Origin of the sequence: Sulfitobacter sp. UBA1132 (genome assembly GCF_002311545.1) — a bacterium.
Taxonomy (GTDB): domain Bacteria; phylum Pseudomonadota; class Alphaproteobacteria; order Rhodobacterales; family Rhodobacteraceae; genus Sulfitobacter; species Sulfitobacter pontiacus.
Genome location: NZ_DCAN01000004.1, coordinates 343,806 through 401,476, shown reverse-complemented (window position 1 = coordinate 401,476; position 57,671 = coordinate 343,806). Strand labels below are relative to the sequence as shown.

At 61.4% G+C, this 57,671-nt stretch carries 49 protein-coding genes (2 of these 49 cut by a window edge); 19 read left to right on the top strand and 30 right to left on the bottom strand.

Annotation, left to right across the window (positions count from 1 at the left end):
• The 5 genes from B4F27_RS02830 to B4F27_RS02810 form a co-directional block, all read right to left on the bottom strand.
• Positions 1–22 carry the 5' end (the start) of an ABC transporter substrate-binding protein gene (locus tag B4F27_RS02830; RefSeq protein ID WP_009825439.1) on the bottom strand. 1,259 nt of this gene lie to the left of the window's left edge, so 22 of the gene's 1,281 nt are visible here — the first part of the coding sequence; the start codon lies at positions 20–22; its stop codon lies off the left edge, out of view.
• A gap of 97 nt (positions 23–119) precedes the next feature.
• Positions 120–1,196, bottom strand: a complete 1,077-nt coding sequence (locus B4F27_RS02825) for a branched-chain amino acid ABC transporter permease (protein ID WP_005850182.1) — start codon at positions 1,194–1,196, stop codon at positions 120–122.
• Positions 1,197–1,271: 75 nt separating this feature from the next.
• Entirely contained in the window at positions 1,272–2,261 is a 990-nt protein-coding gene (locus tag B4F27_RS02820) for a branched-chain amino acid ABC transporter permease (RefSeq protein WP_005850184.1), read from the bottom strand.
• A 35-nt stretch (positions 2,262–2,296) separates the two neighbouring features.
• Entirely contained in the window at positions 2,297–3,106 is an 810-nt protein-coding gene (locus tag B4F27_RS02815) for an ABC transporter ATP-binding protein (RefSeq protein WP_174226616.1), read from the bottom strand.
• 85 nt (positions 3,107–3,191) lie between these two features.
• Positions 3,192–5,162 (bottom strand): AMP-binding protein, encoded by a 1,971-nt coding sequence (locus B4F27_RS02810; RefSeq protein ID WP_286758798.1) that lies wholly within the window; start codon positions 5,160–5,162, stop codon positions 3,192–3,194.
• A 205-nt stretch (positions 5,163–5,367) separates the two neighbouring features.
• Here B4F27_RS02810 and B4F27_RS02805 point away from each other — a divergent pair, with 205 nt between their 5' ends.
• The 4 genes from B4F27_RS02805 to B4F27_RS02790 all read left to right on the top strand — a co-directional run bounded on the left by B4F27_RS02805 (position 5,368) and on the right by B4F27_RS02790 (position 8,771).
• Complete coding sequence (locus B4F27_RS02805; protein WP_037942839.1) at positions 5,368–7,278, top strand: PAS-domain containing protein; 1,911 nt, start codon at positions 5,368–5,370, stop codon at positions 7,276–7,278.
• Positions 7,275–7,976 (top strand): response regulator transcription factor, encoded by a 702-nt coding sequence (locus B4F27_RS02800; RefSeq protein ID WP_005850190.1) that lies wholly within the window; start codon positions 7,275–7,277, stop codon positions 7,974–7,976. The genes B4F27_RS02805 and B4F27_RS02800 overlap by 4 nt, the downstream gene beginning before the upstream one ends.
• On the top strand, positions 7,967–8,437 hold the full coding sequence (locus B4F27_RS02795; RefSeq protein ID WP_074636315.1) for a GNAT family N-acetyltransferase: 471 nt from the start codon (positions 7,967–7,969) through the stop codon (positions 8,435–8,437). Before B4F27_RS02800 ends, B4F27_RS02795 begins: the two co-directional genes overlap by 10 nt.
• 106 nt (positions 8,438–8,543) lie before the next feature.
• Positions 8,544–8,771 carry a WGR domain-containing protein gene (locus B4F27_RS02790; protein ID WP_005850193.1) on the top strand — a complete coding sequence of 76 codons (228 nt, stop codon included), beginning with the start codon at positions 8,544–8,546 and terminating at the stop codon, positions 8,769–8,771.
• On the opposite strand, the gene B4F27_RS02785 is transcribed toward B4F27_RS02790, so the two are convergent.
• Positions 8,760–9,965, bottom strand: a complete 1,206-nt coding sequence (locus B4F27_RS02785; RefSeq protein WP_286758797.1) for a Zn-dependent hydrolase — start codon at positions 9,963–9,965, stop codon at positions 8,760–8,762. The two genes, B4F27_RS02790 and B4F27_RS02785, sit on opposite strands and share 12 nt — an antisense overlap.
• A gap of 2 nt (positions 9,966–9,967) precedes the next feature.
• Complete coding sequence (gene fdhF, locus B4F27_RS02780; protein ID WP_286758796.1) at positions 9,968–12,736, bottom strand: formate dehydrogenase subunit alpha; 2,769 nt, start codon at positions 12,734–12,736, stop codon at positions 9,968–9,970.
• 212 nt (positions 12,737–12,948) lie between these two features.
• Between fdhF and B4F27_RS02775 the strand changes: the two genes are divergently transcribed.
• The 3 genes from B4F27_RS02775 to B4F27_RS02765 are packed head-to-tail and all read left to right on the top strand — an operon-like array spanning position 12,949 to position 15,286.
• On the top strand, positions 12,949–13,602 hold the full coding sequence (locus B4F27_RS02775; protein WP_005850200.1) for a histidine phosphatase family protein: 654 nt from the start codon (positions 12,949–12,951) through the stop codon (positions 13,600–13,602).
• Positions 13,603–13,613: 11 nt separating this feature from the next.
• Positions 13,614–14,234, top strand: a complete 621-nt coding sequence (locus B4F27_RS02770) for a glutathione S-transferase family protein (RefSeq protein ID WP_286758795.1) — start codon at positions 13,614–13,616, stop codon at positions 14,232–14,234.
• Positions 14,231–15,286 (top strand): saccharopine dehydrogenase, encoded by a 1,056-nt coding sequence (locus tag B4F27_RS02765; RefSeq protein ID WP_286758794.1) that lies wholly within the window; start codon positions 14,231–14,233, stop codon positions 15,284–15,286. Before B4F27_RS02770 ends, B4F27_RS02765 begins: the two co-directional genes overlap by 4 nt.
• 36 nt (positions 15,287–15,322) lie before the next feature.
• Here the strand turns inward: B4F27_RS02765 and B4F27_RS02760 are convergent, their stop codons facing one another.
• From B4F27_RS02760 to puuE, 12 genes are all read right to left on the bottom strand, one after another.
• Positions 15,323–16,054, bottom strand: coding sequence for an SDR family NAD(P)-dependent oxidoreductase (locus B4F27_RS02760; RefSeq protein ID WP_009825450.1), 732 nt, complete (start codon positions 16,052–16,054; stop codon positions 15,323–15,325).
• Positions 16,051–16,614 carry a DUF3833 family protein gene (locus tag B4F27_RS02755; RefSeq protein ID WP_286758793.1) on the bottom strand — a complete coding sequence of 188 codons (564 nt, stop codon included), beginning with the start codon at positions 16,612–16,614 and terminating at the stop codon, positions 16,051–16,053. The genes B4F27_RS02760 and B4F27_RS02755 overlap by 4 nt, the downstream gene beginning before the upstream one ends.
• Entirely contained in the window at positions 16,611–17,852 is a 1,242-nt protein-coding gene (locus B4F27_RS02750) for an MFS transporter (protein ID WP_286758792.1), read from the bottom strand. The genes B4F27_RS02755 and B4F27_RS02750 overlap by 4 nt, the downstream gene beginning before the upstream one ends.
• Positions 17,849–18,610, bottom strand: coding sequence for a DUF1365 domain-containing protein (locus B4F27_RS02745; protein ID WP_286758791.1), 762 nt, complete (start codon positions 18,608–18,610; stop codon positions 17,849–17,851). Before B4F27_RS02745 ends, B4F27_RS02750 begins: the two co-directional genes overlap by 4 nt.
• Complete coding sequence (locus B4F27_RS02740; RefSeq protein ID WP_286758790.1) at positions 18,607–19,926, bottom strand: NAD(P)/FAD-dependent oxidoreductase; 1,320 nt, start codon at positions 19,924–19,926, stop codon at positions 18,607–18,609. The genes B4F27_RS02745 and B4F27_RS02740 overlap by 4 nt, the downstream gene beginning before the upstream one ends.
• 143 nt (positions 19,927–20,069) lie before the next feature.
• The gene (locus B4F27_RS02735; protein WP_168592263.1) at positions 20,070–21,311 is read right to left on the bottom strand and encodes a DNA recombination protein RmuC; all 1,242 of its coding nucleotides are present in this window, start codon (positions 21,309–21,311) and stop codon (positions 20,070–20,072) included.
• Positions 21,308–23,191: a DNA mismatch repair endonuclease MutL gene (gene mutL, locus B4F27_RS02730; protein WP_286758789.1), complete on the bottom strand. Its 1,884-nt coding sequence runs from the start codon at positions 23,189–23,191 to the stop codon at positions 21,308–21,310. Before mutL ends, B4F27_RS02735 begins: the two co-directional genes overlap by 4 nt.
• Positions 23,192–23,264: 73 nt before the next feature.
• Positions 23,265–24,488, bottom strand: coding sequence for a urate hydroxylase PuuD (locus tag B4F27_RS02725; RefSeq protein ID WP_005850221.1), 1,224 nt, complete (start codon positions 24,486–24,488; stop codon positions 23,265–23,267).
• Positions 24,489–24,499: 11 nt separating this feature from the next.
• The gene (locus B4F27_RS02720; protein ID WP_286758788.1) at positions 24,500–25,942 is read right to left on the bottom strand and encodes a uracil-xanthine permease family protein; all 1,443 of its coding nucleotides are present in this window, start codon (positions 25,940–25,942) and stop codon (positions 24,500–24,502) included.
• 59 nt (positions 25,943–26,001) lie between these two features.
• The gene (locus B4F27_RS02715) at positions 26,002–26,493 is read right to left on the bottom strand and encodes an ureidoglycolate lyase (protein ID WP_286758787.1); all 492 of its coding nucleotides are present in this window, start codon (positions 26,491–26,493) and stop codon (positions 26,002–26,004) included.
• Positions 26,490–27,305 (bottom strand): bifunctional allantoicase/(S)-ureidoglycine aminohydrolase, encoded by an 816-nt coding sequence (locus tag B4F27_RS02710; RefSeq protein WP_286758786.1) that lies wholly within the window; start codon positions 27,303–27,305, stop codon positions 26,490–26,492. Before B4F27_RS02710 ends, B4F27_RS02715 begins: the two co-directional genes overlap by 4 nt.
• Entirely contained in the window at positions 27,302–28,714 is a 1,413-nt protein-coding gene (puuE, locus tag B4F27_RS02705) for an allantoinase PuuE (RefSeq protein ID WP_286758785.1), read from the bottom strand. The genes B4F27_RS02710 and puuE overlap by 4 nt, the downstream gene beginning before the upstream one ends.
• A 603-nt stretch (positions 28,715–29,317) precedes the next feature.
• On the opposite strand from puuE, the gene uraH reads away from it, so the two are divergent.
• From uraH to B4F27_RS02690, 3 genes are all read left to right on the top strand, one after another.
• Complete coding sequence (gene uraH, locus B4F27_RS02700) at positions 29,318–29,677, top strand: hydroxyisourate hydrolase (protein ID WP_005850231.1); 360 nt, start codon at positions 29,318–29,320, stop codon at positions 29,675–29,677.
• A gap of 93 nt (positions 29,678–29,770) precedes the next feature.
• A complete protein-coding gene (gene deoC / locus B4F27_RS02695) occupies positions 29,771–30,772 on the top strand; it encodes a deoxyribose-phosphate aldolase (protein WP_005850232.1) in 1,002 nt (333 codons plus the stop codon).
• A 49-nt stretch (positions 30,773–30,821) separates the two neighbouring features.
• Positions 30,822–33,161 carry an aldehyde dehydrogenase family protein gene (locus tag B4F27_RS02690; protein WP_286758784.1) on the top strand — a complete coding sequence of 780 codons (2,340 nt, stop codon included), beginning with the start codon at positions 30,822–30,824 and terminating at the stop codon, positions 33,159–33,161.
• A gap of 79 nt (positions 33,162–33,240) precedes the next feature.
• Here the strand turns inward: B4F27_RS02690 and B4F27_RS02685 are convergent, their stop codons facing one another.
• The 7 genes from B4F27_RS02685 to B4F27_RS02655 all read right to left on the bottom strand — a co-directional run bounded on the left by B4F27_RS02685 (position 33,241) and on the right by B4F27_RS02655 (position 41,837).
• Positions 33,241–34,563, bottom strand: coding sequence for a M16 family metallopeptidase (locus B4F27_RS02685; protein WP_286758783.1), 1,323 nt, complete (start codon positions 34,561–34,563; stop codon positions 33,241–33,243).
• Entirely contained in the window at positions 34,560–35,903 is a 1,344-nt protein-coding gene (locus B4F27_RS02680) for a M16 family metallopeptidase (RefSeq protein WP_286758782.1), read from the bottom strand. The genes B4F27_RS02685 and B4F27_RS02680 overlap by 4 nt, the downstream gene beginning before the upstream one ends.
• 92 nt (positions 35,904–35,995) lie before the next feature.
• Complete coding sequence (locus B4F27_RS02675) at positions 35,996–36,499, bottom strand: DUF3035 domain-containing protein (RefSeq protein ID WP_286758781.1); 504 nt, start codon at positions 36,497–36,499, stop codon at positions 35,996–35,998.
• A gap of 62 nt (positions 36,500–36,561) precedes the next feature.
• Entirely contained in the window at positions 36,562–37,071 is a 510-nt protein-coding gene (gene lspA / locus B4F27_RS02670; protein ID WP_064217032.1) for a signal peptidase II, read from the bottom strand.
• Between the two features lie 18 nt (positions 37,072–37,089).
• Positions 37,090–38,676, bottom strand: a complete 1,587-nt coding sequence (gene purH / locus B4F27_RS02665) for a bifunctional phosphoribosylaminoimidazolecarboxamide formyltransferase/IMP cyclohydrolase (protein ID WP_286758780.1) — start codon at positions 38,674–38,676, stop codon at positions 37,090–37,092.
• Positions 38,677–38,693: 17 nt separating this feature from the next.
• Positions 38,694–40,442: a heparinase II/III family protein gene (locus B4F27_RS02660; protein WP_286758779.1), complete on the bottom strand. Its 1,749-nt coding sequence runs from the start codon at positions 40,440–40,442 to the stop codon at positions 38,694–38,696.
• A 123-nt stretch (positions 40,443–40,565) separates the two neighbouring features.
• A complete protein-coding gene (locus B4F27_RS02655) occupies positions 40,566–41,837 on the bottom strand; it encodes an RsmB/NOP family class I SAM-dependent RNA methyltransferase (protein WP_286758778.1) in 1,272 nt (423 codons plus the stop codon).
• Between the two features lie 90 nt (positions 41,838–41,927).
• Between B4F27_RS02655 and B4F27_RS17645 the strand changes: the two genes are divergently transcribed.
• Positions 41,928–42,203 (top strand): DUF1674 domain-containing protein, encoded by a 276-nt coding sequence (locus tag B4F27_RS17645; protein ID WP_005850250.1) that lies wholly within the window; start codon positions 41,928–41,930, stop codon positions 42,201–42,203.
• 101 nt (positions 42,204–42,304) lie between these two features.
• Here the strand turns inward: B4F27_RS17645 and B4F27_RS02645 are convergent, their stop codons facing one another.
• Positions 42,305–42,661: a dihydrodipicolinate reductase gene (locus B4F27_RS02645; RefSeq protein WP_235183737.1), complete on the bottom strand. Its 357-nt coding sequence runs from the start codon at positions 42,659–42,661 to the stop codon at positions 42,305–42,307.
• Between the two features lie 90 nt (positions 42,662–42,751).
• Positions 42,752–43,567 (bottom strand): 4-hydroxy-tetrahydrodipicolinate reductase, encoded by an 816-nt coding sequence (dapB, locus tag B4F27_RS02640; protein ID WP_286758777.1) that lies wholly within the window; start codon positions 43,565–43,567, stop codon positions 42,752–42,754.
• 79 nt (positions 43,568–43,646) lie between these two features.
• On the opposite strand from dapB, the gene rbfA reads away from it, so the two are divergent.
• The 8 genes from rbfA (at position 43,647) to pnp (ending at position 50,794) form a co-directional block, all read left to right on the top strand.
• Positions 43,647–44,066 carry a 30S ribosome-binding factor RbfA gene (gene rbfA, locus B4F27_RS02635; RefSeq protein WP_037953962.1) on the top strand — a complete coding sequence of 140 codons (420 nt, stop codon included), beginning with the start codon at positions 43,647–43,649 and terminating at the stop codon, positions 44,064–44,066.
• The gene (locus tag B4F27_RS02630; RefSeq protein ID WP_005850259.1) at positions 44,063–44,809 is read left to right on the top strand and encodes a phosphodiester glycosidase family protein; all 747 of its coding nucleotides are present in this window, start codon (positions 44,063–44,065) and stop codon (positions 44,807–44,809) included. The genes rbfA and B4F27_RS02630 overlap by 4 nt, the downstream gene beginning before the upstream one ends.
• 118 nt (positions 44,810–44,927) lie before the next feature.
• Positions 44,928–45,845, top strand: a complete 918-nt coding sequence (truB, locus tag B4F27_RS02625; protein ID WP_286758776.1) for a tRNA pseudouridine(55) synthase TruB — start codon at positions 44,928–44,930, stop codon at positions 45,843–45,845.
• Complete coding sequence (locus tag B4F27_RS02620) at positions 45,842–46,351, top strand: DUF1643 domain-containing protein (RefSeq protein ID WP_286758775.1); 510 nt, start codon at positions 45,842–45,844, stop codon at positions 46,349–46,351. The genes truB and B4F27_RS02620 overlap by 4 nt, the downstream gene beginning before the upstream one ends.
• A 105-nt stretch (positions 46,352–46,456) precedes the next feature.
• Entirely contained in the window at positions 46,457–47,401 is a 945-nt protein-coding gene (locus B4F27_RS02615) for a calcium-binding protein (RefSeq protein WP_286758814.1), read from the top strand.
• Positions 47,402–47,595: 194 nt separating this feature from the next.
• Positions 47,596–47,865 carry a 30S ribosomal protein S15 gene (gene rpsO / locus B4F27_RS02610; RefSeq protein ID WP_237277840.1) on the top strand — a complete coding sequence of 90 codons (270 nt, stop codon included), beginning with the start codon at positions 47,596–47,598 and terminating at the stop codon, positions 47,863–47,865.
• A gap of 104 nt (positions 47,866–47,969) precedes the next feature.
• Positions 47,970–48,443, top strand: coding sequence for a GNAT family N-acetyltransferase (locus B4F27_RS02605; protein ID WP_286758774.1), 474 nt, complete (start codon positions 47,970–47,972; stop codon positions 48,441–48,443).
• A 215-nt stretch (positions 48,444–48,658) separates the two neighbouring features.
• Positions 48,659–50,794 carry a polyribonucleotide nucleotidyltransferase gene (gene pnp, locus B4F27_RS02600; protein ID WP_009825473.1) on the top strand — a complete coding sequence of 712 codons (2,136 nt, stop codon included), beginning with the start codon at positions 48,659–48,661 and terminating at the stop codon, positions 50,792–50,794.
• Between the two features lie 87 nt (positions 50,795–50,881).
• On the opposite strand, the gene B4F27_RS02595 is transcribed toward pnp, so the two are convergent.
• Together B4F27_RS02595 and B4F27_RS02590 are read right to left on the bottom strand one after the other, a co-directional pair.
• A complete protein-coding gene (locus tag B4F27_RS02595) occupies positions 50,882–56,620 on the bottom strand; it encodes a hypothetical protein (RefSeq protein ID WP_286758773.1) in 5,739 nt (1,912 codons plus the stop codon).
• 97 nt (positions 56,621–56,717) lie between these two features.
• Positions 56,718–57,671, bottom strand: partial view of an NEW3 domain-containing protein gene (locus tag B4F27_RS02590; protein WP_064217022.1) — the 3' end only. 1,692 nt of this gene lie beyond the right edge of the window; 954 of the gene's 2,646 nt are visible here — the last part of the coding sequence; its start codon lies off the right edge, out of view — the gene reads right to left on this strand; the stop codon is at positions 56,718–56,720.

Below are 57,671 nucleotides of genomic sequence, written 5' to 3'. Positions count from 1 at the left end.
ACGTAGTCATCTTCAGTTTCATCGGTGTTTCCTCCCTTGGATGTATCCGATCTTGCCGGGTTGTCCCGGTCGTCTCGTCTTCGGCCTTGGGTCTCCTCCCCCCGGCCATGCGTCCTTCCCTAGTGCGGGAAGGGCCACAATCTCAGTTTTTCCTTGGCGACGCGCCACAACTGGGCCAGCCCATGCGGTTCCGCGATCAGGAAGATGATGATCAACCCGCCCACGATCACAAGCTGCAGATGCGCCACGATATCCGTCGGCCAACCGAACCAGTCCACGCCCACGATTTTCAACGCAACCGGCAAGAGGACAAGGAACGCGGCCCCGGCAAAGCTGCCAAAGATCGATCCCAGCCCGCCGATGATGATCATAAAGAGCACAAGGAACGATTTCTGGATGCCAAAGGCCTCGCCCACTTCGACCGCCCCCAGATAGACCGCAAAGAACAGCGCCCCCGAGATGCCGATGAAGAAAGAGCTGACCGCAAAGGCCGTCAGTTTCGCCCGCAGCGGGTTTACCCCGATGATCTCGGCCGCGATGTCCATATCACGGATCGCCATCCATTTGCGTCCCACCGACCCACGGGTCAGGTTGCGTGCCACATAAGCGCTGAAGATCACGAACATCAGGCAGAACAGATAGGTCGCCCAGGCCTGCGTATTCGGTCCGGTGATCTCGATCCCGAAGAATGTCCGCTCCGGCGCGCTGATCTGGCCCGAGGCAGAGTAGTTGTAGAACCACGGCACACGGTTGAAGAGCCAGACCAGAAAGAACTGCGCCGCCAGCGTTGCCACGGCCAGATAGAACCCTTTGATCCGCAGCGATGGCAGGCCGAACAACACGCCGACACCGGCGGTCACCAGCCCCGACAGCAACACATGCACCAGCATGCTCACGTCGGGAAAGGCGGTCATGAATTTGTAGCAGGCATAGGCCCCCACGGCCATAAAGCCACCGGTCCCCAAGCTCACCTGCCCGCAATAGCCCACCAGAATGTTCAGCCCGATCGCCGCGATGGCGTAGATCAGGAACGGCAGGAACAGCGAGTTCACCCAATAGTCATTGATCACAAACGGGATCACGGCAATGGCGATGAACAACACCAGATAATAGCGATACCGGTCGAACTTGATCGGAAACGTCTGGCTGTCTTCTTCGTATGAGGCGCTGAAATCCCCGGCTTCACGATAGAACATCAGATGCTCCCCCCGTTCCAAATGGTTTTAAATCCTGGGTTCCGGGGCAAAGCCTCGGTCAGGGAGTTGCCAAAACTACACACGTTCAATGATCTTCTCCCCGAACAAGCCCTGCGGACGGAACACCAGAAAGATCAGCGCCAGCATGTAGGCGAACCAGTTCTCTGTCGCACCGCCAAGGAAAGGCGCACCGATCAGGAATTCGAACAGCTTCTCCCCCACACCGATGATCAAGCCGCCCACGATGGCACCGGGGATAGAGGTGAACCCCCCCAGCATCAGCACCGGCAACGCCTTCAGCGCGATCAGCGAGAGCGAGAATTGGACCCCCGATTTCGTGCCCCACATGATGCCCGCGACAAGGGCGACAAAGCCCGCCAGCGACCATACGAGGATCCAGATGAAGTTCAGTGACACCCCGACAGACAATGCCGCTTGGTGGTCGTCCGCCACAGCCCGCATGGCGCGGCCCTGTTTGGTGTATTGCGCGAACATCACCAAGCCGATCACCAGCAACGCGGCAATGATGCTGGCCACGATATCCAGATTATCGATAAAGAACCCGTAGCCAAAGGCGTTAAAGGTGGTGTCGTCGATCCAGGTGTTCAGCCCCTGCGGCAGCCCCACGTCCATAGACTTGATGTCAGACCCCCACATCAGATCGCCCACCCCTTCCAGGAAATAGGCCAGACCGATGGTCGCCATGAAGAGGATGATCGGCTCTTGCCCGACCAGATGGCGGAAGACCAACCGCTGCACCGCATAGGCCAGCCCGATCATCACCACCATCGTCAGCAAAATCGCGAGGAACGCCGGCACGTGCCAGCCGAAATGGTGAATATCCGTGCCCAGGATTGCGTTGATCAGGTGGCTAAACGGCACCTGCCCATCGATGATCCCTGCCAGGGTCAGGGCCGCAAACAGCGCCATAACCCCTTGGGCATAGTTAAAAATACCCGAGGCTTTGTAGATCAGAACAAACCCCAGGGCGACCAGTGCATACAGCACCCCCGCCATCAGCCCGTTCAGGAACACCTCGATTGTAAAGGCCAGTTGCTCAGGCATATCAGACCCTCCCCATCGCAAAACCAGTGGCAAAATCAGTCATGGGCAACCCCCAGATATGCGTCGATCACGTCTTGGTTGTTGCGCACCTCGCTCGGGGTGCCGTCGCCGATCTTCTTGCCGTAATCCATCACGACCACACGGTCGCTCAGGTCCATCACAACGCCCATATCGTGTTCGATCAGGGCAATCGTCGTGCCGAATTCATCGTTCACATCCAGAATGAAGCGGCTCATGTCCTCTTTTTCCTCGACGTTCATCCCCGCCATCGGTTCATCCAGCAGCAGGATCGACGGCTCGGCGGCCAGCGCACGGGCCAGTTCGACCCGTTTCTTCAAGCCGTAGGACAGACGCGACACCGGCGTCTTGCGGATCGCCTGAATCTCAAGGAAATCGATGATCTTTTCGGCGACTTCGCGGTTCGCGGTCTCTTCCCGCTCCGCCTTGCCCTTCCAGATCGACTGCCAGAACATGCCGGTCTTCATATTGGTCAAACGCCCCGTCATGACGTTGTCCAGCACCGACATCCCTTCGAACAGGGCGATGTTCTGGAAGGTGCGTGCGATCCCCTGCTGCGCCACCTCAAAGGGTTTCATCGCCGGACGGCGGCTGCCCTTGTACCAGACCTCGCCTTCCTGCGGCACGTAGAACCCGCTGATCACGTTCAGCATCGATGATTTGCCCGCGCCATTCGGCCCGATGATCGCGCGGATCTCGCCCTGACGGATGTCGAAAGAGATATCCTTGATCGCCTCCACCCCACCGAACCGCAAGGTGATGTTTTTCATTTCCATCACAACGGGGCCAATCTGGCGCCCATCCGCTGTGACATAGCCGTCGGTCATATCTTTCACGCCGCAGCCCCCTTCCAAATGGTCTTAAAATCCACTGCGCAACCGCAGCGCCCGCATGCTCCGCCTGATGTCATGCTCATTGAGCGGCCATCTTGCGGGTGTCTGCGAACACCTTGGCGTCGCGCACCTCCAGCGTGGCCGAGATCGACCCCTTGCGCCCGTCTTCATAGGTCACTTCAGTAACCGTGCTGACAGAGGGCGACCCGTCGTAGAGTGCGGTGATGATATCGTCGAATTTCTCGCCGATGACCTTGCGACGGACTTTGCGCGTGCGCGTCAGCTCTCCGTCATCGGCATCAAGTTCCTTGTGCAGCACAACAAAGCGATGCACCTGACAGCCCGACAGCATTTCGTCTTCTGCGATAGAGGCGTTGACCTCTTCCACATGGCTCTGGATCGTGTCCATCACCTGCGGATGCCGCGCCAGCTCCTGATAGGACGCATAGCCGATGTTGTTGCGCTCCGCCCAGTTTCCGACCGCGGTCAGGTCGATATTGATAAAGGCGGTGCATGCGTCGCGTCCGTTCCCGAATACCACCGCTTCAAGGATGTTGGGGAAGAACTTGAGTTTGTTTTCCACGTATTTCGGCGCGAACAGGCTGCCATTGGCCATTTTGCCAACGTCTTTGGCGCGGTCGATAATGCGCAGATGCCCGGTGCCTTCCTCGATAAAGCCCGCGTCGCCTGTCGCGACCCAGCCTTCGGCATCCTTGGTATCGGCGGTGCTTTCGGGGTTCTTGTAATACTCCACAAAAACGCCGGGGCTGCGGTAGAAGACTTCGCCGTTCTCGGCGATCTTCAGCTCCACGCCGGGGCAGGTCACGCCGACCGTGTCACTGCGCACTTCGCCATCGGGCTGCGCGGTGATGAAGACGGTGGCTTCGGTCTGGCCATAAAGCTGTTTCAGGTTGATCCCGAGCGAGCGGTAGAAATCGAAAATCTCGGGCCCGATCGCCTCGCCCGCGGTATAGCCGACGCGCACGCGGCTGAGGCCGAGCGTGTTTTTCAGCGGGCCATAGATCATCAGCTCGCCCAAGGCGTATTTCGCACGGTCCATCGCGCCGACGGATTTACCGTCGAGAATGGCGGGGCCCACCTTGCGCGCATGGGCCATGAATTTGTCGAACAGCCACTTTTTGAAACGGCTCGCGTCCTCCATCCGGATCATCACCGATGTCAGCTGGGTTTCGAACACGCGCGGTGGGGCGAAATAATAGGTCGGGCCGATCTCGCGCAGGTCCACATGCATCGTGTCCGCGCTTTCAGGGCAGTTCGTGCAGAACCCTGTCCATAGCGCCTGCCCGACGGAAAAGATGAAATCCCCCACCCAGGCCATCGGCAGATAGGCCAGAATATCGTCCGTCTGACGCAGCTTGTCGAAAGCGGAAGAGGATTTGGCCGTCTCGATAATATTGCGGTTGCTCAGCACCACACCTTTGGGCTTGCCCGTGGTGCCAGAGGTATAGAGCATGACGCCCGTGCTGTCGTAGTCCAGCTTGGCCTGACGCGCCTCAAGCTCTTTGATGTGCTTGTCGCGTGCCTTGCGGCCCATGTCCTGGACGGCGCTATACTGGTCCAGCGCGGCGTGGTCGTATTTGCGCAATCCGCGTGGATCAAGATAGACCATACGCTCGAACTGGGTCAGCTGATCCTGAACGTCCAGCACCTTGTCGACCTGTTCCTGATCACCGGCGATCACAAAACGCGCGCCACAATGATCCAGCACATAGGCCATCTCTTCGGCGTTGGCGTCCTGATACAGCGGCACAGGCACGGCACCGACCATCTCTGCGGCCATCATGGCCCAATACAGATAGGGACGGTTGCGGCCGATGATGGCGATAAAGTCGCCCTCGTTCGCGCCAAGCTCCAGCAGGCCAAGCGCAAGCGCCTCAACCTCGTCGCGGGTCTGTGCCCACGTCCAGCTTTGCCAGATGCCATATTCCTTTTCGCGATACGCAGGCGCGTTCGCAAATTGCTTTGCATTACGATGCAGCAGCGCCGGAACCGATTGCGGTCCGTCGGCGCTCACGAGCGTGTGAGCCAAATGTCTTCCTCCCAAACCCTGCTCTTTTTCGGCAGGTCGATCGCTGGTGCGATTCTGATGTCACACCATGATGTTGACCTGATGCTCTGCGTCAACTTTTACCTAATGATTTCTCAATTCTAACGAATTGTAACAGGCGTGATTTCCCAAGGTTGCGCTTGGCGGCGCTGTGGGGATGGTGCAGTCTGCCGCGGGGGGAGGACGCATGCAGATCGACGATCACCAGACAAAACTCATGACGGCTGCGGGGCTGAACCTGATCGCGCAAGCGCTGACGATCTATGACGCGGATTTGCGGCTGGTGCTGTGTAATGCACCGTTCCAGCAGATGTTCGACCTTCCCAAAGCGCTGGTCACCCCAGGTGCGAGCTTTCAAGAAACGATCACCCTGCTGGCACAGTTGGGGGAATACGGCGACGTGGACGACGTGGCGCATTTCGTTGCCGAAAGGGTGGAACAGGCCCGCGCGTTTGAACCCCATTATATGGAACGTACCCGCGCCAATGGCCGCACCATCTCGGTCGAAGGCTCCCCCCTGCCCCAAGGCGGCTGGGTCACCGTCTACACCGACATCACCCGCACCAAACAGCAAGAGGCCCTGCTGCGCGCCCGGTCTGATGCGCTGTCGGGGCAGGTGCTGGCCCACGCCGAAGAACTGTCAGCCACCAACCGCGAACTTGCCGCGATGAACACCGCGCTGGAAGAGGCAAAACGCCAGCTCACCCTGTCCGAAGCCCGCACGCGGCTGACCACAGAAATGATGCCGGCCCATATCGCCCATGTGGATGCAAACGCCTGTTACACCTATTCAAACCGGCGGTTGGCCTCTGTCATGCCAGGGCGGCGCGCGGATCTGATCGGCCGCCATATCGCAGAGGTTCTGGGTCAGCAGGCCTACGACTCTATTGCCCCTTCGCTCACCCAAGCCTTTGCCGGAAAGCCGTCGGTGATCGAATTCACAGACGAGATGAGTGCCCGGCGCATCCGCGGGGCGTTTACCCCCGATACAAACGGCGGGGTCTATATCCTGTCGATGGATGTGACCGAGGAAACCCAGAACCGTGTCGCCCTGCAGCAAACCCGACGACGCGAGATCGCGGCGCAGGTGATCTCGGGGCTGGCGCATGATTTTTCCAACCTGCTGACGATCATCCTTGGCCTCCAGTCCCGGCTAGGTCGGCTGGACGGCCAACCGGCAGAGGCCGCCCCCCTCATCGAAGGTACCCTTGCCGCGGCGCGCCGGGGCGGCACGTTGCTCAGCTCTATCGCCGATATGACAGGCGCGCGCACGCTGCGTCCGACTGCGACCCATATCCCGCGGCTGCTTGAAGATCTGACCCTGATCGCGCGCCCCACCCTGCCCAAGGGCATGACGCTAAGCATCGACAACCAGATGGGTGACACCCCCGTGCTGCTGGACAGCGGGCTGGTGCAGGACGGGCTGCTGAACCTGATCCTGAACGCCCGCGATGCCTGTGGCGCTGCGGGCGCGATCTCGCTTGAAGTACGACAGGTCCATGACACATGGATCGAATGGGTCTTGCGCGATACCGGCCCCGGTTTTTCGCCCTCGGCGCTGGAACACGGGTTTGATCCGTTTTTTACGACCAAAGGGGCCGAAGGATCGGGGCTGGGGCTGCCGATGGTCTACGACATGGTGAAATCGGCGGGGGGCGATCTGCGCCTTGGCAATACGGCCCATGGCGCGCAGGTGACCATGCGGCTGCCCTACCGCCCCGCCGTGGCTGCCACCACCGGACTGGTTCTGCTGGTCGAAGACGCCGATGACCTGCGCGCGCTGGTGCGAGACATGTTGATGGGGCTGGGCCATTCCGTGATCGAAGCCGCCAGCGCGGATGAAGCCACCGCCCTGCTGGCCGATCTGCCCGACATCGCGCTGATCCTGTCAGACATCCAGCTTATGGGCGAGGCGACGGGGCTGGACCTTGCCAAACGCCTACCCGCCGATGCCCCGCCGCTGGTATTGATGACCTCGCTCCCGCCCGATGATGCCCAGTTTCTCGAGGCGCAAACCCTTGCCCCCGTATTGCGCAAACCCTTCGAGATTGCGGATCTGACCGCGCTGATTGCCCCGAAAGAGAGTGCCGCCCAATGACCCGCCCCCTCGTCACCATTCTGGACGATGAACCCGAAATCCGCACGCTTCTCGCCGACGCTTTAGAGGAAGCGGGCTTTGACACGCTGTCGTTCAGCCGCGCCCGCGCGTTCGAGGCCGCCTTGGCGACCCACACCCCCGATGTCTGTCTGGTGGACCTGTCCCTGCCGGATTCAGACGGGCTGACGCTGGTGCATCGACTTGCGCTCGAACAAGGGGCCATCGTGATCATCATCTCGGGCCGCGCACAGGTGCAGGACCGCGTCACGGGGCTGGAACTTGGCGCGGATGACTACATCATCAAGCCCTTTGATCCGGCAGAGGTCGTCGCCCGTATCCGCGCCCGTCTGCGCAGCGCCAAACCCACGCCGCAAGCCGGCACCGTCGCTGCGTTCAGCGGGTGGAAGGCGCATTTCGACCGCTACGCGCTTGAGGATGAAAGCGGCGTCGAAACCCCCTTCTCCCATGCGGAGGGGGAGGTGCTGCGCCTGTTTCTGGACGCGCCCAAACGTCTGCTCAGCCGCGCGCAGATGCAGTCGAGCCTTGGCGGCGTCGCCTCTGAAAGCTTTGACAGGGCGATGGACGTGCGGATTTCGCGGCTGCGGACCAAACTGCGCGAAGACCCCAAAAACCCGCAGTTGATCAAGACGATCTATGGCGCGGGCTACATTTTTCTAGGCGACGTCACATGGAGCTGACCCCCCGTCGCATCAGCGGTGGCAGCCCCCATCTGGGCGACGTGCTGCATCTGATGCGCGACTGCTTTGCCTATATGGATGGGCGCATTGACCCGCCAAGCTCGCTTGGCCAAACCACTTTGCCATCGCTGAAAGCCACAGCGGGTAGGGATGAAATCTGGGCGATCGGCGCGCCGCCTTTGGCGTGTGTGGTGCTGAGCGTGAAACCGGCGGTTCTTTATCTGGGCAAGCTCTGCGTCGCCCCCAGCCATCAGCGACTGGGGCTGGCACGCCATCTGATCACCCACGCCGAGAGCCGCGCCCGTGCCCTGCACCTTGGCCAGCTGGAACTGCAAACGCGGGTGGAGCTGTTGGACAATCACGCCACCTTTCGCGCGCTCGGCTTTCACGAATATGCCCGCACAGCGCACGCGGGGTTTGACCGCCCAACCAGCATCACCCTGCGTAAAACCGTGGCCTGAGCCACGAGGTGCCACCTGCCGCCACAGATGGCGCCGCTGTCTTTTCTAACACGGGCGCTGCCGTTTTTTATTGCGCGCCTGCCCCTTGGCCCGCTAGATTCTACCCATGATCGAATGCTTGCTGTACAGGACCAACCCCGCCCAGAGACGGTTGTTCTATCGCGTCGAAATCGCGATGAACCTGTTCAGCGAAGTCTCTGTCCTGCGCGAATGGGGCGTCGCAGGTGGCCAGCCCAAAGCGGTGATCCAGTGTTTCGGCAACCTGCGCGAGGCGTCAAAAATGGCGGACCGCTATCGCACACGGGCCGAGCGTCGCGGCTATCTACGTCACTGACCCCAGCCGCGTCACCGCGCGGGCAAGCACCTGAACACCGGCCACCAGATCGGCCTCGCTCGTGTCTTCCTCGAAGGTATGGGACAGCCCCCCGATCGACGGCACAAACAGCATCGCCACCGGCATCTTGCGCGACACATTGGTCGCGTCATGCAGCGCCCCTGACGGCATCTTGCGCCAGTTGCCCGGCGCGACTTCTTCCGCGCCGGCTTCCAGCGCGGTGCGCAGGGTCGGGTCCATCGCGACGGGTTCCAGCCCCAGCATTGTGCCAAAGCTGACCGCCAGCCCCTGCTGCGCCGCGATCTCGGTGGCGGTGTCGCGGATGATCTGTTCCATCCGGCCCAGACGGTCCGCATCCGCATCGCGCCACTGCATCGAGAACACCGCACGCCCCGGCACGATAGAGGATGCATTTGGGTGCAGCGTGACATGGCCGATGGTCCAGACGGTCTGCGGTGTGACGACGTTGCGCAGCCGGTCGTTCAACGCGGCATTGAAGGCAGAGACCGCCTGAAACGCATCGCGGCGCAGATGCATCGGTGTGGTGCCCGCATGGTTCTGCTGCCCGTCAAAGGTGATCTTCATGTCGCGGATGCCGACGATATCGGTGACCACACCAATCTGTTCGCCGCTGGTATCCAGCGTCGGCCCCTGTTCGATATGCAACTCGACAAAGCCGGTGAACAGATCGGGCGACACCTCGCCCGTGACCAGATGCGCCACGGCCTGACGCGCGTCGCCAAGGGTCACACCCGCATGATCAGTTAGCGCATCGGCGGCGGCCTGATCCAGATGCCCGCCCCAAACGGCGCTGCCGGTGGTGACGCCAAACCGCCCCTCTTCATCCTGAAACGACACGACAGAGATCGCGGGGCCGCCCGCCTCGGCTGCGGCGCGTGCGACCTCGAGCGCGGCAATCACGCCAAGCGCGCCGTCGAGCCATCCGCCTTCGGGCTGGCTATCGGAATGTGACCCCATCAACAGCGACGGCCCATCTGCCAAGCCGAAAAGATTGCCCATCTGGTCCATTTCAACCCGCAGTCCGGCATCGCGCATCTGATCGGCCAGCCAGTCCCGCGCGGCGACATCGGCGTCGCTATAGGCCGGGCGGACCACCCCTTTGCCCACCCCCGCTGCGCCGAACGAACGCAATTTGTGAAGGTCGGCGAGAAAGCGGTCGGGGTTGATCTGCATGGTTACTCCGCGGGTTGGGGGGCTGTTGCGGCCTCTACTTTCACGGCCGAGAATTTAAACTCGGGGATTTTGCCATAAGGGTCAACCGCTGGATTTGTCAGGATATTTGCCGCCGCTTCGACATAGGCAAAGGGCAGGAACACCATATCGGGCGACACGGCGCGGTCTTCGCGGGCCATCAGTTCGATCGACCCGCGCTTGGTTGTGAGCCGGATATAGCCCCCCGGCTCTATCCCCAGCTTGCGTAAGGTAGACGGGTGGAGCGAACAGTTCGCCTCGGGCTCTAGCCCATCAAGCACATAGGACCGTCGCGTCATCGACCCCGTGTGCCAATGTTCAAGCTGCCGCCCCGTGGTCAGGATCATCGGATAATCGTCATCCGGCGCGTCGTCAGGCGCGATGATGCTGGCGGGGGTAAACCGTGCGCGTCCGTCCTGTCGCGGGAAGCCATCGGCAAAGACAATCGCCTGCCCCGGATCGGTGGGGCTGGTGGACGGGTAGGTCACGGCCCCTTCGCTCTCCAACCGGCCCCAAGTGATGTTATTGAGCGACGACATATTCAGCTTCATCTCTGCGAAGACCTCGCTCGGGTCGGTATAGGTCCAGCCCAGCCCCAGACGTTTGGCCAGTTCAACCTCAATCCACCAATCCTCTTTCGCATCGCCGGGCGGCGGCACCGCGGGGCGGCCCATCTGCACCTGACGGTTGGTATTGGTCACCGTGCCGGATTTCTCGGCAAAGGCGCTGGCGGGCAGGATCACATCGGCAAAATTCGCGGTCTCGGTCAGGAAGATATCCTGCACCACCAGATGATCGAGCTTGGCCAGCGCATCGCGGGCGTGTTCCACATCGGGATCAGACATCGCCGGATTTTCACCCAGCACATAGAGACTGCGAATATCCCCGTCATGCACTGCGTCCATAATCTCGGTCACGGTGAGGCCCTTCTTGTCGCTGAAATCGCTGCTTTGCCACACGTCGGTAAAGGCAGCGCGGACGCCGTCATCGGACACCGGCTGGTAATCGGGCAGGAACATCGGGATCAGCCCCGCGTCAGACGCGCCCTGCACATTGTTCTGCCCCCGCAACGGATGCAGCCCCGCGCCGGGCCGCCCGATCTGCCCCGTCATCAGCGCAAGCGAGATCAGGCAGCGCGCATTATCGGTGCCGTGGATGTGCTGCGAAATGCCCATCCCCCAGAAAATCATCGCCGCATTGGCCCCCGCAAAGGTCCGCGCCACATCGCGCAGCACCTCCGCGTCGATGCCGCAGATCTTGGACATCTTTTCAGGGGTGAAGGTTTTCAGGTGGGCTTTCTCGATCTCCCAGTTTTCCGTGTAGGCTTCGATATACTGTTGATCGAACAGCTTTTCCTCGACGATCACATGCATGATCGCGTTCAGCATCGATACATCGGTGCCGGGGCGGAATTGCAGCATATGCGACGCGTGCCGTTTTAGCGCTTGGCCGCGCGGGTCCATCACGATCAGCTTGCCGCCGCGCTTGGCGAACTGCTTGAAGAACGTCGCCGCGACGGGGTGGTTCTCTGTCGGGTTCGCGCCGATCACAATCGCAACATCGGCGTTTTCGATCTGGTTGAAGGTCGCGGTGACGGCACCGGATCCAACATTCTCCATCAGCGCGGCCACTGACGAGGCATGACACAGCCGCGTGCAGTGATCCACGTTGTTGTGACCAAAGCCCTGCCGGATGATCTTTTGAAACAGGTAGGCTTCCTCGTTCGTGCATTTCGCTGATCCAAAGCCCGCCACACCCGCGCCGCCGATCTTTTTCATGCCGCCCGCAGCGAAATCCAGCGCCTCGTCCCAGGTGGCTTCGCGGAAGTGGGTTTGCCAGTTGCCCGGGTCCACGTTCAGCCCCTTGGGCGGGGCGTCCTTGCGACGGATCAGCGGTTTGGTCAGACGATGGGGATGGTGGATATAGTCGAAACCAAAGCGCCCTTTGACGCACAGCCGCCCTTCGTTCGCGGGACCGTTGATGCCCTCGACATATTTGATTTTGCCGTCCTTGACCTTCAGCGACACCTGACAGCCCACACCGCAGAACGGGCAGATGCTGTCGACTTCGCTATCGAAATCGCCGCTGTCCCCAACCTGCGCGTCATCGACCACCGTGGCGGGCATCAGCGCCCCCGTCGGGCAGGCCTGCACACATTCACCGCACGCCACACACGAAGACGCGCCCATCGGGTCGGCCATGTCGAACACCGGATAGCTGTCATGCCCGCGACCGGCCATCCCGATCACATCATTGACCTGCACCTCGCGGCAGGCGCGCACACACAGGTTGCACTGGATACAGGCATCAAGGTTCACACGCATCGCCACATGGCTGTCGTCGAGCAACGGGATGCGCCCCTCTTCCAGCTTGGGGAAGCGGCTTTCCGAGATACCTTCCATCTCGGCCATGTCCCACAGGTGGCTGGATTTATCGTGGGCGACTTCGGGGGCGGGCTGATCGGTGACCAGCAGTTCCATCACCATCTTGCGGGCATTTTCGGCGCGCGCGTTGTTGGTGGTGACGACCATACCGTCGCTCGGTTCGCGCAGGCAGGAGGCGGCCAGCACGCGTTCGCCTTCGATCTCGACCATACAGGCACGGCAGTTGCCATCGGGGCGATACCCCGGCTCCGGCGTGAAACACAGATGCGGGATTTTCAGACCGCGCCCATTGGCGATTTCCCAGATGGTCAGCCCGGTGTCGGCCTCGACCTCTTCGCCGTCGAGCGTGAATTTTACCTTATCCGCCATGGGGAACCCTCCTGTACCGCCCCGCAGTATAGGCAGGGCAGGGATGCGACGGCAGTCATATTCCCGACACCCTGCCCCGTTTTTGCGCCACCGGCGTTTCCGATACGCGACACGGGGGGGGCCGCCTGCAAAAAATCGACATGCGAGGGGCAGGCAGGCTTTCCACCCGCGCATGGCTTGCCTATCAATGGCGCAACAGAAAAAGGCGCGCTATGTCCCACATTACCCTCATCCGTCACGGTCAGGCAAATTCCCAGGCCAAGGACGAAATCAGCTATGACAAGCTAAGCCCGCTTGGCCACGAACAGGCCGCCTGGCTGGGCGACCACCTGCGCCAGTCCGAAACCCACCACACGCGGCTGTATACCGGCACGCTGCGCCGCCATATCGAGACGGCAGAGGGGATGAACACCGGGCTTGAACCGATACGCGACGCGCGGCTGAACGAGCTTGAGTATTTCACCCTCGCCACCATGATGGAGCAGCAACACGGCATCCCTTTCCCCACGGAACAAGGCGGGTTCACCAACCACCTGCCGCTGGTGTTCGAGACGTGGAAAAGCGACAGGCTCGAAAACCCGCCCGAGAGCTACGCCAATTTCGAAGGGCGCATCAAATCCGTGCTATCAGAGATCTCGGACGGGGACGGGCCGGCGCTGGTCGTGACCTCTGGGGGGCTGATCTCGATGGTGATGGCGCAGGCGATGGGGCTGGGCATTCCGGCCATGTCGCGCATCGCGCTGGCGATCATGCACACATCGATGCACCGGCTGTTCCCCATTGGCGGCCACTGGTCGCCGGTGCTCTTCAACGCGGTGCCCCATCTGGATACCCCCGCACGCCGTGTCGCGCAGACCCATATCTGAAAGGCAAAACGATGCTTACGCTATATTACACGCCCGGAACCATCTCTGTCGCGGTGGCGATTGCCATCGAAGAAGCCGCCCTGCCCTATCAGCCGGTGCGCGTCGATTTCGCCACGGCTGAGCAGACGAAACCCGAATATCTGGCGATCAACCCCAAGGGACGCGTGCCTGCGCTACGGCTTGAGGATGATACGATCCTGACCGAAACCGGGGCGCTGCTGGACTATGTCGCTGCCATTGCGCCCAAAGCCGGGATGGTCCCCACGGACCCGACCGCCGCCGCACAGATGCGCAGCGCGATGTACTACCTCGCCTCGACCATGCATGTCGCCCATGCCCACAAGATGCGCGGATCGCGGTGGGCCAAACAACAATCCAGCTTCGAGGATATGACGGCTCAGGTGCCAGAAACCATGGCCGCCTGTGCCGATTTTGTCGAAAGTGATATCCTGCGCGGGCCCTATGTGTTGGGCGAGGATTTCAGCCTAGCCGATCCCTATCTGTTCGTCGTGTGCAACTGGCTTGAGGGCGACGGCGTGGATACGGCGGCCTACCCCAAGATCACGACATTCATGCAGCAGATGACCGCCCGCGCCAGCGTGGCAGCGGTGAAAGACAAGGGGATGCTATGACCGCGCCACATCTATGGGTTCGCGCCGAACAGCGCGACAATGAAACCCGCGTCGGCATCACACCCGAAGGGGTTACCGCGTTGATGGCGCAGGGGTTTCGCGTCACCGTCGAAGCCTCGGACAGCCGCGTGATCGCGACCGATGCCTATGCGGCCACGGGCTGCACCATCGCCCCACAGAACAGCTGGCCCGACGCGCCTGCCGATGCGATCATCTTTGGCCTGAAGGAACTGCCAGAGGACGGCACACCGCTGGTGCACCGGCACATCATGTTCGGTCACGCCTACAAGGGCCAATCGGCGGGGCGTATCCTGTTGCAACGTTTCAAGGCGGGCGGCGGCACCTTGCTGGACCTTGAGTATCTGACCGACGAGACCGGCCGACGCGTCGCCGCCTTTGGCTATTGGGCGGGGTTCGCGGGGGCGGCGGTGGCCGTCAAATGCTGGGCCGCCCAAACCCGTGGGCAAGCTGTCGCCTCCATCACGCCCTATCCCAACGCCGATGCGCTGACCCGCGACCTCGCGGCAGAGATCGACGGGCTCACCACGCCCGACGCTTTGGTCATCGGCGCACTTGGTCGGGTGGGCAGCGGTGCCGCCGATCTTTGCGGCCGTCTGGGGATCAAGGTCACCGGATGGGATATGAAGGAGACGGCCCACGGCGGCCCCTTCCCCGAGATTTTGCAGCATGTGCTGTTTTTCAACTGCATTCTGGCGGGACCGCAAACACCGGTTTTCGCACCCAAAAGCGCGCTGGTCAGGGATCGCGCGCTGCGGGTGATCGGCGATATCGCCTGCGATCCCGACAGCGACTTCAACCCCGTGCCGGTCTATGACCGCGCGACCACATGGGAAGAGCCCGCGTTACGCGTGCATGACACCCCACCTCTGGATGTCACCGCGATCGACAACCTGCCCTCGATGCTGCCGCTGGAAAGCTCTGAAGACTACGCCGCGCAGCTGCTGCCGACGCTCTCGGCACTGGTGGAAGATGCCTCGCCCGTCTGGGCGCGGGCCCATGCGCTGTTCGAAGAACACAGCGCCGCCGTGTGACGCGTTCAGATCGGGCGGATCACGCGCCCGATCCGGTCACCCGAATAGACGGTAGTAGATGCCGTCGGGCAGGAACTGCGCCAGCCGGAAGAAAAGCGAGAACCCGAAGGGGAAGCTTTTCTTAAAGCTGCTGCCGCTCATATGCTCGACCACTTGCTGCGCGGCGGCCTCGGGCTCCATCAAAAAGGGCATCTTGAAGTCGTTCTTGTCGGTCAGCTGCGTGCGGATGAAACCAGGATTGATCACCTGAACTTTCACGCCGGTCTTGCGCAGGTCGGCGTGCATACATTCCGCCAAGGACAAGGTGCCCGCCTTGGACGCCGTATAGCCGATAGACTTTGGCAGCCCGCGATAGGCCGTGAGGCTAGAGGTGATCACGATGTGGCCCGCGTCGCGCTTGACCATATCAGGCACCACTTCGCCCATCACGCGCACCAGCCCGGTAAGGTTCACATCGATCATCGCGGTCGCATGCTCCGGCTCCCACTCCTTGGCACCAAAGGGCCAATAGGCCCCCGCCAGATAGACAACCCCGTCCACCGGCCCGACAGCTTTGACCGCGGCGCGGATGCTGTCGATATCCTGCACGTCGATGGTCTGGTAGCTTGCGGAAACAGGCAGTTCATCGACCAGCGCCGCCAGCTTGTCTTCGGACCGGGCAGAGACGATGACCTCGGCCCCCAGTCGGCCCAGCTTATGTGCCAGTGCTTCGCCCAGTCCGGCGCTCGCCCCGATCAGCCAATAGCGTTTTCCTGTCCATTCGGTCATGCTGCGTCCTTTCTGCGGATGGTGGCGACCAATTCGGCCACCTTCACCCCAAATTTCCGGAACTGACTGCGGTTGATGATTGTGCCCTCGCCGGTCAGATACATCCAGTCCACGGTATTCAGCAGGTGCCCGCCCACGTCATCGGGCAGCCTGATGGTGTATTTCGACTGCACCGTCGCACCGACGTTGCGGCCCTTGGCCGTGCCTTTGACGTCCGGGGCGGTGGCGGTGAAATGCCCCGTCTCGCCCAATGTGATCGTCCATGTGCGGTCTTGGGTCGTGTTGTCATCATAGACGAAATGTTCGTCGATACGTGCGGTGTCGCCGTCCCATGTCACGTTGAAATCTGCCACGAAACTGCTGGTGACCCGCCCCGCGGGGCCAAAGATTACGCCTTCGCAAACCATTGCCCCGTCCAGATGTTTCTTCATGTCAAATACGGTGTAGTCATCCGCATAATCCGACGGCTTTTGCGCAGGGAAATCGGTGATCCGCCGCCGCGCCAGCCAGATTGCGGCCACCACTGCGGCCCCCAGAGCAAACTGCAACATGTCCATCATTCTTCATCTTCCTTTTGCATCGGCGTGGCGGCCAGAAAACCGATGGCCAACAGCTTGAGCCCGCAAGGCACGCCAGCATAGAGCCATATGAGCGTCGAGATTGCCACCGGTCCATTGCCCGTCGTACCGCTGTCAAAGCCGGACGCCTGCAGGGTGGGAAGTAGCGTTATCGCAGCGAAGGCAAGGGCGAATTTCGACACCAGCGACCAGAGCCCGAACCCCTCGGCGGCCTGCGGGGCGACCACCGCCATCCGCGCGGAGAACATCGCGGGCAGCAGTGTCAGGTCGGCCCCCAGCACCGCGCCAGAGGCGACGCAGACCAGCACGAACCACGCCACATCCCCCGCCCCCAGCAGCAAAGTCCCTGCAAACACAAGGATCGCCAAGCCCATTGCGGATAGCAGGACGGGTTTGGGGCTGAAACGCTCTGCCAGCTTGCCCCATAGCGGGGCGGCCACCGCAGCCGAAAGGAAGAAGAGCAACAGCAGCGCGCCCTCCCACCCCGGTGCGCGCAGCACGCTTTCGACGTAGAACAGAAATAACGTAGATGTGACCGCGACAGGGGCCGCATTGAACAGCGCGATCAGCAGCAACCGACGGGCAATCGGATCGCGCAGGACCACGGCGATTCCCGTCGGACCCGCGATATCCGCGCCGCGCCATTCGCCCCGCATGGCAAAAACGCTGCCCAGTCCAAGCGCGGCAAAACCGATGGCAAACCCTGTAAACGGGGCCCCCATCACCAGCCCCAGCATCACAGGCAGTACCGAGGCCGCGCAGACACCCAACAACGCCCCCGTCTCGCGCCAGCGCGCCAGCACCAGATGCCCGCGCCCGGGCAGCAGCGCGGCTTTGGCGACCCCTTGCGCATAAAAGCAGATCGTCAGAAAGCTGAACGCCGAAAACACCCCCGTCAGTGTCAGCGCGAACCACATCAGCGGCGGCAGCAAGGGCGGCACTGCAAACAGGGCAAACATCGATACAGCCATCAGGGCGACACCGACGGCGACCGCCGTGCCGCGCCTGTGACGCAAGGCTTGCGATAGCCGCCCCAGCAGCGGGTCCTGCACCACATCCAACAGGCGCAGCGCAAAAAGCACCGTGCCCAAAGCCCCAAGAGACACCCCGTATTCATCAACAAAGAACTTGGGTGCGTGAATATAAATCGGCAGCCCCGCCGCCGCCAGAAGCGACGCAAACAGCGCATAGGCAGGCAGTTGATGTGCCGAACGGGTCACGTGCCCGACACGTCTTTCACTGGCGGTTCAGGACGCGGGCGATAGCCGCCGCCTTTCCACCACAGCTTTAGCGCCTGCCAGTGGATCAAGGCCAACACCCGCCGCGCCCCGAAGGGACGCCGCAGCAGCGACCACAGGATTGCCCGGTTCGTGAGAGGGCCACGACGGCCCGTCAGGGTGGCGATCAAGCCCCCTTCGGACTGGGTATAATCGATCCAGACACCAATACGGTCGGCGCGGATATCAAAGCGAAAACTGTATCCCCCTTCGACCGGCTGAAATGGCGATACGTGGAAAATCTTGGTCGCGTGCAGATGATCCGTGGGTGTGATCGGGCGCAGGTCATCGTGGCGGCATAGATAGCTGTGCCGGTCACCGAAGGTATTCGATACCTCTGATATCACGGCGATCAGCGCACCGTCCGCGCGGTGGCACAGCCAAAAGCTGACAGGGTTGAACACATGCCCCAGCACGCGCGGTTGCGCCATCAGCTCTATCCGCGCGACGCCCGTGACCTCGTGCTGTTCCAGAACATCCCGCACCCACGCGGCCCCGCGACCCGCGCCTTTGGCTCCGCCGTGGTCTTCGTCCCACAGCGATGCCACGGCCCCGCGGTTGCGCCCGAACAACGCTGGTGTTTGCAGCGATGCCTCTGCATCCAGAACCACGTAATCGACCGAATAGCGAAAGCTGTTTTCGACCGCCCCCTTGCGCCCATGATAGGTCACACCACGGATATGATCGACGCCGGCGCTCATTCTGCGGCCAATGCGACCTTTGCCTTGGCCCGCAGCCCCTGCACCACGTCAACAGCGCTAGAGAGCCCGTCCTCGTGGAAGCCATGCTTCATCCAAGCGCCGCAGAACCAGGTGTTCTGCGTGCCGTTGAAGGCGCGCACCTGCTCTTGTGCGGCCAGCGCGCCCAGATCATAGACCGGATGGCGCAGGGTGACCTGATCATAGATCAGCTCTTCGCGGATCGGGCGCTTGGTATTGAGCGTCACGAAATGCGGGTCGTCCATCGGGATCGGTTGCAGCGAGTTCATCCAGTAGGTCAGGTCGATCCGGTCAGATTTCTGCCCCTTATCCTCGGCATAGATCCACGAGGCCCAGGTCTTGCGCAGCTTGGGCATAACAGAGGCATCGGCATGTAGCACCACGTCGTTGGGCTGGTATTTCACCGCGCCCAAGGCCGCACGCTCTGCCGCGCTTGGGTCGGCCAGAAGGGCAAGCGTATCATCCGAATGGCTGGCAAAGACGACCTCGTCAAAGGCTTCCCATTCCGCGCCATGGGTTTTCACCTCTGCGCCCAAGGGCGTGCGGCGGACGGATTGCACTGGCGTGCCAAGGCGAATGTCGACGCCCTTGGCTGTCAGCGATGCCCCCAGACGGTTCACATATTCCTGCGACCCGCCCTTAACCGTATACCACTGGTGCTGGCCTGTGTGGCTCAGCAAGGCGTGGTTCTCGAAGAAGTCGATCATGGAGTAGGCGGGGAAATCCATGATCTTGTCCACCGGCGTCGACCAGATCGCGCCCGACAGCGGCGTCAGGTAGTATTTGCGAAAATATTCACCCGCGCCCAGCTTGTCCAAGAACCCGGCAATGGTCAGCGTACGGTCTTGCGCCAGCTTGGTCGCCGTGCTGTTGAACCGCACGATATCGGTCAACATACGCAGGAATTTCGGATTCAGCGCATTGCGTCGCTGCGCGAAGATCGAATCCAGCGTCATCAGCCCGTATTCCAACCGCCCCCCATCGATGGAGGCCCCGAAGCTCATGTTGGATTTGATCACCGGCACGTCGAGCTCTTTGAACAGCGCGGCGAGGTTGGGATAATTGGCGTAGTTGAACACGATAAAGCCCGTATCTACAGGCTGGTCGCCGTTCTGGCCCGCCATCTTCGTGCGCGCGTGGCCCCCCAGACGGGGGCAGCTTTCGAACAAGGTCACCTGATGGTCGTCGCCCAGCATATGCGCCGCCCCCATGCCGGAAATACCCGCGCCGATGACGGCAATCTTTCGGTGGCCTGCCAAAGAGGTATTCTGTGGCGGGTCGATGGCTTCAAATGGCATAAGGCGAGAATTTCCAGTCTGTCAGGTTTGTATCGGCACTTTCGGTGATACACGGGCTGGACGGTACATGAGTTGCAGTTAATCAGACACTAACTACGACTTTTTGTGACACCCTTGTCGTGGCTCCTCGCTTAGATAGCCCGTCAGGGCCGTTTGTCAGGGCGCGAAAGCGGCACAACGCGATTATCCTGCTCTGACAGTTCTTCGAAATCGAAATTATCCAGTTTTGCCGCACGTTTACCCGCGCGTTCAGCGGCCGTGCCCAAGCCTTCAAGATCAGCGCGGGCCTGCCCGAAATGGGTGTTCAGCTTGCCCACACGTTCGACCACGATCTCGACATCGCGGTGCAGCATCTTGAGCGTTTTGCGGATGGCCCCTGCCTGTTCCCGCATCCGCGCATCCTTGAGGATCGCGCGCATCGTATTCAGCGTTGCCATGCAGGTGGTCGGCGATACGATCCAGACCCGCGCATCAAAGCCTTCGCGGACCAGTTCAGGGAAGTTCGCATGCAGCTCGGCATAGACGGCTTCCGAGGGCAGGAACATCAGCGCGCCATCCGCGGTCTCGCCCTCGATGATGTATTTCGTGGTGATCGCCTGAATATGCGACTTGACCGCAACCCGCATGGCGCGGGCGGCATCCTTAACCTCGTATTCCGTCTTGGCACGACGTAGGGCTTCATAGGCTTCAAGCGGGAATTTACTGTCGATCACGATCGGGCCGGGCGGGTTCGGCAGGTGGATCAGGCAATCCGCGCGCCTGCCGTTGGAAAGCGTCGCCTGCATCGTATAGCTGTCACTTGGCAGCGCCTTAGAGACGATATCGTGCAGCTGGATTTCACCGAATGCGCCACGGGTCTGTTTGTTGCTCAGGATATCCTGCAGCGACAACACGTCGCCCGACAGTTTGGTGATATTGTCCTGCGCCTTGTCAATCGCGGCCAGCCGTTCCTGTAGCTGGGTCAGGCTGGTCGTCGTCTGCTTGCTGGAACCGTGAAGTGTCGCGCTCATGCGTTCCTGCATCTCTGCCAAGGACCGTGCAGAGCGGGCCGCGTTCTCTGCCAGCCGGTCCTGCATTTGTTGCTGGACATGGGCCATGCGGGCCTCGATGCTTTGCACCATCTGGGCCTGTGCATTGGCTTGGGTATCCGACACGGTTTGCAAGCCGCCGCGCAGTTGTTCCTGCCCCATGCCAAGCTGTTGCACATGGCCGCCCAGTATCTGCATCTGTCGCGCCAGCGGGGCCGCGACCCGCGCCGACCGCCCCGCTGCACGCACTGCCATCACCAGCAGGATCAGCACGAGCAAGACCACGCCCCCGCCGCCCATAAGCAGCAGCATGGCAGGGTCTGTCAGCGCGTAAGTTTCACCGCCAAGCTGGATCATGTGCGCCCGAACAGACGTTCGATATCGCTCAACTTCAGCTCGACATAGGTGGGGCGGCCGTGGTTGCACTGGCCGGAATGGGGCGTCGCCTCCATCTCGCGTAGCAGCGCGTTCATTTCCTCGCCCCGCATCCAACGGCCCGAACGGATGGAACCGTGACAGGCCACACGGCTGAGGATCGCCTCGATCCGGGCCTGCAACGTGTTGCTTTCGTTCTGATCCGCGAGCTCATCAAGGATATCCAGCACCATCGCCTTGGCGTCCACTGTTCCAAGGATCGCGGGCGTTTCGCGCACGGCAATCGCACTGCCGCCAAAGGGTTCGATCCCCAGTCCAAACCGCGCGAGGTCATCCGCGACCTCAAGCAGCCGCGCGCAGTCCGACGCTGACAGGTCCACGATTTCCGGGATCAGCAAGGCCTGCGCCGCGACACCGTTTTCGGCCATCTGACGTTTCAGCTTTTCATAGACCAGTCGTTCATGCGCTGCGTGCTGGTCCACGATGACCATGCCCGTCGCCGTCTGCGCGATGATGTAATTCTCGTGCACCTGCCCACGCGCGGTCCCAAGGGGGAAGTCCGGTGCGGGTTCGGCGGCGGGAGTGTGTGAATCGTGGTTCTGGTCCTCGGAACCGCCAGCCTCGTATTGGGGGGGCGTTTCAACACGGCCCCACATGCCGGCGGTTTCGGCAAAGCCGGGTTCGGGCGCTTGGGCCTGATAGGCCGCGCTGCGCGCACCAAGCGAGGGGCGGTCCATCTGATACACCCGCGCACCGGGCTGTTCGGGTCGCATCGCCCCCAAAGTCGCATTCGCCACGGTGGTCGAGGCACGGTGCCCCGCATCCGCCAGCGCATGGCGCAGCGCCGATACGATCAACCCACGCGCCAGTCCGGGATCGCGAAAGCGCACTTCGGATTTGGCGGGGTGGACGTTCACATCCACAAGCTTGGGATCGCAATCGACAAAGAGCGCGGCGGCGGGATGGCGGTCACGGCTCAGCAGGTCGAAATAGGCCCCGCGCAACGCCCCCACCAGCAGCTTGTCACGGACGGGACGCCCGTTCACAAACAGGTATTGCGTCACGGCAGAGCCGCGCGAATAGGTCGGCAGGGCCGCGTAGCCCGTCAGGTGCAGCCCTTCGCGTTCGGCATCGATGGCCAGCGCGTTTTCAGCAAACTCGCGCCCCAGCACTTGCGCCAAACGCCCGTGCAGCGCGGCGAACATATCGCCCTGTTCGGCCTCGGCGCGAAACACCTCGCGGCCCGGTCCGTCGCCGGACACATCGCGCAGGGTGAAACGCACGAAGGGTTCCGCCATCGCCAGCCGCTTGATGATGTCAGAGATCGCCTGCGCCTCGGCGCGATCGGTGCGCAGGAATTTCAACCGCGCAGGCGTAGCAAAGAAGAGATCGCGCAGGGTGACGACGGTGCCACCATTCAGCGCAGCAGGGCGCACAGGGCCGGTCACGCCGCCGTTGACCGAAATCTCGGCCCCGTCCTGTCCGGCAACACGGCTGCAAATGGTCAGCCGCCCGACAGCCCCAAGCGAGGGCAGCGCTTCGCCGCGAAAACCGAAGGTGTGGATGTTCAGCAGGTCCGTCCCGTCAATCTTTGAGGTCGCGTGCCGGGACAGCGCCAGCGTCAGATCGTCCGCGGCGATGCCGCAGCCGTCGTCGGTGACGCGGATCAGGGTCTTGCCACCATCGGCATATTCGACCGTGATTTGCCGCGCGCCCGCATCAATTGCGTTCTCGACCAGCTCCTTGACCGCAGAGGCAGGGCGTTCAACGACCTCTCCGGCGGCGATACGGTTAATTGCCGAGTCGTCGAGCTGCCGGATCACCGGGCGATTTTCGCTTATATTGGGGTTTGGATGCGCCATGCGGCTAGACCTAGCATAGAGGCGCGCGATTCTGAAAGCCGCGAATGCGGATGGTTAACGCTCGTCGGCGACGTTAATCCTGTGTGGCTGCATTGAACCAGGCGACGATCTCGGCGCGTTCGCTGGCCTGCATATGGCTTAAGTTGGCAGGGGGCATCGCATCGGTCACGCCTGCTTGCAAATAGATCTGTTTGGCCGCGCTGGCGATCTGATGTTCTGTCTCAAGCCGGATGGATTTCGGCGGCCAAAGCAGCCCGTCCCACGCGGGTTCTGCCGCATGACACATGCTGCACCGACCGCGCACGATATCATGCACCCGGTCAAACCCTTCGGCCTGGGCAAAGCGCAGTGCGGGGCCGGTGGCCTCTTCCGGCTCGACGCTGCGGAACATCGGCGCGGTCGACAGCCACATGATCGTGACGAACAACAGCGCGGTGACCGCCCATGTCCACGTCGGATTGCCCTGACGCGCGTGCAGGCTGTTGAAGTAATGGCGGATCGTGACCCCCATCAGAAACACCAGCGCCGCGATCAGCCAGTTCATCTCCGACGCGAAGGCCAGCGGGTAGTGGTTGCTGAGCATCAGGAAAATGACCGGCAGGGTCAGATAGTTATTATGTGTGCTGCGCTGTTTGGCGATCTTGCCGTATTTCGCATCCGGCACCCGCCCCGCCTTGAGGTCGGCCACCACGATCCGCTGGTTCGGCATGATAATAAAGAACACGTTCGCCGACATGATCGTCGCGGTGAACGCCCCCAGATGCAGCAACGCTGCACGCCCCGAAAAGACCGAGGTATAGAAATAGGCCATCCCCACAAGGATCACATAGAGGCCGATCATCAGCCGTGTGTTGTTATCGCCGAATTTGCTTTTGCAGATCTGGTCGTAAACCAGCCAGCCAAAGCCAAGCGACAACAGGGAAATCCCCACGGCTTGCCAGTTCGCCAGTTCTGCGACAGTGGGATCGACAAGATAGAATTCCGCCCCGAGGTAGTAGACCAGGATCAGCAAGGCAAAGCCCGAGAGCCACGTCGAATAGCTTTCCCATTTGAACCAGATCAGATCGTCGGGCATCTGCGCGGGGGCCACCAGATATTTCTGCACGTGATAGAACCCGCCGCCGTGGACCTGCCATTCTTCTCCGTCCGCGCCGGTTTTGAGGTTGCGGTCGCGGTGCAGGCCCAGATCCAGCGCGATAAAGTAGAACGACGACCCGATCCACGCGATGGCCGTGATGACATGCACCCAGCGAACGGCAAACTCGATCCAAGCGCCAATGGCGGCCATATCGTACATGGGGTGGCTCCTTAGTGTAGCGTCTTGGGTGTATGCGGCAGTTTACCCTTAGAACTGCCCGACAACCCGCCCGAGACTTCCTCGGTTGATTCCTCTGCCAGTTCTTCGGGCAGAAGCAGGTTCAGTACAATAGCAATCAGGGCCGCGGGAAGCAGACCGCTGGTCAGCAGGATCTTGGCCGTGTCGGGCAGGTGTTGCACCGCGCCGGGTTCCAGCTGAAGCCCCAGACCGATCGAGATCGAGATGGCAAAGATCACCATATTGCGGCGGTTCCAGTCCACGTCGGACAACATCGACATGCCAGCGGCCACGACCATGCCGAACATCACGATAACCCCGCCGCCCAAAACCTCGATCGGGATGGTGCGGATCACGCCGCCGACCTTGGGGACCAGCCCGCAGAGGATCAGGAACAGCGCGCCGATGGTGACGACATGGCGGCTCATCACGCCTGTCATGGCGATCAGGCCGACATTCTGGCTGAACGAGGTGTTGGGCAGACCACCAAATAGGCCCGCAAAAGCTGACCCGATCCCGTCGGCATAGGTCGCGCCCTGAATTTCGCTATCCGTCGCTTCGCGGCCCGCGCCGCCCTTTGTGATCCCGGCAACGTCGCCCACGGTTTCAATCGCCGAAATGAACGCCATCAAGCAAAAGCCGATGATCGCCGCTGCCGAAAACTCGAACCCGTATTTCAGCGGGTTGGGCAGCGCAAAGGCGGCAGAGCGTGACCACGACCCGCTGATGTCGCCAAAGCTGAGCATCCCCACGGCCAGCGCATAGATATAGCCCACGATCAAGCCGATCAGCACAGCCGAGATCGACAGCATCCCGCGGGTAAAAAACTTGATCCCCAATGTGACAAAGATCACCACCAGCGCGGCTGACCAGTTCAGCAGGCTGCCATAGGCGGGCGTGCCAATCGCAGGAACACCACCGGCAGCATATTGGATCCCCACCTTGACCAGCGCCAGACCGATCATCGTGACCACCAGCCCCGTGACAAGCGGCGGCAGCGCAAATCGGATCTTGCCGATGAACAGTCCCAGAAAGGCGTGGAACATACCCCCGATCACAACGCCTCCGAACAGCGCGGCAAGCCCGTCCACGCCTTTGCCCGCCACCAGCGGAATCATGATGGGGATGAACGCGAAAGACGTGCCCTGCACAATCGGCAGCCCTGCCCCGACAGGCCCCAGCGTCAGCGTTTGCATCAGCGTCGACACACCGGCAAACAGCATCGACATCTGGATCAGGTACAGCAGTTCGGGAAAGTCGGGCGAGTTCGACCCGAACCCGAACCCCGCCGCGCCCGCGATGATAATGGCGGGGGGGACATTGGACACGAACATCGCCAGCACGTGCTGAACACCCAAAGGAATGGCGCGATACAGCGGCGGCATGTAATTGGGGTCGCGCAGTTGTTCCGGCGTGCCGATGGCGTGGCGTGTCATATCAAATGTCCCTTGTTGATCACTGGCCGCTATTGGTGCGGTCCGATTATCTGCGGGGTTTACCCCTTGATCACATAAGGCGGGTCCAGCGGGTATTCGTCAAGGTTGGGGCTGGTGCCGATGCGGTCCACCACGGCGAAAAGCCCGGGCTCTGCCAAAGGGGTAAGCACGCCGTGCCATGTCCCGCGGTGAAAGTTCACGCCCTGATGCGGTGCCGTCAAGAACGCCAGCGGTGTGCCGGGGGTATCGCCCGCGTCAGGTGCGACGATCACGAGAAACGACGCGCCCGTCAGCGGCAGGAAGGCTTGCGACCCTTCGGGGTGCCGTTCAAGCAGGTCCAACTGGTACGGCAGACGACGGGCCTGCGCGTTAAAGATGCTGATGCCCGCGCGACCGTCGGGTCCGAAATCCAGCCTTGCCAGATCATGGTGCCGCCCACACAACCCCGCGTTGATAATCCGGTCCGGCGCGCCCGACGCGTCCAGCACTTCACCGAAAGGGGCGAAGGCATCTGCGGTCAGGGGCTGAACGGTGATCTCGCGCGGGCTCATAGCGACAGCGGCATGTGGCGGTTCACATCCTTATACAGCAGATAGCGGAAGGGTTCCTGCCCCGTTGCGATACAGGCCTGCGGACAGAAAGCACGCAGCCACATGAAATCGCCCGCTTCGACCGGCACCCAGTCGCGGTTCAGCAAATAATCTGCCGTGCCCTGAATGACGTATAGCCCGTGTTCCATCACATGGGTCTCTGCGAAAGGGATGCGCCCGCCCGGTTGGAAGGTCACGATATTGACGTGCATATCGTGGCGCAGATCGTTGGGGTCCGCGAAACGCTGGGTCGCCCAAGCGCCATCAGTATCGGGCATGGCAATCGGCGCGACTTCGTCGTCATGGGTCACGAATGCCTCTGGCGCATCCATGCCCTCCACGGGCACATAGCGCTTGCGCACCCAGTGCAAGCCGCAAGGCGTATCGCCGGTGTTCCAAAGCGTCCATTTGGCAGCGGGCGGAATATAGGCGTAAGACCCTGCCACCAGATCATACCCCTGCCCGTCCAGCGTCAACCGCGCGCGGCCTGTGGCCACAAACAAGACCGCTTGCGCCTGCGCGTCCGGTTCGGGTGTGTCGCTGCCACCCTTGGGGGCAAGCTCTACCGCGTATTGCGCGAAGGTTTCGGCAAATCCGGTCAGCGGCCGCGCCAGCACCCAAGCGCGTGTGTTCACCCATCCGGGCAGCAAGCTGGTCACGATGTCCCGCTGCACCGAGGCAGGGATCACCGCGTAGGCGTCCGTGAACACAGCCGTGCTTTCAGGAGAGACAGTCTGGTCCGGCAGACCGCCGGGGGGGAAGGCATAGGTCATAGCATATCCTCTAGCCGCAACCGTGCGATCCGTTCGACCTGCGCGCATGCGGTGGTAAATTCATCTTCGGTTGCGTTGGCGATGCGGGTCTCGAACTGGCGCAGGATGCCGTCCTTGTCGTGATCCTTCACCGCGATGATAAAGGGAAACCCGTGTTTCGCGACATATTGGCTGTTCAACGTCTCAAAGCGGGCGCGCTCGGCATCGGTCAAGGCGTCCAGCCCGGCGCTGGCCTGTTCTTGCGTGCTTTCCGTGGTCAGCCGTTTGGCCGCCGCTAGCTTGCCCGCCAGATCGGGGTGCGCGGTCAGCACGCCCAAGCGTTCCGCCCGCGTCGCCGACCGGAACATCCGTGCCAAAGCATTATGTATCCCCGCGAGAGAATTATGTGCGGGCCCTAGTTCAAGCTCATAGGCGCGTTCGGCGATCCACGCTGAGTGTTCGAACACCCCGCTGAATTTCGCGACAAAGCTGGCGCGGTCCATCTGGTCCAGACGCAGGCGCGGCTGAGGCGGATGGGTGACCCGCCAATGCTCTGCGATGTCGATGCGGCGCGGCGTCCAGACGCCTTCGAACCCTTTGATGTAGTCGATAAAGCGTTTCAGCGCCTGTATCCGTCCGGGCCGCCCGATCAGACGGCAATGCAGCCCGACCGACATCATCTTGGCCTGCCCGGCGCTGCCTTCGGCATAAAGCGCGTCGAAGGTATCGCGCAGATAGGCGTAGAACTGATCGCCCGAGTTAAAGCCCTGCGGCGTGGCAAAACGCATATCGTTGCAATCGAGCGTATAGGGGATAATCAGCTGGTCGCGCCCCGCTACCTCCGCCCAATAGGGCAGATCATCGTCGTATGTATCCGAGATATAGTCGAAGGCCCCCGTCTCTGCCGCCAGCGCGACCGTGTTCACAGAGCTGCGCCCCGTGTACCAGCCACGCGGCGCTGTGCCGACGACCTCGCGGTGCAGGCGGATCGCCTCGTCCATATCGGCGCTTTCGACCTCGGCGGTGTGATCCTTATAGTCGATCCATTTCAGCCCGTGGCTTGCGATTTCCCAATCGGCCTGGGTCATCGCCTCTACCTGCTGCGGGGACCGCGCCAAGGCGGTGGCGACGCCATAAACGGTAACAGGGATATCGGCACCCGTGAACAGGCGGTGCAACCGCCAAAAGCCCGCCCGCGCGCCGTAGTCATAGATGGATTCCATGTTCCAGTGACGTTGCCCCGGCCAAGGGGCGGCCCCGACGATCTCGGACAAGAAGGCCTCTGACGCGGCATCCCCGTGAAGCAGACAGTTCTCGCCGCCTTCTTCATAGTTCAGCACGAATTGCACCGCGATCCGCGCGCCGCCCGGCCATTGTGCATCAGGCGGTGTGGGGCCGTAGCCGTGAAAATCACGAGGGTAGCGTGTCATGGGATCGTCCTTTGGTCAGCGCCTGCGCGCGCGGGGAAACCGCGCGCTGCGGGCCGTTGTTTTCGTCAACCAACGGTTTTCTGGCACTGATTTTTCGCAATGTACAGCCAGCCAACCCTTCCCGAAAGGTCGGCCGGCTGCCAGATCGGCTCGAGTGGCCCTGCTCTCTTATAGCGAAAGTTCTAAGGCGCTGGCCGGCCTGAAACTCAAACACATGCGGGGGGCATATCGGGCGGGAAAGTGAGTGGAAGGGGCCGCTCTTGCTGCGCTATGCAACACGAGTCCTGTCGGCCCCTGCCCAATGATCGCCGCACCACGTGCGACTTGCCCGATCATAAGAATTCTGTCCCCCAGAATACATACTCGGATTGTATGGGTCGCTGGCAGGCAACACCTCCGATTGAATGTTGTGTACCATATAGGCGCAGGATGATTCGCGGCTCAAGCAAAAACGATTCGGTAGGCGAATTATTTTTCGCCATCGCCCGAATCACCGCCTCTTTCAGCGCGGACGCGCCCCGAAAGCCGCCCATCAATCCGCCATTGACCTAGCCCGACACCCGCCTATCGTAAGGGTCAAACGGATCAGGAAAGACCCCACCCATGGCAAACGGCTATTTGACGACGCATGTTCTGGACACCGCACGCGGCCGCCCCGCAGGCGGACTGGAAATCACGCTTTACCGGATCGAGGGGGCGAACCGCATGAAGCTGGTGCAAATGACCACTAATGCTGACGGTCGCACCGACACGCCGATCTTGCCCAAGGGCCAGTTTGCGGCTGGCACCTACGAGTTGGTGTTCGAAGCCGGGGCCTATCTTGATGCCATCGGAGCGGAGCCCGAAGCACCGCGGTTCCTGGACCAGATCCCCCTGCGCTTTGGCATTTCGGATGCGGATGCGCATTATCACGTGCCCCTTTTGCTATCGCCGTTCGGCTATTCAACCTATCGCGGCAGCTGAACGCCGCTGGCGGATGTGACGTGAGGGCGCGATGCTTGCATTGCGCCGTTGCCCCGTGGCACATTGCCTGTCTGATCAGACAGGAAAGCGCCCATGTCCACGCATGTATATGACCCGACCGAACTGGCCCAAAGCCACCTGCCACAGGTGACGGAACCCCGCAATCCGGGGATGCCGCTGGATATGGATTGGGTGCGCGCCGTGCAGGTGAACTCCTCTGCGGTGGAGCGCCGCGCCGCGGGTTTGCCCGCGCGCCGTTCCGTGAAGAAAGAGTATCAGGCCGCGTGGCTGCTGCGCGCCGTCAGCTGCATCGACCTGACCACGCTGTCGGGGGATGATACCGCCCGCCGTGTCGAGCGGCTTTGTGCGAAGGCACGTCAACCGATTGCGCCCGCGCTGCTGGACGCGCTTGGCATGTCGCAGATCACCGTGGGCGCGGTCTGTGTCTACCACGAGATGATCGCCCCCGCCAAAGCAGCACTGCAGGGCACAGGCATCCCGATTGCAGCCGTCTCGACAGGATTTCCCGCCGGTCTCTCCCCGTTCGAGCTGCGTCTGCGCGAGATCGAGATGAGCGTCGCCGCCGGAGCCGCCGAGATCGACATCGTTATTTCACGCCGCCATGTGCTGTCAGGCGACTGGCAGGCGCTGTATGATGAAATGCGTGCCTTCCGCGCCGCTTGTGGCGATGCGCATGTCAAGGCGATCCTCGCGACCGGAGAGTTGGGCAGCCTGCGCAACGTCGCGCGTGCCTCGCTGATCTGCATGATGGCGGGTGCTGACTTCATCAAGACCTCCACCGGTAAGGAAAGCGTCAATGCGACCCTGCCCGTGACCCTCGTGATGATCCGCGCGATCCGCGACTATTTCGACCGCACCGGCTTCCGCGTTGGCTACAAGCCCGCGGGCGGGATATCGAAGGCAAAGGACGCGCTGGTCTATCTGGCCATGATGAAAGAGGAATTGGGCGACCGCTGGTTGCAGCCCGACCTCTTCCGTTTCGGGGCCTCGTCGCTGTTGGGCGACATCGAACGTCAGCTCGACCACCATGTGTCGGGCAGCTATTCCGCAAGCCATCGTCACGCCATCAGCTGAGCCGCGTGAAACCAATGTCGGATTTGAGTATTTTGAAAAGGGTGAACCCATGAGCGTGTCCGAAATCTATGAAACCATGGACTATGGGACGGCACCGGAAAATGCCGCTGACGCACTGGCGTGGCTGGTCGATCAGGGCAGCCGTTTCGGGCATTTCATCGACGGCGCGTTCACCGAGGCGCGGGATGATTTCGAAAGCCGCAATCCCGCCAATGGCAATGTGCTGGCAACGTTGACGCAGGCCAGCCAGGCAGAGGTCGACACCGCGGTTGCCGCGGCGCGCAAGGCACAGCCCAAATGGGCCAAGCTGGGCGGTCACGGACGGGCGCGGTTCCTTTATGCGCTGGCGCGGTTGCTGCAGAAACACAGCCGGTTGTTCGCCGTGCTGGAAACGCTGGACAACGGCAAACCCATCCGCGAGGCGCGCGATGTGGATGTGCCCTTGGCACAGCGGCATTTCTATTATCACGCGGGCATGGCCCAGTTGATGGAGTCCGAGCTACCCGACGCAGAAGCGCTTGGCGTATGCGGGCAGATCATCCCGTGGAACTTCCCGCTGCTGATGCTGGCGTGGAAGGTGGCCCCTGCTTTGGCGATGGGGAATACGGTGGTATTGAAACCGGCGGAGTATACGTCGCTGACCGCGCTGCTGTTTGCCGATATCTGTGTGCAGGCAGGCCTGCCCAAGGGTGTCGTGAATATTGTCACCGGTGACGGTGCCGTGGGCGAGATGATCGTGCAGGCTGAGGTAGACAAGATCGCCTTTACCGGATCGACCCCTGTGGGGCGGCGCATCCGCGAGGCGACCGCCGGAAGCGGCAAGGCGCTGACGCTCGAACTGGGGGGCAAGTCGCCCTATATCGTGTTCGACGATGCGGATCTGGATTCAGCTGTCGAGGGGCTGGTGGATGCGATCTGGTTCAATCAGGGGCAGGTCTGCTGTGCAGGCTCGCGCCTGCTGGTGCATGAGCCCGTGGCGGATCGGTTCTATGCCAAGCTGCGGGCGCGGATGGCGAAGCTGCGGGTCGGTGATCCGCTGGACAAATCCGTGGATGTGGGCGCCCTGGTGGACCCGGTTCAGGTGCAGCGCGTGAGCGAAATGGTCGCCGCCAACACCAGTGGCGAGGTGTTTACCGCGGGCGATATCCCCGCGACCGGATGCTATTATCCGCCCACATTGATCACCGGCATGAACCCTGCCGATCCCTTGATGCAGGACGAGATCTTTGGCCCCGTGCTGGTATCCACCACCTTCCGCACCCCTGCCGAGGCGGTCGAGCTGGCCAATAACACCCGCTACGGGCTGGCGGCGACGGTCTGGTCCGAGAATATCAACCTCGCGCTGGATATCGCGCCCAAGCTGGTATCGGGCATCGTCTGGGTGAACGGCACCAATATGATGGATGCGGCGGCGGGCTTTGGCGGTGTGCGCGAAAGCGGCTTTGGCCGCGAAGGCGGCTGGGAAGGGCTGGCGGCCTATACCCGTCCGAAAACCACGCAAAAACTGTTGAAAGAGATCACGGCCTTTTCCGGCAGCGGCACGCCAGCGGACCCGATCGACCGGACAGCCAAGCTTTATATCGGCGGCAAGCAAAGCCGCCCTGACAGCGGCTATTCCGCTCCGGTCTGGGGCAAGTCCGGCGATCTGCTGGGCCATGTCTCGCTCGCGTCGCGCAAGGATGTACGCAATGCCGTGGAAGCGGCTCATGCCGCAAAGGGGTGGAGCAAGACCACCGGTCATCTGCGCGCGCAAATCCTGTATTACGTCGCTGAAAATCTGGCGGCACGCGGGGATGAATTCGCGCGGCGTCTGGATGCGATGCAGGGCACTAAATCCGGCAAATCCGAAGTCGATCTCGCGGTCAAACGTCTGTTCACCTATGCGGCCTGGGCCGACAAGTATGATGGGCAGGTGCATGGCGTGCCGATCCGCGGCGTGGCGCTTGCCATGAAGGAACCTGTGGGCGTGATCGGCGCGCTTTGCCCGGCGGAGGCACCGTTGCTGGGGCTGATCTCTTGCATGGCACCGGCGATTGCGATGGGGAACCGGATCATTTTGTCCGCCAGCGGCCCCTTCCCGCTTGCTGCGACGGATTTCGTGCAGGTGCTTGAAACCTCTGACGTGCCGGCGGGTGTGGTGAATATCCTGACCGGGCCGCAGAAGGACACCGCCGAAACACTGGCCCGGCATATGGACGTGGATGCGGTCTGGAGCTTTGGCGACAAGGCGCGAAGCGAAACCGTGGAGCGGGCCAGCGCGCAAAACCTGAAGCGCACATGGGTCAACAACGGCATGGCCCGCGACTGGGATGGCACAGAGGGTGAAGGCAAAGCGTTCTTGCACGCCGCGACCGAGGTCAAGAATATCTGGATCCCTTACGGCGAATAACCTGCCGATGTCCTGAAACGAAAACGGGCGCTGAGAAGCGCCCGTTTTTTTGTGCCCGGTCCTGTGTTGAAGGCAGCGGTCAGTCGCTCTCCTGCGCCGTGGCCTCGATCCCTTCGGGTTGGCCGACAACAACAAAGGCCAGCCCGTCAGGGTCCAGCAGGTCGTCGGCAACACGTTTCACATCGTCCAGCGTCACCGCCTCGACCTTGTCGTTGCGCGTGGCGATATAGTCGATGGGCAGGTCGATCATCTGCATCCCCACAAGGATGCTCGCGATGGTCTGGTTGCCGTCAAAACGCAGCGGGTAGGAGCCTGTGATATAGGTCTTGGCATCGTCCAACTCTTGCTGGGTCACGCCCTCGGCCGCGGCTTTGGCCCATTCGTCCTTGATCACATCCATCGCCTGCCCGATCCGGTCGTTCGCCGAACTGACCGATCCTTGCCATGTTTCAGCCAGATCCATCGGCACCAGATAGGAATAGACGCCATAGGTCAGCCCGCGTTTCTCGCGCACTTCGGTCATCAGACGGCTTTCAAACGAGCCACCGCCAAGCACTTGGTTCAACACGGTCGCGGCAAAGAAATCATCATCCTTCTGGGAAATGCCCTTTTGCGCAAAAATCGCGACAGATTGGGGCGTCGGGAAATCGACGACCGTGGTGCCCGACGGGATGGAGACCTCGGCCTGTGGGGGCAGCGGTGCACCGGTTTCAGGCAGATCGCCCAACAGTTCGTCAAGCATCAGGCCCAGCTCTTCTGGCGTGATGTCCCCCACCGCACCGATGAAGATACGGTCGCGCGCCAGCACAGCCTTATGTGCCGCGACAAGGTCATCGCGTGTCAGGGCGGTCACCGTTTCTTCGGTCCCGCTGAGCGGCGAGCCGTAGGGGTGATCGCCATACAGCAGCTCGTCCATCTTTTTACGCGCGATATCGTTCGGGTCTTTCGCGCTGGAGCGGATCCCCGAAAGCACCTGCCCGCGCACCCGTTCAATCGCATCCGGGTCAAACCGAGGCGTTTGCAACGCCTGTTTCAACAGCGCGATCGACGCGTCCTGATTTTCGGTGAGAAACCGCGAGGATACGGAGAGCGCGTCGTCATCCACGCTGAACCGAAAGCTGCTGGCCAGCCCTTCGGCGGCACGGGCGAAATCGCGTGCGCCCATGTCACCGGCCCCCTCTTCCAGCAGGCCCGTCATCAGGTTGATTGCGCCGCGTTTTTCGGGGGCATCCAGCGATGCACCGCCGCGAAAGCGCACATCAAGTGCGACGAAGGGGATCGAATGTTCCTCTACCAGCCACGCGGTGATGCCACCGGGGGAAGTCACCTCTTGGATGTCCACATCGGCCCGGGCGGGCAGCGCGGTCAGAACCGTCAGGACGATTGCGTAAAACAGTCTCATTCCGTCACCTCTTCGCGCATCAGCCACCCTGTGACAGAGGCTTCGCGGTTAAACACATCTTTGGCGGCCTGCATGATGTCTTCGGCTGTCACGGCCTCAAGCACATCCGGCCAGTCCTGCACGTCTTGCACGGTCAACCCGATGGCAAGGGCGCTGCCATAGCGGTTGGCGACGCTGTCGGCGTTATCGCGGGCATAGATTTGTTCGGCACGGACCTGTTGCTTGATCCGTTCAAGTTGCTCGGCATCCACCCCGTCTTTCATGAAACCCGCGATGGCGGCGTCCATTGCATCTTCGGCGTCCTGCAAGGACACGCCCGGTTGCGGCACGACGACAAGGTTAAAAGTCGTATCGTCCAGCGATTGACCGCTATAGAACGCCGCTGAATAGGTCGCGACAGGCGCGTCAAACTGCAGCTTTTCGGCGAAATACGATGTAGTGCCACCGCCCAGCAGTTCGGCCAACATGGTCAGGGCCGCTGCGGTTTTCTGGTCGCCGGGATCCCGTTCCTGCGCCAGATAGGACCGGCTGACGTATTCCTGTGCAACGCGGTCATCGCGAAAGATCAGGCGACGTTCGGCGGTCTGTGGCGGCTCTTGCGTCCGCGATCGGTCGGGCAGATCCGGATTGGCGGGGATCTTGCCGTAATATTGTTCTGTCAGGGTGCGAACGTTTTCAGGCTCTACATCCCCAGACACGACAAGGATCGCGTTGTTGGGGGAGTAATACAGCTTGTAGAAATCCAGCGCATCCTGCAGGTCCAGCGAGCGCATCTCGTGCATCCATCCGATGATCGGCGTGCCGTAGCGGTGGTTGAGGTATTGCGCGGCATTAAGCTGTTCACGGAACAGCGCGCTCGGGTCATTTTCGGTGCGCTGGTTGCGTTCTTCGATAATCACATCCCGTTCGGTCGCGATGTTTTCCGGTGTCAGGCGGATGTTTTTCATCCGGTCGGATTCCATCTGCATCATCAGTTCAAGCCGGTCTGCGGCAACCCGTTGGAAATAGGCGGTATAATCATAACTGGTGAAGGCGTTATCGCGCCCGCCATTCTTGGCAACTGTGGCTGAAAACTCGCCCGACTCCATTTTGTCGGTGGCTTTGAAAAGCAGGTGTTCCAGAAAATGCGCCACGCCCGACGACCCTTTGGGTTCGTCCGCCGAGCCAGCGCGGTACCACACCATCTGCTGCACAGCGGGGGCGCGGTGGTCTTCGACGACCACGACCTCCATCCCGTTGTCCAAGGTGAAATGCGTGACGTCTTCGTTGTCACGCGCAAGCGCGGCTGTGGTGGGCAGCGCAAGCGCCAATAGGGCCCCGAGGGCCGGTAATCTGATCATGGTCGGTCCTTTGAGCAGGGTCCTGAGACCTCTTACTTACGCCACCCCACGGGGTGATCAAGGGACCTAACAGAATTGTAATTCGGCCAGCGTCACTCTGCCGGAGGGGCGGAGGGCGTGCGTGCACCGGCCCGACGCCAGCGCGCGGCCTCGCGGGGGGCATCCAGGATCTGGCGTTTGTAGGCTTGGTCGTAGCGATCTGTCGGCACGATCTTGATCTGCGTGAACCGCGCCTTGCGCTTGCGGAACGCAGCATCGGTTTCGGCAAGTTCCTGACGGATGTTCGCCGACACGCCCATGCGGCTGGCCTGTTGCACCAGCGCGGCGTCCGAGGCGGGGATGCCTGTTGCATTGCTTTGCGGTGTGCCGCCAAAGGCCAGAACCCCTTCGGCAACCGCGTTGCGGTCCGTCAGGTTCGCCTGCCCCGGCGTTGGCACGGGCAGCGCGTTATAGCTGTCAGGCTGCTGCAGGGGTTTGGAGGGCTGGACCATGAATTCGTCAGGCCCTTTCGCAGTGCTGCGAATGTCCCGCAGGCCAGTGTTGCCGCAGGCCCCAAGGGCAAGCGGTAGCAAGACAAGAGCGGCGACAAAGCGCATGACGGATCTCCTTAAGGACTTGTTAAGGTCTTTGTACCAATATCGCAGTCACGCGGTAATTGTCACTGGCCTTTTTTCTGGGCCTTTTTCGGTGTGGCTTTCGCCGGTTTTTTGGTGTCGCCGGTAAAGTAAATCAGCCCCAAAGCGCCCGCAAAAATGAAGACATCGGCAATGTTGAACACGAAAGGATTATTGATCCCGCAACAAGACATGTTCAAGAAATCAAGCACATAGCCGTAGATCAGGCGATCAACCACATTGGCCAACGCCCCCCCGATCAGCAGACCTGCGCTGATATTGGCCCAAAGGCTCATGGTTTGGCGGCTTGCCCAGATCAGCACGCCCACGCAGATTGCACAGGCCAGCCCGATGAGGATCCAACGACTTGCGTCGGACCCATCACCGAAAAGGCCAAAGTTGATCCCGCGGTTCTCGCCGTAGCGAAAGTTGATCAGCGGCGGCAATACGTCGATGGACCGGATACGGCTAAGCTCCATCGTATGCACGACAAGATACTTGCTGAGCTGATCCGCAAGAAACGCCGCAAAACCGGCCCAAAAAATACTACGCATAACGACCGCTTTCCGTGGTTAGTGGCGGAAGTGGCGCATGCCGGTAAAGACCATGGCAAGCCCGGCCTCATCCGCTGCTGCGATCACTTCGTCATCCCGCATCGACCCGCCGGGCTGGATAAGCGCTGTCGCCCCTGCTTCTGCGGCAGTGATCAACCCGTCAGCAAAGGGGAAGAACGCATCGGAAGCAACGACAGAGCCCTGCGTCAGCGGTGCGGGCAAGCCCATGGCTTCGGCCATATCCTGCGCTTTGCGTGCGGCGATACGCGTGCTGTCGACGCGGCTCATCTGGCCGGCACCGACGCCCACGGTCGCGCCATCCTTGACGTAGATGATTGCGTTGGATTTTACGTGTTTCGCGACGGTCCAGGCGAACATCAGGTCCGACAGCTCTTGATCGGACGGCTGGCGCTTTGTCACGACCTTCAGGTCATCCATGGTGATGCGGCCAACGTCTTTGTCCTGCACCAGATAGCCCCCCGACACCTGACGGAAAGACAACGCCGCCTGTGCCGGATCGGCCAGACCGTTCGTGGTCAGCAAGCGCAGGTTCTTCTTCTTGCCAAAAATCTCCATCGCTTCGGGTGTGGCGTTCGGCGCGATCACGACCTCGGTAAAGATCGCGCTGATCGCCTCGGCTGTTTCGGCGTCAAGCGTCTGGTTCAGCGCGATAATCCCGCCAAAGGCGCTGGTGCGGTCGCAGTCGAACGCGCGGGTATAGGCATCCACCATCGACGTGCCTTGCGCCACGCCGCAGGGGTTGGCGTGCTTGATGATCGCACAGGCAGGCCCTTTGGCCGGATCGAATTCGCTGACCAGCTCGAAGGCCGCATCGGTGTCGTTGATATTGTTATACGACAGTTCTTTACCCTGATGCTGGGTCGCCGTAGCAACACCGGGACGTGCCGAGCCATCGGTGTAGAAGGCCGCTTGCTGGTGGGGGTTCTCACCGTAGCGCAAGGTCTGCGCCAGCGTGCCGCCCACAGTACGACGACGCGGGGTGTCCCCGACCTGCGCGGCCATCCATGTGCCGACAGCCGTGTCATAGGCCGCCGTGCGGGCATAGGCCGTCTGCGCCAAACGCTGGCGCAGCGCATAGGTGGTCTGCCCGCTATTCTCGGACAGTTCGTTAATCACTGTCGCATAATCTTCGACATCGACGATCACATTCACAAAACCGTGGTTCTTCGCGGCAGAGCGGATCATCGCAGGGCCACCGATATCGATATTCTCGATCACCTCGGCATACTCCGCCCCTTTGGCGACGGTTTCTTCAAAGGGATACAGGTTCACCACAACCAGATCGATCGCGCCAATGTCATGTTTGTCCATCGCCGCGACGTGTTCGTCATTGTCACGCAGCGCCAGCAACCCACCGTGCACGACGGGGTGCAGCGTCTTGACCCGACCGTCCATCATCTCGGGGAAGCCGGTGACCTCGGACACATCTTTCACCGTCAGACCTGCGTCGCGCAGCGCCTTGGCGGTGCCGCCGGTGCTCAGCAATTCGACCCCATGCGCCGCGAGCGCCTGCCCCAGCTCGACCAGACCGGTTTTGTCAGATACGGAAAGAAGCGCGCGGGAGACGGGGTGAAGATCAGGCATCGGGGAGGTTCCTTTGGTCAGTCTTGGTCATCATATGGATCGTCGAGCGATAAATCTCGCACGCCAATCGCAGTTTCCTGCGCTTTGGACAAGGACCACCTGACCCTGCTGGCATAGTCGACGACCCGCCCGCTAAGCAGAATTTGCACCGACGCGCGGGGTTTCAGCCGGTTGCGCTCAAGGTAAACGCTTGGTTCCAAAGACAGTTTATGCGTCCCATCATGACGGAACACCCAGATTTCGCCGCTTTTCTGGGCCATGGAAATTGCCGCCCCGCCCAGATCGACGGTGGCATCCACATCCGGGTGCAGGTGGAAACGAATCTCGAACGGGATACCGGCAAGTTTCACCGCATCCATTTCCCGATCAAAGACACGCTTTTCAGCGGGCTCTATCGCGAGCAGCATGTCCTCCCCCGCGAGGCCGCGACCGTCGTGGGTCAGTTCCAGGCTGCGGGCATGGGTCAGGCCAAAGCCCGCGACATAGCCATTATGCGCGCCCTGAAACTGGGTGCCGTCCCCGACGGAGCCGATTTCGACGGGGACATAGGTGGGACATTCGATCAAAGCCTCGGCACCCGTGTGCCGGTCGGGCTCCGCCAGTCGCGCGCTGGAATAGCCGCCAAGCGACAGGCCGGAATGCGACGGTGTCGCACGCCCCGCCCGCCGCCAATCAGCACCAAATGAATCGCCCGGCCCGCAGTTCACGACCAAAGGCCGCCGCCCGCTGGTCAGTTCGAACGCAAGCGTAGAGGCATGGGCATTGAACGATGCGGCCCCGCCGGGGGGCGGGCTGGCGTCGACGATCACACTGGTGCGCCCTGCGGACAGGCGCGCATACCCCATCGACAGCCCGTCCGGCTGGCGCGTCTTGATCTTCGCCGTGGCCAGCGCGTGATCCAGCCAGCCTTCGGCCCCGCGCCCGCCGCCATGGAACCGCGCCAGCCCGCCGTCGGAATGCCGCAGGGTGCGCAGGGTGGGCGCGATGCGTTCGATCGCCTCCATATGCGCAGTTGGCGTGCCGCGTCCCGCATCGCTTAGCGCGGCGGCGGCCCATGTCAGAAGGGTAAATGCGTGCAACAGCTCTTCGGGGTTGCGGGTGGGCAGGCCGCCCTGCGCATCGATCTGCGCCTCGCATTCGCGGGCCAGTGCCTTGATCGCCGGATCGGCGCGCGCCTCTTGCCCCTCAAGCGAAAGACCGGCGTAGATCAACCCGGTCAGCGCCTCGAACCGCGCCAATCCCGGGGCTGCGGCATGCCAGCGACGCGACAGGAAATCCGTTTGTTCGACCAACGAGCGATAGAAGACATCGCTTTCGTCTTGCGAGGTGCCACGCAGTACAAACAGCGCGTGGTTGATCCAGCGGATCAGCCGCCGGCCGGTCAGATCAGGGGTCCAGCCGATGCCTCGGCCCTTGCCGTAATGGTCGATCCAGCCCCAAAGCCAACGCTGCGCCGTGCCGCGGGCGCGCACATCGCCAACCGCAGCCAGATCATCCATCCAGGCGAAACCGTGCAGATCACGCGCGAAATCCTGATCCGGCGTGGCGACCTCCCACAGACTTGACGCGTCCGGCGCTTCGATCAGACTGCCGGAAAACAGGAGGTTGCCCGCGATCAGCTGCCGCCCCCGCGCAAAAGACCCGATGGTGCGCGGTTCGGGAGAGGAAACGAATCCCCTCGCTTGGGTACGCGTTTTGGTCGCGGCACGGGCGTGCCACCGGTTTAGAAAACGCGTTTTTCGCGCATTGAAGCTGGTACTTGTCATGCGGCTGCCCTTGTACGCTCTGCTGGCGTTTTGCGGATGTTAGCCGCTGTTGCCACCTGAGTCACCGCATTTTGACACGGGTTTTTGCGGGCGACGCAAATCCGCCCGCGTCAGGTTGGGCCTTTAGGCGTCCTTGCGCAGGCAGGCGATGTAAAACCCGTCCATGCCACCCAGTTCAGGCCAGTAATCGGGGCGCAAACGCAGGCCGCCCTCTTGGGTTGTCCACGCGGGATCAACACCGGGCACAGCCAAAGCGTCGCGGTCCACGCGCATATCCGCATGACGTTCCAACGCCTCGTCGACCTGCACTTCGCCTTCGTCGGGCAGCAGGGAGCAAGTGCAGAAAATCAAGCGTCCCCCGGGGTTGAGCAGGGACCACGCATGGTCGATCATTTCCGACTGCAGCTCGATCAGATCACCGAATTCGGACCCATCCTTGGCGTGGGGCAGATCGGGGTGACGACGGATCGTGCCCGTGGCAGAGCAAGGCGCATCCAGCAGAATCGCGTCAAACGTCCCCTCGAACCGGCGCGCATCGACGACAACGACTTTGGCCGGCAGATGCACCCGTGCAAGGTTTTCCCGAACCCGCTGCATCCGCTGCTTGGAGTTATCGACCGCCGTCACCTGCGCACCTGCGGCGGCAAGCTGCATGGTTTTGCCCCCGGGCGCGGCGCAAAGGTCGAGCACGGCCTCGCCTTTTTGTGGCGCAAGGATTTTAACGGGCAGCGCCGCGGCGGCGTCCTGCACCCACCAATCGCCTTCGGCAAAACCGGGCATGGTGGTGACCTGCCCCGCATCGGCGACGCGCACCGAACCGGTCGGCAAGACGGTGCCGCCCACGGCCGCGGCCAAATTTTCAGGGTCGCGTTTCGCGGTCAGATCCAGCGGCGCACCTGCGAAATGCGCGGCTTCGATACCCGTCATCGCGTCGGGCCCCCAGGCTTCGGTCAGCGGACCCCGCAGCCATTTTGGCAAGCGCGGCGCGCGCAAGGCCTCCCATGCCTCTGGGCCGTCGGCGGCGATTTTGCGCAAAACGGCATTGGTCAGCCCCTTGAGGTGCCCTAGTTTTTTATGCGTTGCCACCAGTTCGACCATCGCATTCACCACGCCGTGGGCCGCGCCGCCCTGACACAGTTCGACGGTGCCGACGCGCAGCGCGTTGCGCACGGTCAGCGGCGGGTATTTCGACAGGTGTTTCTGCAACAGACGGTCGGCGCGTTCCATCCCGCGCAGGGTATCCATCGCCAGACGCTGCGCCCGTGCGCGGTCATCGGGGGGCAGCTTGTCCAACGCCCCCGCCGACAAGAGCTCTGACATCAGACGTTCTTCCCCCAGGATCATATCCAATAGGTACACCGCACTTCTGCGGGCCTGAACGCCGGTGTCTGACATGCGATACGCTTTCTTCTTTGGGGTGCCCGGGTTGTCTGGGCTTGGTTCCGGCGTATATCAAGGGGACAGTGGCCTCAAGAGGATGAGAGTATGACCGAAGCCGGCAAACGCCCCATGCCAAGCCCACCCCATGATCCGACACCCATGCCGGAGCCCGGGCCGGATATTCCGCCAGAACCCACGCCCGATCCGATGCCGATGGTACAAGAGCTTCCCGCCGCCGCGCAGCGCGCGCTGGCGGAGGCCGCCGAACGCCGCAAGGCCGCGCAGGCGCTGGACCTGCCGACGGAGCTTGGGGGCCGCGACGGACCAGAGCCTGTCCGCTATGGCGATTGGGAGAAAAAGGGCATCGCTGTCGATTTTTAAAACACGTGCCCCCTATGCGCTGAATCCCCCATGCGCTGACCCTCCGTCGCGCAGATCAAGATTATGGCCAAGCGCCCTGTGGCGCTTGCAGATAGGCGAGGCTACTTCAACGAAAAGACCGCTGACTGCCCTGCCCCCTTATCCGAGGTAAAGCGGATTTTCCCACCGTTTACAGCGACTTCCTGACAATTGTAGCCAAGGTCGTCATCGCCCCAGATCAGGCTGCGGCAGAAATACCCGCCCTTCCAGACCCATTGGCCCGACACGTCCCACACGGCACCTGTACCCGATATGCCGCCGCTTTCGGTGACGCGCAATTCGACCAGCGGGCGGGTCAGTGTTTTACCCTCCACCACCGAAACGAAATCGCGCTGGCTGTCCAGTTTCTGGAATTCTGCCCAAGCGGCCCCGGTCAGCGCAAAGAACGCCGCGCAGGTCAGTAACGTCAGTTTTTTCATCACACCCTCCAACCAGATTGTTCCCATGAACATACGGGCCAGAGGTTAAGATAGTTTCACCACGGTTAAGTGACAGGGCGGCGGGTGGCGTCAGTCGTTCAGGCCCAGAACGTCCAGCATATCATAGGCTCCGGCACGTTTGCCCTGCCCCCAAACGGCAGCTTTGATGGCACCGCGCGCAAAAACCGCGCGATCCGACGCGATGTGGCGCAAGATGATTCGCTCGCCCGCGGCGGCGAACATCACGTCATGTTCTCCCACAATGTCGCCCCCGCGGATCGCTGTGAACCCGATGTCACCCCGCTTGCGCGCGCCGGTGATCCCGTCACGCCCGCGGTCAGAGACATCCGCCAGCACGACCCCGCGCCCTTCCGCGGCGGCTTCGCCCAGCATCAGCGCAGTGCCCGACGGCGCGTCGACCTTCTGGTTGTGATGCGCCTCTATCACCTCGATATCAAAGTCTTCATCAAGCGCGGCCGCGACACGTTTGGTCAACTGGGTCAAAAGGTTAACGCCCAGGCTCATGTTGCCCGCCCGCACGATCACCGTCTGCGTTGAAGGTCCGTCCAGCGCGCCGATCTGCGCGTCGGTCATACCGGTGGTGCCGATAACATGAACCACACCCGCATCAGCCGCGATCTTGGCGAAGGCGAGTGTCGCTTCCGGAGCGGTGAAATCGATGACCGCCTGCGCGCCTTGCATCGCCTCTGCCGCGTTATCGGTCACGATCACGCCAACAGCAGTGCCGCCCATAGCAACACCGATATCCTGACCGACCCACGCATGTCCGGCACGTTCAACCGCACCCGCCAGATGCACCCTGTCGCTGGCAGAAACCTGCCCAATCAACATCTGGCCCATGCGGCCCGAAGCCCCTGTAATCACTATGCCGGGTGTATCGCTCATGTTATGCTCCTTATTCGGTTCCGGTTTAGCGCGTGGTGATCTGCTTGGCAAAACCTCAGCGAACCCTTAGATGAAGCGCATGGCAAAGAACAAGTTTCATGAGGGCTCAGGCCCGTCGCAACGGCAGCTTCGCGTAGGCGAAACCATTCGTCGCGCCCTATCGGATGTTCTGGCGCGTGGCGATGTCCACGACCCTGAGCTGAACCGGATGTCGATCACCGTGGGCGAAGTACGCGCCTCCCCCGACCTGAAGATCGCGACGGCCTATGTGCTGCCTTTGGGCGGAGACGGTCAGGAAGACGTGCTTAAGCTGCTGGCGCGCAACAAGGGCGAGCTCCGCCGGTTGATGGCGAAGAAGCTGGTCCTGAAATACGCACCGGACCTGCGGTTCCAATTGGACGAAACGTTCGACCGTATGGACGAAACGCGCCGGATGCTGGCGCAGGACGTGGTGCGCCGCGATGCTGACGCCCCCGACCGCGGATCGGAAGACGCGTGAAACGGTTCTGGGCAGCGCTTGGCTTCATGGGCTGGGCCGCCGCGCCCGTCCAGGCCGAAACCTGCGAAACCCTAACCTATAACGGCACCGGCTATACCCTGTGCCACGTCGACCTGACGCAGGACCGGCTTGAGCTGTTCCTTTACGATGCGGACGGCAAACCGCATGGGTATTTCAACACATTGAATACGGCGTTGAAAAAGCGCGGCGCACAGCTGGGCTTTGCGATGAACGCGGGCATGTATCACGATACCCGTGCGCCGGTGGGCTATTACCTTGAGAACGGCAAAGAATATCAGCAGGTGATCAGCAGCGACGGCCCCGGTAACTTTGGCCTGCTGCCCAATGGCGTGCTCTGCCTGCGCGACGGGCGTGCCGATGTGATCGAAACCAAAGCTTTTCTGCGCGACGCCCCCGACTGCCGCAGCGCCACACAATCGGGACCGATGTTGGTGATCGATGGCAAGATGCACCCGCGCTTTCTGAAGGATGGCACCTCGCGCTATATCCGCAACGGCGTTGGCACCAGCGCCGATGGCAAACGCGCGGTTTTTGCCATCTCGAACGAGACGGTGAACTTCTATGATTTCGCGCTGTTGTTCCGGGATCACCTAAAGCTGCCAAATGCGCTTTATTTTGATGGCAATATCTCGAGGATGCGCGCACCCGATCTGGGCCGCAATGACTTGGGCTTTAGCGCGCTTGGCCCTATCATTGGCGTCGTGAAGCCCGACGCGCCGTAGCGCAACAAGAGTTTTCTTGCCTTCGGCGAGGATTTTTCACCATTTGGAAGCCAGAGTCTCTGGGCAATCTTGCCGGACCTTTGATAGGAGGCGGGCAAATCAGTTAAGGGCATTTGATATGGGACGCAGGCGCAAGGGACGGGATATTTCGGGGTGGTTGGTGGTGGACAAACCCGCTGGCCCGACCTCTACGACCGTGGTGAACAAGGTCCGTTGGGCGCTGAACGCGAATAAGGCGGGCCATGCGGGCACCCTTGACCCCGAGGCCACCGGCGTTCTGGCGATCGCGCTTGGCGAGGCGACAAAGACGGTTCCCTTTATCACGGACGCGATGAAAGCCTATGAGTTTACGGTCCGCCTTGGGATCGCGACAAATACCGATGATGCCGAGGGCGAGGTCATTGCAACCTCGGAGCTGCGGCCTGATGACGACGCGATCAAGGATGCTTTGGGCAAATTTATCGGTGACATCCAGCAGGTGCCGCCGCAGTTTTCCGCAGTGAAGATCGACGGCCAGCGCGCCTACAAACTGGCGCGCGACGGTGAAACGATGGAGCTGGCAGCCCGCCCGCTTTTTGTCGAACAGCTACTGCTGGTGGACCGCCCCGATGCCGACCACGTGACGTTGGAGATGGTGTGCGGCAAGGGCGGCTATGTCCGGTCGATTGCGCGCGATCTGGGGCAAGCCTTGGGATGTCTGGGCCATGTGCGCGAATTGCGCCGCATCTGGTCGGGCCCGTTCGAGGCCTCTGAAGGGCTGACGCTGGCGCAGATCGAAGAGATGGCGCGCACAGACGCTTTGGACGCGCATTTGCTGCCGTTAGAGCAAGGGTTGCAGGACCTGCCAGAGGTGAAAGCCACGCCGGAAGGGGCCACTCGTCTGCGCAACGGCAACCCCGGCATGGTGATCGCCCATGACGTTGAATATGGCGACGAGGTCTGGGCGTCGTTTGAGGGCCGCGCCGTTGCTGTTGGGCGTTTCAAGGCGGGCGAATTGCATCCGTCGCGTGTGTTCAACCAGCCCGATTCTGCGTGATCACGCGCAGCCATACCAAGGGCGATGCGCCGTCGACGGCTGTCTATTCGGACTGCGAAAACTACCGCTACAGTCTGACCCGCGTCTGGCACCCCGAGGCGGAGCGGGTGCTGTTCGTCATGCTAAATCCGTCAAAAGCGACGGAAATCGAAAACGACCCAACGGTCGAGCGGTGCGAGCGCCGTGCCCGCGCCTTGGGCTTCGGGGGGTTTCAGGTCACCAATATCTTTGCCTGGCGCGAAACCAGCCCCAAGCTGATGCGTCAGGCCAAAGACCCCGTCGGCCCTGATAACGATATGATTTTGAACGAAGGTATCTTGTGGGCCGATCAGGTGATCGCGGCTTGGGGCACCCATGGCGCACATCTTGGACGGGGTGCGCAGGTGCAAGAACTGCTGTCGCGCAGCCAAACGCCCGTGTACCATTTGGGCCTGTCCAAGGACGGGCATCCCAAGCATCCTTTGTATATCCGCTATGCTCAGGAACCGATTTTCTGGGGCCTTTAGGGCAAGCTTAACTTTCTTGATTCTATGGTGCTGATGCGGCCTTGGGTTTTGAGGCTGTTTCATCTGTATCCCCGCGTGATGCGGGCAATAGGATCGGGTTTGCACATGCTATTTCTTGCCGGATTAATGGGGTTGATCACCGTCGGGGCCGCCGCCTTTATCGACATCGGGGTCGAGGAGGAGGAGTCTGCCACCGACGAAGATGCACCGGTCGGCGATGTGATATCCGGCACACCCCGGGATGACCTGATTATCGGCTCGGGCGGCAGCGATCAGATCGCGGGCTATGGCGGTGATGACCTTGTGGAGGCGCGCAATGGCGATGACTCCGTTTTTGGGGACAGCGGCGATGATACCTTGAGGGGCGGCGCGGGGAACGATGACCTGCATGGCAATGATGGCGATGATCTATTGGCGGGGGCCGAGGATGCGGATGGGCTTACCGGCCATAATGACGATGACATCCTGCAGGGCGGTGCGGGCCACGATACGCTAAACGGCTCTGCCGGGGGTGATACGCTTTTCGGGGATAGCGGGGATGACGCCGTGATGGGCGGTTTGGGCGATGACCTGCTGATTGGGGGGCGCGGGCAAGACGCGCTCTTTGGTGGATGGGGGAACGATACGATTGACGGCACCGTCGATCCGGACCGGCAGGATGCGCGCGTCACCGATACCGACGAGGGGGATTACCTGAATGGCGGTGGCGGCGATGATCTAATCCTTGCGGGATCAAACGATACGGTGACCCCGGGCGCAGGGCGTGATGATGTGATCCTTGGCGATTGGGTCAGCCCCGATGGCATCGTCGATATCCGCAGTTTCGACATAGAAGATGACAGCCTGCTGCTGGTCTGGGACGATAGCGATGCAGCCGCGACAGCGCCCAAGGTGGCAGTTGAACCGGATCCGGAGGATCTGCACTCCCATCTGATATCAATGGACGGGGCGATTGTGGCAATGGTGCAGTCGGACCAGTTGCTGATGCCGGGCGACCTATCGCTTATCCCCCTCAGCTCGGCCCTCGCTGCGGGGCTAACGCGCGGCTGAACCGAGGGTGCCCTCTTGACGGTCAAAGAAGCCCACGCGCCCCGCGACGCATTAATCCTTTGCCAAGGGGGCGAAACTTTCCTATACGCCCCCATCGCCCGATGATTCCTGTCAGCGGGTGATACTCCATGGGCCTGTGCTGGACGACATCCCGGCCTGTGCCATCACTTTAACCTTTCGAAAAGGAGACCCCGATGTCGATTACGCAAGAAGAAAAAGCACGCGTCATGAAAGAGTTCGGCACCACAGAAGGCGACACCGGTTCGCCCGAAGTACAGGTTGCCATTCTGTCCTCGCGCATCGCAACGCTGACCGAGCACTTCAAAACCCACAAGAAAGACAACCACGGTCGCCGTGGCCTTTTGAAAATGGTTGCGACACGCCGGAAGCTTCTGGACTATGTCAAAGGTAAAGATGACGCGCGTTATCAGGACCTGATCAAACGTTTGGGCCTGCGCCGCTAACCAGCGCTGCACCACCACAACGATGAAAACCGCGCCCTGGCAACAGGGGGCGGTTTTTTTTGTTTCCCCCTGTGCTTTAGTGATGTGCGCCACAAGGAGAGCCCATGCCAATCATCCTGCGTGACCTCACCCCGCAAGATACCGATGCAGCGGCGCTGCTTTTCTTTGCCGCGGTGCATCAGGGCACCGCGGATGTGTATTCAGCCGAACAACGCATTGCTTGGGCCGGAAAAGCCCCCGCACCCGCCACATGGCGAGGGCGGTTTGATACCGTCTCGGGTATCGTGGCCGAGATAGACAACCGTATGGCGGGCTTCATGACCCTTGACCGCGAGGGGCTGATCGATCTGGCCTTTGTGCACCCCGATCATATGGGCACGGGCGTGGGGCGCACTGTCTATTTTGCCATCGAAGACCGTGCCCGCATATTCGGCGTGCGACGTCTTCGGACCTTTGCCAGCGAAAAGGCAAAGCCGTTTTTCACGCGCATGGGCTGGACCGTCGAGGCCCCCAATATCGTCACCAAAGGCGGGATCACCTTGCAAAACTACAAGATGTTCAAGACTTTGCCAGGCTAACCCCCTTGCTGCTCTGCTGCGGCTTGCAATCTGTGGCGTGCAGGGCCGCGTGTAGAGGGCAACGCTTCCCTTCCCATCGCAAGCAAACTGCTGTATGGCCGCACAATCTGAAAGCCGGCGCCCGGACTCCAGCGCCCGACAAAGAAGATACCGGAGTCAGGGGGAATATGCCCTCTACGCAAATGGCCCGATCCGGGCCGAAACAGGAAACGTAGATGTTTAATGTAACGAAAAAATCCATGCAGTGGGGCGAAGAGACGCTGACACTGGAAACTGGCAAAGTGGCCCGTCAGGCAGACGGTTCGGTGATTGCGACACTGGGCGAAACCAGCGTCATGGCGAACGTCACCTTTGCACGCCAGCAAAAACCCGGTCAGGACTTCTTTCCGCTGACCGTCCACTACCAAGAGAAATACTACGCCGCCGGTAAAGTACCGGGTGGCTTCTTCAAGCGTGAGGCCCGCCCCACCGAGAAGGAAACCCTGACAGCCCGTCTGATCGACCGTCCGATCCGCCCGCTGTTCGTTCCCGGCTTCAAAAACGAAGTTCTGGTGATGTGTACCGTTCTCAGCCACGATCTGGTCAATGACCCCGACATGGTCGCCATGATCGCTGCCTCCGCAGCGCTGACCATTTCCGGTGCGCCGTTCCGTGGTCCGATCGGTGCCTGCCGCGTTGGTTTCGAGGATGGCGATTACGTTCTGAACCCGACCGTCGACGACATGCAGGACCTGCGCCTGAACCCTGATCAACGTCTTGATCTGGTTGTCGCCGGCACCAAAGAAGCCGTGATGATGGTTGAATCCGAAGCTTATGAGCTGTCGGAAGAAGAAATGCTGGGTGCGGTGAAATTCGCGCACGAGCAGATCCAGCCTGTTATCGACCTGATCATCGATCTGGCCGAAGACGCTGCGAAAGAGCCGTTTGACTTCCAGCCGGTTGACTATTCGGACCTGTCCGCTGCTGTCAAAGCCGCTGGCGAAGACGCTATGCGCGCCGCCTTTGCAATCGCCGACAAGCAAGAGCGCACCGCCGCTGTTGCCGCTGCCCGCGAAACAATCAAAGCCGCGCTGACCGAAGAGCAACTGGAAGACGCGAACCTCGGGTCCGCTCTGAAAGGCCTCGAAGCGTCTATCCTGCGTGGTGACGTGGTTAAAACCGGTAAGCGTATCGACGGCCGTAAGACCGACGAAATCCGCGACATCGTGGCCGAAACCGGCATCCTGCCCCGTACACACGGGTCGTCGCTGTTCACACGTGGCGAAACACAGGGTCTGGTTGTGACCACTTTGGGCACCGGCGATGACGAACAGTTCATCGATGCGCTGCACGGCAACTTCAAATCCAACTTCATGCTGCACTATAACTTCCCGCCCTATTCGGTTGGTGAAGTTGGCCGTGTCGGTGGCCCCGGCCGTCGCGAAATCGGTCACGGCAAGTTGGCTTGGCGTGCGTTGCAAGCGGTTCTGCCTGCCTCCACCGACTTCCCCTACACCATCCGCGTTGTGTCCGAGATCACTGAATCGAACGGCTCCAGCTCGATGGCGTCGGTTTGCGGTGGCTCTTTGTCCATGATGGACGCAGGCGTTCCATTGAAAGCGCCCGTCGCGGGTGTTGCCATGGGTCTGATCCTGGAAGAAGACGGCTCCTATGCGATCCTGTCCGACATTCTGGGTGACGAAGACCACCTGGGCGACATGGACTTTAAAGTGGCCGGTACCGAAGCAGGTATCACGTCGCTGCAGATGGACATCAAGATCGCCGGCATCACGCCCGAGATCATGGAGAAAGCTCTGGCACAAGCCAAAGCGGGCCGTGTGCACATTCTGGGCGAGATGAACAAAGCCATCTCCGGCGCGGGTGAATTCTCTGTCCACGCCCCACGCATCGAAACGATGCAGATCCCAACCGACAAGATCCGTGAAGTGATCGGGTCCGGCGGTAAGGTGATCCGCGAGATCGTTGAAGTGTCCGGCGCGAAAGTCGACATCAACGACGAAGGCATCATCAAGATCGCATCGCCAAACGGCGACTCGATCAAGAAAGCCTATGACATGATCTGGTCCATCGTGGCCGAGCCTGAAGAAGGTGCGGTTTACACCGGTACCGTCGTCAAGATCGTTGATTTCGGTGCCTTCGTGAACTTCTTTGGCAAGCGCGACGGTCTGGTACACGTATCCCAGATCGAAAACCGCCGCCTGAACCACCCTTCGGATGTTCTGAAGGAAGGTCAGGAAGTGAAAGTGAAGCTGCTTGGCTTTGACGATCGCGGCAAGGTGCGCCTGTCGATGAAAGTTGTCGATCAGGAAACCGGCGAAGAGATCAAGAAAGAAGAAGGCGGCGAAGCGTAAGCTTCTCCACCCCTTCTGAAATGACGAAAGCCCCGGCCTATGTGCCGGGGCTTTTTTTGTGCCGTGACGGGTTTGTCCCGCTTGGCTTTAGCTTTCCATAAAGCTGTCCAGACGGTCCCAGAGCGAGTTATCCAGCAGCAGCTTGAAGCGCAGGTAGAAACCTTCCTGATACAGGTCGCTGCGCAGGGCCGATTTGTTCATCGCGCGGTTATAGCCCAATGCAACCAGCGCACCTTTGGTGGGGGCAAACCCAATCTCTGCGCCGATACCGTTGGTGGCATTGCCTTGATCGTCCCACAGGTGCGCGGCGTTCAAGCCGATCTGGAACCGGTTGTCGCCGAACTCGTAGTTAAAGCCAGCCTGCACCAGTTGGGTGGTGGCGCGGGCAGAGAACCCGCCAAGGGTGGTCAGCTTTTGCGACTGGCCCGCGTATTTCGCGTTCAGGCGCAGGTCGGCGTCTACTTCATAGGCCGCGTCTACGGACCACATATGGGTCACCGACTTGGTCTCGCGCTGCTCGATGCGGTGCTCGTACCATGCCAGCACTTCGAGGCGTGGATCGTGAACCGGACGGTAGGCGATACCAGCACGCGACCGGATCCGGCGGTGGTCACGACCGTCGCGCTTGTCCAGTGCAACACGGGTACGGCCCAGCACGGTGAAGTCAGGTGTGACCTCACCCGCGATGCCAAAGCTGGCGTAATGGGTGTTGCCACTGTCTTCAAAGGTGGTGTCCGCATCGGCATCGCCCACCCAGCTTTCCGCGCTGGACCCCCACTTCGCGCCAAGGGCAACGCTGGTCAGACGGTGATCGTCGCTTTCCATGCTGCGGGAATGTTCAATCCCGAAGCTGAAGCTGGTGTTCCCGTTCATGGCCCATTTGCCCATCATCGCTTGGGTAAACATGGTGTCCGAAGATCCCAGACCTTTGACGAAATCGGTGCTCCCGCGCAGCCAGTCATTCAGGTCGTAAGAGAAACCCAGCTTGGAGTGTGTGGCCATGCTGTCGTCGCCAAAGGTCATTTCGACCTCGCTATAGGCACGCCAGCCGGGCACGGGCTCTCGGTACATGCCCAGGGTCAGCTCTGTCGGACGGTCCGAGCCGCCAAAGGGGTGACGCAGCTCTGCGGTGATGACGGTGCCGGGGCGGTTCGCAGGGGTCCAGTGGCCGCCAAGGATCAGACCGGGATGGGCCTTCTTCGAGGTTGCGGTGTGGTCCAGGCGATACTCCAGCCCGATGTAGCCTTTGAAGTTCGTGCTAAACTCTTTGGCATAGACGGCATCCACGGTCAGACGCTCGATGTCAGAGGTGCGGTCACGTACATAGTCCACACCAAGAACAAAGTCGCTGGTCCCGTCGATCTCAAACCCGTAGTTCAGACGCGCGCGGGTGGTGCCGGGCAGAGCCAGACCGCCGCGCGAGGCAAACTTCTCGCCGGTGTGAACCATCTCGAAGTTGAAGTGACCGGTTACCTTGCGGATGTCGTAGGACAGACGGTAGGCGGTATCCGATACGCCATTCGCATCTTCGGAGCGCGCAGCCTCGGCTTCCCACACGCCACCCTGCGTCCCCTCGTGACGGATATAGGCAGAGTGCAGACGCTCGCGGGCGGTGTTGCCACGGTCGGCATCGGCATGCACGATACGTGCGCCAACGGTGGTGCGGTCGGTCAGCGCGAGGTTCACCTCACCGCCATAGAGCCAGTAGCGGTCGGCCCCTTCCACATCGACTTCGTAGGTGACGCGCACCGACACAGGGTTGCCCTGACCGTCGAACTGGCGCACCGCATCGTCAAAAGTGATCGAGTTGCCAAAGAAGTCCAGCAAGTAGTCGCTGCCGCGGCGCAGCGGCGTGGTCGAGATGACATCCCCGCCCTCTTCGTCGCGCACCAACAGTTCAACCCGCTCGGACCCTTGTACATAGCCGTCCAGATCCAGGTCATAGGGGCCGGACACACCACGCCCGAGGAATTCCTGCACGCGCTGCTCTTGGGCGGTACGGGCACCGAACAGGGTCACGCCGACCTTGTCGTTTTCCCAATGGGCTTTGGCACCGGTCACCACACGACGCATGCCGTCAAGCTTCAGCGCGCTGGCTTCGGGTTCGATCGCGATGTCACCGTAAAGGATGTACGAACGACCCTTCTCGACCTTAACGTACAGGTTTTCGGAGGATTGCGCGTCGAAGCCACGTTCGGAGTTGTCACCATACACAGGGTAGAACTCGTCGCCACGGATGTCACGGAACAGGCGGTCTTCGGTGTCACGGTCCGAGCTATAGCGCAGTGTCAGCAGCGCATCACCCGAGATCACGCCCTTGAGGTACACTTCACCCCGCAGACCGGTGGTTGTGTCTTCGAAAGAGCTGAAACGATCCGCGTCCAGCAGCTCACCCTTCGCACCGCCCAAGGCCACGGCCCCTTCGATCACGCCAACCATGATGCGCTGGTCCAGATCAGGTGTGAAAGTGATGGTTTCTTCGGCGCGGCCAAAGGCACCGCTGATGGTGATACGGTCTGTGCCTGCAACCTGTGGCGGGATCAGCCCAAAGGTGGCCTCGCCGTTGTCCAGATAGACCTGCACGCCGGGGGTGCCTTCGCGGATGTCGGCCACGTCCCACAGGGCCAGCTTGGCGCTAAGGGTCACGGTACCGGAGGCAGGTACAGGCATGCCACGGGCATCCAGCACACGCACCACAACCGGGATCACATCGGTCGGCGATGCGGGCGCGGTGTCGGGCATGATCACCTCGAACTTGGCGGGCTTGCCGGGGGCAACCACGGTGATTTCCTCGCGGACACGTTCGATGCCGAAACCGTCACGGCCGACCAGCGTCAGGGTGTTCTGCCCCGCGTCCAGTTTCACCGCGACAAAATCCAGTGCCTGCGTGTTGTTCTTCTCGAAGCTTGTACGCTCGCCTACGCGGTCGCTGCTCAGCTCGCGGCCGTTCACCAGCAGGCCCAGCGACAGATCGCCCTTGCCCTTGACGCGCACGCTTTGGGTGCGGCGATCCAGTGTCTGACCGTCGGTCAGGTCCACGAAACCGGGTGCATCATCCAGCGTTTTGATCAGCATCTCGAGCGACTGGCGCTGTGCCTTGCCAGACGCTTTTTCAGAGACGGAGTTCGCCGCGCGGTTTTCATCCAGACGCTGCATCAGACGCGAGGTCAGCTGCGTGGTGGTCGCCACACCGGCTTCGCTGCGCACCGAACGTACCGGCGCACGCTGGCCTTCGATCGGCAGGTCGGCAGCGGTCAGCGCGTTGGATTGCGGCTGCTCGGCAAAGTACTTCTGACGCTGGTCAACCTCGGCCATCGCTTCGGGGGTGCAGTCCAGCACGGCGAAGTGCTCGGCGCGCAGTTCCCCTTTGCGAAGCGGGATCAGGCGCGACCCACCACGCAGCAGATCGTTGGTGCGGGTTACGGTCACTTCGGTACCAACGGGCAGGGTTTCGTCCTGCACAAGGAACGCATGGGTCACGGGGCGCAGACCGAAAAGGGAGTATTTACCATCCATATCGGTCACAACCGACAGACCCTCTTGGGTCACGATACGGACGCCGGGGATGCCTGGTTCAGTGTGGTCGCCACGGATACCGTCTTTGTCACAGTCCATAAAGACCGACCCGATGACAGTGGCTTCGCGGGCGAAGACGCCACCGCTGTTGTTCAGCTTGACCATCGCGCGGGCAGTCTGGGACTGCATCACGGTACCGGTGCCCGCCTGACGACCCGTGAGAACCGCGGTGTTCTCGTTGCGGCCTTCGCGGGCGGCTGCGGTGAACTGCATGACATAGGTCAGCTCGTGGCTCGACAGGGGGGCCAGCATGCCCAGGTCATAGGTCATGTCACCCGACGCATCGACGGCAGGGTCTTCCATTGTCTCGCCGTTGAAGGTCACCGACCCTGCAACCAGCTGGCTGCCAAAGGCGGGGCGATCCATGATCTCGGCACCGATCAGCGCCTGGTTCATGTTATTGGTGAAGTTCAGGGTGTAGACCACGAACTCGCCCGCGCCGACCATGTCCTTGTCGGCCTGCTTGTCCAGCGCCAGCGGCACGCCATAGTGTGGGTCCGCAGGAATGTCCGAGATGTCGAGCATCCCACCGGCGTGGCGGAAGCTTGCCATATAACCGGCCCCCGCAACACGACGGTTAAAGCCGGGGAAGTCGGCGCGCACGGAAGGAACGTCCCATGCGGGGGCGTTCATCACGGCGTACTGGTATTCACCGGCAGGCATGTCACCGAAGCTGAAGAACCCGCGGGCATCGGTCATACGGCGCGCCATTTCGGCACCGCTGTTCATGTCCATCAGCGCGATGGCCACATCACCGATCGGCTCGTTGGTCAGCGCATTGAACAGGAAGTTACCGGGGGTGATCAGCAGTTCGTCTTGCAGCGTGGCACCGGCACAATCGGCAGTGGCGATCAGACGGTCACCGTCGGTGGTCGCGATCACATTGTCGCCGGATACGGGCACATCCATCCGCGCCATAGGAACGGCAGCGGTAAGGAAAACACCGTTGTTAGGGTCTGTTTCTGTGGCCGTCACACGCTCTACATCGCCGGTCAGGAAGCTGCGCAGCGTGATGATCGCACGATCTGCGGACATCGTTTCGTTGCACGCACCGGCGGTCAGACGCAGGCGGGTATCGCTGTTTGGCACGGCGTGAGGCTGGTCTGCTGCGGTTTCGGGATGTTCAAAGTGCAGGGCACCGGTCCCAGCAGCATCGCGGCTGTAAACCGTTGTGTTAGAGTCTACATCGACTGTGCGATCTTCCATTTTCACGAAGCTGCGGGCGGTGTTAGCGACCTCTACGTCGCCCAGGTTCATGGGCACCGTCACGGTGAACGCGGGATCGCGGGCAAAACCGATTTCATAGTCGCCCTCGTGAAAGAAGGCCACGGCGTCGACCTCGCCAGCAGGGCGCGCAGTCTGGTAATCATGACGCGCATCGCCTGCCGCGTGATACAGCGCAACCATGCCGCTTGGGTCGGTGATGCTGTGGAAACGGGCGTTCAGTGGCACCTCGTCGCGCAGCAGAACACCTGTGGCGGCGGCCCCGTCGATGCGGATCTGGGCACCGTGTACGTCACCATAGGCCAGCACATCACCATCCGAGTCGTTGCGCAGGCGCAGCGTATAGGTCAGCTGTGTTTCGTCTTCCATCTCGCGGACGGATTGTTCCTTTTGCAGCTCAAGCGAACTGCCCATGATGGTGGTCTTGCCAGCTGCGGCACCCGTCAGGATGCGACGGGCCGCGAAGCCTGTTGTGCTTGTGGCAGATACCGACAGCACCGACTGCATCAGCGTGGCGGGCGTGGCGTAGAAGGAGGTGCGGAATTCGTAGATGAGCTGAGCGCTGTCGCCCACATCCATGAACATCGGCGCGCCCGAGCTGATCGTGGCTTCGCCATTGTCGATGCGGCCATTGGCATTCGCGTCATAGACAAGGCGGGCGTCGTTCATCATGGCGGCACCCTCTTGGTGCTGCATGGTCATGGCGGCGTTCAGCGGGACGTTCCCGATGTTGGCGACCTCGAAGTAGTATTGCGCCATCGCGCCACGGGTCAGCATCAGTTCGGAGTATCCGTTGACATCCAGCGCAGGCACTGCGGCTACTTTGGCGTCTACGGCGTTCGAGTATACAGTCTCGATGATGCCCAGCGCTTCGTTAAAGTAGGTGGTCTGCGCGACGTTCCGGATGAAGGTTCCTGCGGGTACCTGCTTGGCAGCGGCGCCGTGCGGCAGGAGGGAGATCACCAGCGCGACGATCCAGAAACACGACATCATGCGGAGGGCGGTTTTGTGAAAGGTGCGGTCCATTTGATCAATCCCTGTTCTATCTTTTCTAAGAGGAGAGGAAGTGTGGTTCCCCCGGAGCGAGGGGGGGAAGGGTGCTCCGGGGAAACCTGGGGTTCGTTTACTCGTCCACCTGAACGGTGAATTCTAGCGTGGCGAACCCACCCGGAAGGACCGTGCCGTGGTCGCTCGAGATGTTGCTCGAGGTGACGGTGGCGGTGCTACCTGCCGGGAAGAGCGTCTCGCTGCATGTGCCACCACAGTCGGTTACCGATGTGTAGGCAGGGGCGGCATCAGAGATGATGACGTTTGCAGCGGGAGAGGAGCCGGTGTTTTCAGCTTCCACTTTGTAGCGGATGCACTGACCGGGAGAGACGTCCTGACGGGTCTTGGTAAAGGTCCCGACGGTGCCGTCGCAGTTGGCGTCGATGTACTGGTACTTGCTCAGCGTGACGTCGCCAGAGATGATCACGATCCGGTCTTCTACTGCGTTGTCGGCAGTATCCGCGTCGGTCGCTGTGCCACCGTTCAGCGAGGGATCAAGGCTGATGGTACCGATTTCGGTCACACCGCTTGTCGCTGTCGATGGTGTTTGCACACGGTAGATGACCGAGATGCTTTCACCGGGGGCAAGCCCGTTCACACCAGCCGATACACCGTCCGTCAGATCATCAAAGTTGTCGATCACCAGTTCGGAGGGGTCGATCACACCGTTGCCGTTGGCATCCCAGAACAAAGCGCCCGAGAAGTTGTTCAACCCTGTGTCGTTGATCGCACCTTCGGTGATCGCAACGTTACCGGTGTTGGTGATGGTGTGCACCATGTCGACGATACCACCGGGCGAGGCCTGGGCGTTCTGGTCATCGATGATCTCTACGTTGTAGATCTCGTTCACGGTCACTTCGTTGACGATCCGGTCGCCTTGGCCCGAGACAGAGGACACCAGCGCGATGTCGACCAATGTGTCACCCGGTGCCTGATCTGCCGGCGGGGTTACCACAACGGTGAAGGTATCGCTTGCACCAGCAGGGATGGTCCCGGTGTTGCTGATCGCGGACCCGTCAGCGGAGCGGAA

Coding starts and splice junctions, on each gene's coding strand:
- dapB (WP_286758777.1), bottom strand. CDS start 43,567: ATGAGCGATACACCCGGCATAGTGATTACAGGGGCTTCGGGCCGCATG.
- B4F27_RS02745 (WP_286758791.1), bottom strand. CDS start 18,610: ATGAGCGCCGGCGTCGATCATATCCGTGGTGTGACCTATCATGGGCGC.
- fdhF (WP_286758796.1), bottom strand. CDS start 12,736: ATGGCGGATAAGGTAAAATTCACGCTCGACGGCGAAGAGGTCGAGGCC.
- B4F27_RS02805 (WP_037942839.1), top strand. CDS start 5,368: ATGCAGATCGACGATCACCAGACAAAACTCATGACGGCTGCGGGGCTG.
- truB (WP_286758776.1), top strand. CDS start 44,928: ATGGGACGCAGGCGCAAGGGACGGGATATTTCGGGGTGGTTGGTGGTG.
- B4F27_RS02715 (WP_286758787.1), bottom strand. CDS start 26,493: ATGAGCCCGCGCGAGATCACCGTTCAGCCCCTGACCGCAGATGCCTTC.
- B4F27_RS02645 (WP_235183737.1), bottom strand. CDS start 42,661: ATGAAAAAACTGACGTTACTGACCTGCGCGGCGTTCTTTGCGCTGACC.
- B4F27_RS02790 (WP_005850193.1), top strand. CDS start 8,544: ATGATCGAATGCTTGCTGTACAGGACCAACCCCGCCCAGAGACGGTTG.
- B4F27_RS17645 (WP_005850250.1), top strand. CDS start 41,928: ATGACCGAAGCCGGCAAACGCCCCATGCCAAGCCCACCCCATGATCCG.
- B4F27_RS02815 (WP_174226616.1), bottom strand. CDS start 3,106: ATGACCGACGGCTATGTCACAGCGGATGGGCGCCAGATTGGCCCCGTT.
- purH (WP_286758780.1), bottom strand. CDS start 38,676: ATGCCTGATCTTCACCCCGTCTCCCGCGCGCTTCTTTCCGTATCTGAC.
- B4F27_RS02820 (WP_005850184.1), bottom strand. CDS start 2,261: ATGCCTGAGCAACTGGCCTTTACAATCGAGGTGTTCCTGAACGGGCTG.
- B4F27_RS02800 (WP_005850190.1), top strand. CDS start 7,275: ATGACCCGCCCCCTCGTCACCATTCTGGACGATGAACCCGAAATCCGC.
- B4F27_RS02725 (WP_005850221.1), bottom strand. CDS start 24,488: ATGTACGATATGGCCGCCATTGGCGCTTGGATCGAGTTTGCCGTTCGC.
- lspA (WP_064217032.1), bottom strand. CDS start 37,071: ATGCGTAGTATTTTTTGGGCCGGTTTTGCGGCGTTTCTTGCGGATCAG.
- B4F27_RS02760 (WP_009825450.1), bottom strand. CDS start 16,054: ATGACCGAATGGACAGGAAAACGCTATTGGCTGATCGGGGCGAGCGCC.
- B4F27_RS02655 (WP_286758778.1), bottom strand. CDS start 41,837: ATGTCAGACACCGGCGTTCAGGCCCGCAGAAGTGCGGTGTACCTATTG.
- mutL (WP_286758789.1), bottom strand. CDS start 23,191: ATGGCGCATCCAAACCCCAATATAAGCGAAAATCGCCCGGTGATCCGG.
- B4F27_RS02825 (WP_005850182.1), bottom strand. CDS start 1,196: ATGTTCTATCGTGAAGCCGGGGATTTCAGCGCCTCATACGAAGAAGAC.
- B4F27_RS02690 (WP_286758784.1), top strand. CDS start 30,822: ATGAGCGTGTCCGAAATCTATGAAACCATGGACTATGGGACGGCACCG.
- B4F27_RS02680 (WP_286758782.1), bottom strand. CDS start 35,903: ATGATCAGATTACCGGCCCTCGGGGCCCTATTGGCGCTTGCGCTGCCC.
- B4F27_RS02605 (WP_286758774.1), top strand. CDS start 47,970: ATGCCAATCATCCTGCGTGACCTCACCCCGCAAGATACCGATGCAGCG.
- B4F27_RS02735 (WP_168592263.1), bottom strand. CDS start 21,311: ATGATCCAGCTTGGCGGTGAAACTTACGCGCTGACAGACCCTGCCATG.
- B4F27_RS02720 (WP_286758788.1), bottom strand. CDS start 25,942: ATGACACGCCACGCCATCGGCACGCCGGAACAACTGCGCGACCCCAAT.
- B4F27_RS02710 (WP_286758786.1), bottom strand. CDS start 27,305: ATGACCTATGCCTTCCCCCCCGGCGGTCTGCCGGACCAGACTGTCTCT.
- B4F27_RS02765 (WP_286758794.1), top strand. CDS start 14,231: ATGACCGCGCCACATCTATGGGTTCGCGCCGAACAGCGCGACAATGAA.
- B4F27_RS02685 (WP_286758783.1), bottom strand. CDS start 34,563: ATGAGACTGTTTTACGCAATCGTCCTGACGGTTCTGACCGCGCTGCCC.
- B4F27_RS02785 (WP_286758797.1), bottom strand. CDS start 9,965: ATGCAGATCAACCCCGACCGCTTTCTCGCCGACCTTCACAAATTGCGT.
- B4F27_RS02740 (WP_286758790.1), bottom strand. CDS start 19,926: ATGCCATTTGAAGCCATCGACCCGCCACAGAATACCTCTTTGGCAGGC.
- B4F27_RS02675 (WP_286758781.1), bottom strand. CDS start 36,499: ATGCGCTTTGTCGCCGCTCTTGTCTTGCTACCGCTTGCCCTTGGGGCC.
- deoC (WP_005850232.1), top strand. CDS start 29,771: ATGTCCACGCATGTATATGACCCGACCGAACTGGCCCAAAGCCACCTG.
- B4F27_RS02595 (WP_286758773.1), bottom strand. CDS start 56,620: ATGGACCGCACCTTTCACAAAACCGCCCTCCGCATGATGTCGTGTTTC.
- B4F27_RS02795 (WP_074636315.1), top strand. CDS start 7,967: ATGGAGCTGACCCCCCGTCGCATCAGCGGTGGCAGCCCCCATCTGGGC.
- pnp (WP_009825473.1), top strand. CDS start 48,659: ATGTTTAATGTAACGAAAAAATCCATGCAGTGGGGCGAAGAGACGCTG.
- B4F27_RS02775 (WP_005850200.1), top strand. CDS start 12,949: ATGTCCCACATTACCCTCATCCGTCACGGTCAGGCAAATTCCCAGGCC.
- B4F27_RS02660 (WP_286758779.1), bottom strand. CDS start 40,442: ATGACAAGTACCAGCTTCAATGCGCGAAAAACGCGTTTTCTAAACCGG.
- B4F27_RS02770 (WP_286758795.1), top strand. CDS start 13,614: ATGCTTACGCTATATTACACGCCCGGAACCATCTCTGTCGCGGTGGCG.
- B4F27_RS02615 (WP_286758814.1), top strand. CDS start 46,457: ATGCTATTTCTTGCCGGATTAATGGGGTTGATCACCGTCGGGGCCGCC.
- rbfA (WP_037953962.1), top strand. CDS start 43,647: ATGGCAAAGAACAAGTTTCATGAGGGCTCAGGCCCGTCGCAACGGCAG.
- rpsO (WP_237277840.1), top strand. CDS start 47,596: ATGTCGATTACGCAAGAAGAAAAAGCACGCGTCATGAAAGAGTTCGGC.
- puuE (WP_286758785.1), bottom strand. CDS start 28,714: ATGACACGCTACCCTCGTGATTTTCACGGCTACGGCCCCACACCGCCT.
- uraH (WP_005850231.1), top strand. CDS start 29,318: ATGGCAAACGGCTATTTGACGACGCATGTTCTGGACACCGCACGCGGC.
- B4F27_RS02755 (WP_286758793.1), bottom strand. CDS start 16,614: ATGATGGACATGTTGCAGTTTGCTCTGGGGGCCGCAGTGGTGGCCGCA.